This window comes from Caballeronia sp. LZ035, from assembly GCF_031451175.1.
Classification (GTDB): domain Bacteria; phylum Pseudomonadota; class Gammaproteobacteria; order Burkholderiales; family Burkholderiaceae; genus Caballeronia.
Map to the genome: position 1 here is coordinate 1501398 of NZ_JARUXS010000003.1, position 55779 is coordinate 1557176.

54 protein-coding genes (2 of these 54 running past the window's edge) are annotated in these 55779 nt (G+C 65.2%); 14 read left to right on the plus strand and 40 right to left on the minus strand.

What is annotated here, in order from left to right; all coding sequences use genetic code 11:
* A protein-coding gene (locus QCE88_RS29475; protein WP_309837022.1) for a LysR family transcriptional regulator crosses the window boundary here: on the plus strand, positions 1-262 show its end. Its footprint begins 590 nt before the window's first position; the window shows 262 of its 852 coding nt (coding positions 591-852); its start codon lies off the left edge, out of view; it ends in the stop codon at positions 260-262.
* On the opposite strand, the gene QCE88_RS29480 is transcribed toward QCE88_RS29475, so the two are convergent.
* The 3 genes from QCE88_RS29480 to QCE88_RS29490 all read right to left on the minus strand — a co-directional run bounded on the left by QCE88_RS29480 (position 240) and on the right by QCE88_RS29490 (position 2544).
* Entirely contained in the window at positions 240-1301 is a 1062-nt protein-coding gene (locus tag QCE88_RS29480) for a phytoene/squalene synthase family protein (protein ID WP_309908497.1), read from the minus strand. The genes QCE88_RS29475 and QCE88_RS29480 overlap by 23 nt on opposite strands.
* A gap of 84 nt (positions 1302-1385) precedes the next feature.
* Positions 1386-2312, minus strand: coding sequence for a UTP--glucose-1-phosphate uridylyltransferase GalU (gene galU / locus QCE88_RS29485; protein ID WP_309908498.1), 927 nt, complete (start codon positions 2310-2312; stop codon positions 1386-1388).
* Between the two features lie 79 nt (positions 2313-2391).
* Positions 2392-2544 (minus strand): hypothetical protein, encoded by a 153-nt coding sequence (locus tag QCE88_RS29490; protein ID WP_309908499.1) that lies wholly within the window; start codon positions 2542-2544, stop codon positions 2392-2394.
* Between the two features lie 151 nt (positions 2545-2695).
* On the opposite strand from QCE88_RS29490, the gene QCE88_RS29495 reads away from it, so the two are divergent.
* On the plus strand, positions 2696-3835 hold the full coding sequence (locus tag QCE88_RS29495) for an acyltransferase (RefSeq protein WP_309908500.1): 1140 nt from the start codon (positions 2696-2698) through the stop codon (positions 3833-3835).
* A 49-nt stretch (positions 3836-3884) separates the two neighbouring features.
* On the opposite strand, the gene QCE88_RS29500 is transcribed toward QCE88_RS29495, so the two are convergent.
* From QCE88_RS29500 to QCE88_RS29510, 3 genes are read right to left on the minus strand one after another with little or no spacing between them, the layout of a single operon-like run.
* Positions 3885-6353 (minus strand): glycosyltransferase family 4 protein, encoded by a 2469-nt coding sequence (locus QCE88_RS29500; RefSeq protein ID WP_309908502.1) that lies wholly within the window; start codon positions 6351-6353, stop codon positions 3885-3887.
* Positions 6350-7849, minus strand: a complete 1500-nt coding sequence (locus QCE88_RS29505) for a flippase (protein ID WP_309908504.1) — start codon at positions 7847-7849, stop codon at positions 6350-6352. The genes QCE88_RS29500 and QCE88_RS29505 overlap by 4 nt, the downstream gene beginning before the upstream one ends.
* A gap of 18 nt (positions 7850-7867) precedes the next feature.
* Positions 7868-10090, minus strand: a complete 2223-nt coding sequence (locus QCE88_RS29510; RefSeq protein WP_409018240.1) for a hypothetical protein — start codon at positions 10088-10090, stop codon at positions 7868-7870.
* Positions 10091-10341: 251 nt separating this feature from the next.
* Between QCE88_RS29510 and gmd the strand changes: the two genes are divergently transcribed.
* Both gmd and QCE88_RS29520 read left to right on the plus strand, forming a co-directional pair.
* Positions 10342-11385 carry a GDP-mannose 4,6-dehydratase gene (gene gmd, locus QCE88_RS29515; protein WP_309908505.1) on the plus strand — a complete coding sequence of 348 codons (1044 nt, stop codon included), beginning with the start codon at positions 10342-10344 and terminating at the stop codon, positions 11383-11385.
* Positions 11386-11391: 6 nt separating this feature from the next.
* Positions 11392-12309 carry a GDP-mannose 4,6-dehydratase gene (locus QCE88_RS29520; RefSeq protein WP_309908507.1) on the plus strand — a complete coding sequence of 306 codons (918 nt, stop codon included), beginning with the start codon at positions 11392-11394 and terminating at the stop codon, positions 12307-12309.
* Between the two features lie 56 nt (positions 12310-12365).
* Here QCE88_RS29520 and QCE88_RS29525 read toward each other — a convergent pair whose 3' ends face one another.
* The 10 genes from QCE88_RS29525 to QCE88_RS29570 are packed head-to-tail and all read right to left on the minus strand — an operon-like array spanning position 12366 to position 25050.
* Positions 12366-13532: a glycosyltransferase family 4 protein gene (locus QCE88_RS29525; protein ID WP_309908509.1), complete on the minus strand. Its 1167-nt coding sequence runs from the start codon at positions 13530-13532 to the stop codon at positions 12366-12368.
* Between the two features lie 24 nt (positions 13533-13556).
* The gene (locus QCE88_RS29530) at positions 13557-14741 is read right to left on the minus strand and encodes a glycosyltransferase family 4 protein (protein ID WP_309908510.1); all 1185 of its coding nucleotides are present in this window, start codon (positions 14739-14741) and stop codon (positions 13557-13559) included.
* Positions 14704-16221 carry a glucose-6-phosphate isomerase gene (locus QCE88_RS29535; protein ID WP_309908512.1) on the minus strand — a complete coding sequence of 506 codons (1518 nt, stop codon included), beginning with the start codon at positions 16219-16221 and terminating at the stop codon, positions 14704-14706. Before QCE88_RS29535 ends, QCE88_RS29530 begins: the two co-directional genes overlap by 38 nt.
* Positions 16218-17351 carry a glycosyltransferase gene (locus QCE88_RS29540; RefSeq protein ID WP_309908514.1) on the minus strand — a complete coding sequence of 378 codons (1134 nt, stop codon included), beginning with the start codon at positions 17349-17351 and terminating at the stop codon, positions 16218-16220. The genes QCE88_RS29535 and QCE88_RS29540 overlap by 4 nt, the downstream gene beginning before the upstream one ends.
* Positions 17348-18319, minus strand: a complete 972-nt coding sequence (locus QCE88_RS29545) for a glycosyltransferase family 2 protein (protein WP_309908806.1) — start codon at positions 18317-18319, stop codon at positions 17348-17350. The genes QCE88_RS29540 and QCE88_RS29545 overlap by 4 nt, the downstream gene beginning before the upstream one ends.
* Before the next feature lie 19 nt (positions 18320-18338).
* The gene (locus tag QCE88_RS29550) at positions 18339-20552 is read right to left on the minus strand and encodes a polysaccharide biosynthesis tyrosine autokinase (RefSeq protein ID WP_309908807.1); all 2214 of its coding nucleotides are present in this window, start codon (positions 20550-20552) and stop codon (positions 18339-18341) included.
* A gap of 32 nt (positions 20553-20584) precedes the next feature.
* Positions 20585-21754 (minus strand): polysaccharide biosynthesis/export family protein, encoded by a 1170-nt coding sequence (locus tag QCE88_RS29555; RefSeq protein ID WP_309908515.1) that lies wholly within the window; start codon positions 21752-21754, stop codon positions 20585-20587.
* Positions 21748-22191: a low molecular weight protein-tyrosine-phosphatase gene (locus tag QCE88_RS29560; protein WP_309908517.1), complete on the minus strand. Its 444-nt coding sequence runs from the start codon at positions 22189-22191 to the stop codon at positions 21748-21750. The genes QCE88_RS29555 and QCE88_RS29560 overlap by 7 nt, the downstream gene beginning before the upstream one ends.
* Before the next feature lie 7 nt (positions 22192-22198).
* Complete coding sequence (locus QCE88_RS29565) at positions 22199-23605, minus strand: UDP-glucose/GDP-mannose dehydrogenase family protein (protein WP_309908519.1); 1407 nt, start codon at positions 23603-23605, stop codon at positions 22199-22201.
* Positions 23606-23652: 47 nt separating this feature from the next.
* Positions 23653-25050 carry an undecaprenyl-phosphate glucose phosphotransferase gene (locus QCE88_RS29570; RefSeq protein ID WP_309908521.1) on the minus strand — a complete coding sequence of 466 codons (1398 nt, stop codon included), beginning with the start codon at positions 25048-25050 and terminating at the stop codon, positions 23653-23655.
* A 355-nt stretch (positions 25051-25405) separates the two neighbouring features.
* On the opposite strand from QCE88_RS29570, the gene QCE88_RS29575 reads away from it, so the two are divergent.
* On the plus strand, positions 25406-26911 hold the full coding sequence (locus tag QCE88_RS29575) for a mannose-1-phosphate guanylyltransferase/mannose-6-phosphate isomerase (protein ID WP_309908523.1): 1506 nt from the start codon (positions 25406-25408) through the stop codon (positions 26909-26911).
* Between the two features lie 45 nt (positions 26912-26956).
* Here the strand turns inward: QCE88_RS29575 and QCE88_RS29580 are convergent, their stop codons facing one another.
* Complete coding sequence (locus tag QCE88_RS29580; protein ID WP_309908524.1) at positions 26957-27790, minus strand: transposase; 834 nt, start codon at positions 27788-27790, stop codon at positions 26957-26959.
* A gap of 330 nt (positions 27791-28120) precedes the next feature.
* A complete protein-coding gene (locus tag QCE88_RS29585) occupies positions 28121-29251 on the minus strand; it encodes an acyltransferase (protein ID WP_309908525.1) in 1131 nt (376 codons plus the stop codon).
* A gap of 251 nt (positions 29252-29502) precedes the next feature.
* Between QCE88_RS29585 and QCE88_RS29590 the strand changes: the two genes are divergently transcribed.
* Positions 29503-30609 carry an acyltransferase gene (locus QCE88_RS29590; protein WP_309908526.1) on the plus strand — a complete coding sequence of 369 codons (1107 nt, stop codon included), beginning with the start codon at positions 29503-29505 and terminating at the stop codon, positions 30607-30609.
* 8 nt (positions 30610-30617) lie between these two features.
* On the opposite strand, the gene QCE88_RS29595 is transcribed toward QCE88_RS29590, so the two are convergent.
* The 3 genes from QCE88_RS29595 to QCE88_RS29605 form a co-directional block, all read right to left on the minus strand.
* Positions 30618-31766 carry an FAD-dependent monooxygenase gene (locus QCE88_RS29595; RefSeq protein ID WP_309908529.1) on the minus strand — a complete coding sequence of 383 codons (1149 nt, stop codon included), beginning with the start codon at positions 31764-31766 and terminating at the stop codon, positions 30618-30620.
* Positions 31767-31890: 124 nt separating this feature from the next.
* Positions 31891-32607 carry a DUF899 family protein gene (locus QCE88_RS29600; protein ID WP_309908531.1) on the minus strand — a complete coding sequence of 239 codons (717 nt, stop codon included), beginning with the start codon at positions 32605-32607 and terminating at the stop codon, positions 31891-31893.
* Between the two features lie 21 nt (positions 32608-32628).
* Positions 32629-33288, minus strand: coding sequence for a glutathione S-transferase family protein (locus tag QCE88_RS29605; protein WP_309908532.1), 660 nt, complete (start codon positions 33286-33288; stop codon positions 32629-32631).
* A gap of 645 nt (positions 33289-33933) precedes the next feature.
* Here QCE88_RS29605 and QCE88_RS29610 point away from each other — a divergent pair.
* Together QCE88_RS29610 and QCE88_RS29615 are read left to right on the plus strand one after the other, a co-directional pair.
* Positions 33934-34086, plus strand: coding sequence for a hypothetical protein (locus QCE88_RS29610; RefSeq protein WP_309908533.1), 153 nt, complete (start codon positions 33934-33936; stop codon positions 34084-34086).
* 70 nt (positions 34087-34156) lie between these two features.
* Complete coding sequence (locus QCE88_RS29615) at positions 34157-34864, plus strand: MgtC/SapB family protein (RefSeq protein WP_309908534.1); 708 nt, start codon at positions 34157-34159, stop codon at positions 34862-34864.
* Here the strand turns inward: QCE88_RS29615 and QCE88_RS29620 are convergent, their stop codons facing one another.
* The gene (locus tag QCE88_RS29620; protein ID WP_309908535.1) at positions 34865-35569 is read right to left on the minus strand and encodes a glutathione S-transferase C-terminal domain-containing protein; all 705 of its coding nucleotides are present in this window, start codon (positions 35567-35569) and stop codon (positions 34865-34867) included. It abuts the gene before it with no gap.
* A gap of 174 nt (positions 35570-35743) precedes the next feature.
* Between QCE88_RS29620 and nudC the strand changes: the two genes are divergently transcribed.
* Positions 35744-36667 (plus strand): NAD(+) diphosphatase, encoded by a 924-nt coding sequence (gene nudC, locus QCE88_RS29625; RefSeq protein WP_309908536.1) that lies wholly within the window; start codon positions 35744-35746, stop codon positions 36665-36667.
* Positions 36668-36779: 112 nt separating this feature from the next.
* Positions 36780-37364: a histidine phosphatase family protein gene (locus QCE88_RS29630; RefSeq protein WP_309908537.1), complete on the plus strand. Its 585-nt coding sequence runs from the start codon at positions 36780-36782 to the stop codon at positions 37362-37364.
* Here QCE88_RS29630 and QCE88_RS29635 read toward each other — a convergent pair.
* The 8 genes from QCE88_RS29635 to QCE88_RS29670 all read right to left on the minus strand — a co-directional run bounded on the left by QCE88_RS29635 (position 37342) and on the right by QCE88_RS29670 (position 44858).
* Positions 37342-38097, minus strand: a complete 756-nt coding sequence (locus QCE88_RS29635; RefSeq protein ID WP_309908538.1) for a ribonuclease activity regulator RraA — start codon at positions 38095-38097, stop codon at positions 37342-37344. The genes QCE88_RS29630 and QCE88_RS29635 overlap by 23 nt on opposite strands.
* Before the next feature lie 7 nt (positions 38098-38104).
* Positions 38105-39838 carry an L-arabinonate dehydratase gene (gene araD, locus QCE88_RS29640; RefSeq protein ID WP_309908539.1) on the minus strand — a complete coding sequence of 578 codons (1734 nt, stop codon included), beginning with the start codon at positions 39836-39838 and terminating at the stop codon, positions 38105-38107.
* A 39-nt stretch (positions 39839-39877) separates the two neighbouring features.
* Complete coding sequence (locus QCE88_RS29645; RefSeq protein ID WP_309908540.1) at positions 39878-40549, minus strand: MarC family protein; 672 nt, start codon at positions 40547-40549, stop codon at positions 39878-39880.
* A 110-nt stretch (positions 40550-40659) separates the two neighbouring features.
* Positions 40660-41121, minus strand: a complete 462-nt coding sequence (locus tag QCE88_RS29650) for a hypothetical protein (protein ID WP_309908542.1) — start codon at positions 41119-41121, stop codon at positions 40660-40662.
* A gap of 13 nt (positions 41122-41134) precedes the next feature.
* The gene (locus tag QCE88_RS29655) at positions 41135-41476 is read right to left on the minus strand and encodes a hypothetical protein (RefSeq protein ID WP_309908544.1); all 342 of its coding nucleotides are present in this window, start codon (positions 41474-41476) and stop codon (positions 41135-41137) included.
* A gap of 102 nt (positions 41477-41578) precedes the next feature.
* Positions 41579-42337: a flagellar brake protein gene (locus QCE88_RS29660; protein WP_309908545.1), complete on the minus strand. Its 759-nt coding sequence runs from the start codon at positions 42335-42337 to the stop codon at positions 41579-41581.
* A 214-nt stretch (positions 42338-42551) separates the two neighbouring features.
* Positions 42552-43544, minus strand: a complete 993-nt coding sequence (locus tag QCE88_RS29665) for a hypothetical protein (RefSeq protein WP_309908546.1) — start codon at positions 43542-43544, stop codon at positions 42552-42554.
* 228 nt (positions 43545-43772) lie between these two features.
* Positions 43773-44858, minus strand: a complete 1086-nt coding sequence (locus QCE88_RS29670) for an alpha/beta fold hydrolase (RefSeq protein ID WP_309908547.1) — start codon at positions 44856-44858, stop codon at positions 43773-43775.
* Positions 44859-45047: 189 nt separating this feature from the next.
* Here QCE88_RS29670 and QCE88_RS29675 point away from each other — a divergent pair, with 189 nt between their 5' ends.
* Positions 45048-45485 (plus strand): DUF2000 domain-containing protein, encoded by a 438-nt coding sequence (locus QCE88_RS29675; RefSeq protein ID WP_309908548.1) that lies wholly within the window; start codon positions 45048-45050, stop codon positions 45483-45485.
* A gap of 2 nt (positions 45486-45487) precedes the next feature.
* Here QCE88_RS29675 and QCE88_RS29680 read toward each other — a convergent pair whose 3' ends face one another.
* On the minus strand, positions 45488-46315 hold the full coding sequence (locus tag QCE88_RS29680; protein ID WP_309908549.1) for an AraC family transcriptional regulator: 828 nt from the start codon (positions 46313-46315) through the stop codon (positions 45488-45490).
* An 8-nt stretch (positions 46316-46323) separates the two neighbouring features.
* The gene (locus QCE88_RS29685; RefSeq protein ID WP_309908550.1) at positions 46324-46956 is read right to left on the minus strand and encodes a TetR/AcrR family transcriptional regulator; all 633 of its coding nucleotides are present in this window, start codon (positions 46954-46956) and stop codon (positions 46324-46326) included.
* Between the two features lie 174 nt (positions 46957-47130).
* Here QCE88_RS29685 and QCE88_RS29690 point away from each other — a divergent pair, with 174 nt between their 5' ends.
* Positions 47131-47403: a hypothetical protein gene (locus QCE88_RS29690; RefSeq protein ID WP_309908551.1), complete on the plus strand. Its 273-nt coding sequence runs from the start codon at positions 47131-47133 to the stop codon at positions 47401-47403.
* Positions 47404-47440: 37 nt separating this feature from the next.
* Here QCE88_RS29690 and QCE88_RS29695 read toward each other — a convergent pair whose 3' ends face one another.
* From QCE88_RS29695 to QCE88_RS29730, 8 genes are read right to left on the minus strand one after another with little or no spacing between them, the layout of a single operon-like run.
* Positions 47441-48730, minus strand: coding sequence for an MSMEG_0569 family flavin-dependent oxidoreductase (locus tag QCE88_RS29695; protein WP_309908552.1), 1290 nt, complete (start codon positions 48728-48730; stop codon positions 47441-47443).
* Between the two features lie 23 nt (positions 48731-48753).
* Positions 48754-49038 carry an MSMEG_0570 family nitrogen starvation response protein gene (locus QCE88_RS29700; protein WP_309908553.1) on the minus strand — a complete coding sequence of 95 codons (285 nt, stop codon included), beginning with the start codon at positions 49036-49038 and terminating at the stop codon, positions 48754-48756.
* Complete coding sequence (locus tag QCE88_RS29705) at positions 49017-50228, minus strand: MSMEG_0565 family glycosyltransferase (RefSeq protein ID WP_309908555.1); 1212 nt, start codon at positions 50226-50228, stop codon at positions 49017-49019. Before QCE88_RS29705 ends, QCE88_RS29700 begins: the two co-directional genes overlap by 22 nt.
* Positions 50216-51166 (minus strand): sll0787 family AIR synthase-like protein, encoded by a 951-nt coding sequence (locus tag QCE88_RS29710; protein ID WP_309908556.1) that lies wholly within the window; start codon positions 51164-51166, stop codon positions 50216-50218. The genes QCE88_RS29705 and QCE88_RS29710 overlap by 13 nt, the downstream gene beginning before the upstream one ends.
* The gene (locus QCE88_RS29715; protein WP_309908558.1) at positions 51163-51723 is read right to left on the minus strand and encodes an MSMEG_0567/Sll0786 family nitrogen starvation N-acetyltransferase; all 561 of its coding nucleotides are present in this window, start codon (positions 51721-51723) and stop codon (positions 51163-51165) included. The genes QCE88_RS29710 and QCE88_RS29715 overlap by 4 nt, the downstream gene beginning before the upstream one ends.
* Before the next feature lie 2 nt (positions 51724-51725).
* A complete protein-coding gene (locus QCE88_RS29720; protein WP_309908808.1) occupies positions 51726-52796 on the minus strand; it encodes an MSMEG_0568 family radical SAM protein in 1071 nt (356 codons plus the stop codon).
* Positions 52789-53796 carry a Nit6803 family nitrilase gene (locus QCE88_RS29725; protein WP_309908559.1) on the minus strand — a complete coding sequence of 336 codons (1008 nt, stop codon included), beginning with the start codon at positions 53794-53796 and terminating at the stop codon, positions 52789-52791. Before QCE88_RS29725 ends, QCE88_RS29720 begins: the two co-directional genes overlap by 8 nt.
* Positions 53797-53801: 5 nt before the next feature.
* Complete coding sequence (locus QCE88_RS29730; RefSeq protein ID WP_309908560.1) at positions 53802-54284, minus strand: MSMEG_0572/Sll0783 family nitrogen starvation response protein; 483 nt, start codon at positions 54282-54284, stop codon at positions 53802-53804.
* 45 nt (positions 54285-54329) lie between these two features.
* Here QCE88_RS29730 and QCE88_RS29735 point away from each other — a divergent pair, with 45 nt between their 5' ends.
* Together QCE88_RS29735 and QCE88_RS29740 are read left to right on the plus strand one after the other, a co-directional pair.
* Positions 54330-54725, plus strand: a complete 396-nt coding sequence (locus tag QCE88_RS29735) for a hypothetical protein (protein WP_309908561.1) — start codon at positions 54330-54332, stop codon at positions 54723-54725.
* Positions 54652-55779: the 5' portion of a PLP-dependent aminotransferase family protein gene (locus QCE88_RS29740; protein WP_309908562.1), read on the plus strand. Its footprint extends 264 nt past the window's final position; the window shows 1128 of its 1392 coding nt (coding positions 1-1128); it begins with the start codon at positions 54652-54654; its stop codon lies off the right edge, out of view. The genes QCE88_RS29735 and QCE88_RS29740 overlap by 74 nt, the downstream gene beginning before the upstream one ends.

The following is a 55779-nucleotide window of genomic DNA, read 5'->3' on the forward strand; positions in this document are numbered from 1 at the left end:
CAGCCTGGAGCACGCGCGCATCGCCTATCGCACGTCCTATGAGAGTCCGAGTCTGCTGGGTCTGCTGACGATGGCCGAAGCCGGCCTCGCCGTCACGCCGCTGGCGAAATGCGCGGTACCTGCGCACTTCACGCTGCTCGGGCCGCCGCAAGGTTTGCCGGATATCGGCACGCTGGAAGTGGTGCTGGCGAGAAGCGCGGCATCGAGACGCCCGCCGTGCGACTTTCTCGCCGAACGCATCATGGCCGACTTGCGGCGCTGATCCGTGCTTCTATCGCTTGCATGCGCTTCGCGCTCCAGCTGCGCAGCGCACCGTCCGATACGACCATCGGCAGCGACGCCGCGATGATGCGGTAGACCTCGTTGCGGCGCACCTTCGAGATTCGCGCGGGATCGAGCCACGCGTCGTTCTCCGCGAGCAGCACCAGCGTGTCGAGTCCGATCATGATCGGCCACAGGCAGGCCAGCCGCAAACGCACGGCGCCCGCCGGAATGGCCAGCGTGTAATCGACGGCGTCCTGATACAACGAAAGCGATGTGCGCAACAGTTCGAACAGCACAGGCCGCGCGCGCATCGACGCCTGCGGGTCCAGCAAATCACGCGGCGCGAGGCCATGACGCGCGAGCATCGCTTCAGGCAGATAGCAGCGCCCGATGCGCAAGTCGCGCGCGCAATCGCGCAGCACGTTGGTCATCTGCAAGGCCTTGCCGAAGCGCACGCCGAGCGTCAGCATGGTGTCGAGCGGCGCCTTGAGCATGCCCGGCTGGTGCGCCGCCGTCATGCGCGTCCAGAATTCACCCACGCACCCCGCCACCAGATATGTATAGCGATCCAGTTCGTCGAAAGCATGCAACGCGGCGATCTGCCCGGACGTCTCGTCGGGAAACGTGCGCAGGTCGAATTCCATGCCGGTGCTGAGCGTCGTCACGATGTCGCGCACCGCCGCGCCGTCCCGCGCATCCAGTTGCGGCAGGATCGCGAGCGCCGCGCCGAGCGCTTCGAGCAACGCGCGCTCGTCCGGCTGCGCCTGCTGCTGCGCCACTTCGCCGGCAATCCGCGCGAGCGCGCCGTCATCGGCGGCGCCGTTCACCTGCGCGCGCAATGACAGCAAGAGTTCGAGGCGGCGTTGCGGCGGGATCAGCGAGGTATCGGCGATGGTGTCCGCCGCGCGCGCCAGCAGATACGCGAGCCCGATGGGATCGCGCATGCCGGCGGGCAGGATGCGCAGCGTCAGGTAGAACGAGCGCGACACACGCTTGAGTAGCGGACCCAGCAGGACGGTCCGTGATGAACGGTTCATGACGTGATGGACGGAAAAGCGGACGAAGAAACCCGCCGCATTGTATCCGTCCACGGCGGATCGCGAGCCGGCGCACCCGTCGGCTCACGTCGACACGGACTCCGCCTCGCTTCTTTCCTCGCCGATCAGTTCCGGCATCAACGCCCACACTTCCGCGCGCAGGTACTGCTCGAAGTCCTTGCGCACTTCGGGATGCTGCAACGCGAACTGGATGGTCGCCTTGAGATAGCCGAGCTTGCTGCCGCAGTCGAAACGCGTGCCGAAATAGCGATACGCGAGCACCTGTTCCTCGCCGAGCAGCGCGCCGATGGCGTCGGTCAGCTGAATCTCGCCGCCGGCATTCGGCCGTGTCGCGCGCAGATGCCTGAAGATGCTCGGCATCAGCACATAGCGTCCGACCACGCCGAGATTCGAAGGCGCGAGCGCGGGCTGTGGCTTCTCGACGATGCCCGACATCTTGATGACATCCTCCTCCCATTCGCGCCCTTCGATCACGCCATACGAAGCGCTGTCTTCGCGCGCAATGCGCTCCACGCCGATCACCGAGCTGTGATAGTGATCGAAGACTTCGACCAACTGCTTCATCACGGGCTGCGGCGCATGCAACAGGTCGTCGGCGAGCATCACGGCGAAGGGCTGCTCGCCGATGAGCCGTTCCGCGCACAGCACCGCATGACCGAGACCGAGCGCGGACGGCTGGCGCACGTAGAAGCAATCGACGTTCGCGGGCTTGATGCTGCGCACGGCGTCGAGCAGGGCTTCCTTGTTACGCGCCTCGAGTTCGGCTTCGAGTTCATAGGACTTGTCGAAATGATCCTCGATGGCGCGCTTGCCGCGGCCCGTGACGAAAATCATCTCCGTGATTCCTGCGGCGACGGCCTCTTCCACCGCGTATTGAATCAGCGGCTTGTCGACCACCGGCAGCATTTCCTTGGGACTGGCCTTGGTCGCCGGCAAGAAACGCGTGCCGAGACCCGCGACAGGAAATACGGCCTTGGTCACCTTGAGCATGAGTCTTTCCTCCAGATCGAAACTCGTGATTGAGACGGCCCCGAACCCGGCGGCTCGTTGCTTGGCGCCCGGGCGTCGCTTACTCCGCCTCGTCCATCTGAGGCGCCGGGACACGATTCGAGCCGCGCTTGCGCAACGGGCTCAGGGGGTCGTTGCGCAGTGCGTCCCGATAGGCCGAGGCGGCCACCAGCACGAGCAGCACCGCCACGCCGGCAATCGCATGCATATCCATGATCCGCATCCATTCGACGTTAGACAGGCTTCGACCGTAACAGAAAAAAATCGATAAAAAATGGACGCCAGTGTCGCGAATTATTTCGTTATTCGTGCCATTTCTGCTGGCCTAAGATCGACGCATTCTTTCTCGCGCGATCCTTCACTCCATGAGCGACTCTTCCCTCTTCGCGCCCGCCGCCGCGCGTCATGAAGGCCTCCTGTCCGACCGCCAGGATGTCGCCATCGACGCGTGGCGTGGCGCTGCGGCACTGCTCGTCGCGTACTTTCATTGCCGGCAGGTTACGTGGGTCGGCATGCAGCAGTTCCATCGCACCCTGCATGGCTTCGATGCGAATGCGCTCATCAGCTACCTGACCTTGCCGATTGCCTGGGGCTCGGCGGGCGTGCCGGTGTTCTTCGTCATCAGCGGCTATTGCATCCATCGCGCGATGGCCCGCAAACTGATTGCCGACCCGCTCGCCTCGTTCGATAGCCGCAACTTCCTGCTGCGTCGCTTCGTCCGCATCTATCCGGTGCTGATCGCCGCGCTGCTGCTGACGCTCGCGCTCGATGCGTTGAGCAGCACCTTCCTGCCCGTCAGCCACAAGATCAATCCCTTCGACCTGCGCGCGTTCATCGTCAATCTGTTTTCGTTGCAGGGCATCGCGGGGAAAACCTTCGGGTCGAACGGCGCGCTGTGGACGCTGTCAGTGGAAGTGCAGTTCTATCTCGTGTATCCGCTGCTGATCGCGCTGCGGCGGCGCATCGGCATGCGCGGCGTGATGGCGTGTGTCGGCGTGGTGAATGTCGTGTCTGCGCTGGTGTTCGAGCCGCGCGGCATCGTCGTGTTCACGTCTTATTGGTTCGCGTGGGTGCTCGGCGCGTGGATCGCGGAAGCGAAAGCGCGGGGGATCGAAGCGCGGCCGCGCATGGGACTGCTGGCCGGCGTGCTCGCGCTGGCCGGATGCGGCGCATTCAGCCTCGCGCAATATGCGGCGTTCCAGTTGTGGGCATTCGCTTTCGCCCTCTACCTGCACGGCGCGCTCGACACGCCGATGCGCGCCTCGCCCGTCGTGCGCTTCCTGTCCTGGCTCGGCACGTTCAGCTTCTCGCTGTATGTCGTGCATCTGCCCATTTTCGTGCTGCTGGGATCGGTGCTGTTCAGATCCGCGTTGCAGGCCGATATCTGGGCTTCGTTCGGCTTCACTGCGGTTGCCGTGTGCGTGGCCCTGGTCTTCCATGCCGCCGTCGAGAAGCCCGCGATGACGTGGTCGGCAGCGCTGCGGCGCACGGGCCGCAAGCGCTGACTCGAGGGCTGACTCGAGGGCTGACTCGAGGCCTGACTCGAGGCCTGACTCAAGCGCGTTTGCGCGAACGCTCCGCCACGTCGACGAGAATCTTTTCCACGCTCTCGACATAGCGCTCCGTGCCGAAGCGTCGCGTCGCATTCTCATAGCCCTGTTCGACGAGACGCTCGCGCAAGGGCTGGTTCTTTCTCAGGCGGTCGAGAATGCGCGCCAGTTCGGCGGCGTCGCCGGGTGAACAGAGGATGCCGTTTTCGCCGTCCTCGACGATATCCATCACGCCGCCCGCGCGCGTCGCCACGACGGGACGCTTCGACAGCATCCCTTCGATAATCACACGCCCGAACGGCTCCGCCATGATCGAGGTATGCGTGACCACGTCCACCGCTTTCATGCAGGCGGCAATGTCGTCCTGAAAGCCCAGGAAATGCACGCGGTCCTGCAAGCCATGCTCATCGACATAGGCGCGCAGTTCGGCTTCGTAAGCGTCTTCGCCAAACAAAGCCGCGCCGACCAGCACCGCATGCATGTCCGGCGACTCGCGCAGCGCTTCCAGCAGCACATGCTGACCCTTCCAGCGCGCGAGCCGGCTGAAGCAGCCGACCAGGAAGGCTTCGCGCGGCAAACCGAAGCGCGCACGCAATTCGTGTTGCGCGACGGCTTCGATATCCGTGAACGGCTCGGCCGAGATGCCGTTGAACACGACATCGAGCCGTTCCTCGCGCAGCCGCGTCAGCGCCGTGACGGCAGCGGCCGAAGCCGTCGAATTGGCGATCACGTGTTCCAGCATCAGCTTGGTGCACCATTTGATGACCGCTAGTTGCGTACGGCCGAAATGTTCCTCGCTGACGATATCGCGCAGATGCCAGACCACCGGCCTTCGCGAGATCAGCCCCGCAATCGCGCCGATGACCATCGCGCGCTGCGTGTTCACGTAGATCACGTCAGCGTTGCGCGAGCGTTCCAGCGTGCCGCGCAACAGCTTCAGCATGCCGCCCAGCATGTTCATGCCGGGCCGCGCCTTGCCGTCCTTGCGCATGCCGTCGAGCGCCTTGCCGTCGAGCACATCCACTTTCACGCCGACCGCTTCCAGCGCGATGCGAAACGGACCATCGTCGAACAGGACGGTCTGCACGTCGCCGCGCATGTTCTTCACCACTTCGAGCATCGACAACTCCGCGCCGCCCAGCGACCCGCTCTGATCGACGGCCAACACCTTCAGGCCGGACGGCGGCTCGTCGATGACAGGCGGTTCGGGCTCTACGTCGACCGGCAACGGCGGCAACACGAACTGCGGCGCGATCCGCGAAATATGCGCATGCAGCGCCTCACGAAAGTGTTCGTTAGAGAAGCGCTCGGCGTTCGAGCGGCAATCGTTGGGGCTGAAGGTGAATGCGCCGCTGTCGAAGGCATCGACGGCGTCGATGATCGCCTGCGGCGTCTGGCTGGCGAAGAACATTCCCGTGGGCCGTTCGTGCGTGGCGTCGAGCACCGTTTCCAGCGCGCCGCCCTTGCCGTACGCGATGACCGGCGTGCCGCACGCCTGCGCTTCCACCACCGAAATCCCGAAGTCCTCTTCGGCAGCGAACACGAAGGCTTTCGCGCGGCGCATCCGGTCATGCAGCACCGCGAACGGCTGATAGCCCATGATTTCCACGTTGGCGGTCGCCTTGGCGCGGATCTTCGCCAGGTCGGGGCCTTCGCCGATCACGACCAGCTTGCGCTCCGGCATGCGCGCGAACGCTTCCACGATGAGATCGATTTTCTTGTACGGCACCATGCGCGAAGCGGTCAGATAGAAATCTTCCTTCTGCTCGCACACTTCGAACGAGGCCACATCCACCGGCGGAAAGATGACCTTGGACGTGCGCCGATACACCTTGTGAATCCGCCGCGCGATGAAGTCCGAATTGGCGATGAAGTGATTCACCGAGTTCGACGTGCGGATATCCCAGTTGCGCATGTAATGCAGGATCAGCCGCGCGAACAGGGACTTCGCGCCCGCGGTCAGATTGGATTGCTTGAGGTACTGGTGTTGCAGGTCCCACGCATAGCGGATCGGCGAATGCACGTAGCTCACGTGCACCTGATCCGGTCCGGTCAGCACGCCTTTCGCCACGGCGTGACTGCTCGAAATCACGAGGTCGTATCCGGACAGATCCAGCTGTTCGATTGCGAGCGGCATCAGCGGCAGATACGCGCGGTAACGCGTGCGGGCGAACGGCAGCTTCTGGATGAACGACGTGGTCGCCTGCTTGCCGCGCAGGAAAGTGCGGTCTTCGAGGAAGTCCACGACGCTGAAGATATCCGCATCCGGAAAGCACGCGATGATCTGTTCCAGCACGCGTTCCGCCCCGGCATACGTGACGAGCCAGTCATGCACGATTGCCACGCGCGGAATGCCGGGCTGAACGGCCACGCTGCGCGCGCGCGGCGCGGGCGCGGGCGCGAGACCGTCGTCGCGCAGGAGGTGACGTGTCTTTGCGCGTCCGATGAACGCGTCTTCGAATTCGGTGCTCATGCGTCACGCCTCGCTTTCAGAGGTGAAGGGGTCCGGCCGATAAACTTGCGCGCCAGGGCCAGCGTCAGCGCGCGCAGCGAAGACTGGGTCGCCACGGACCATGCCGCGTTGAAAAAGGCGAAGAGCGCCGCCGCCGCGACGGCCTGGAAGGGATGCGCCATGGCATCGATCGCCATGGCGGCGGCCAGCGCGGCGAGCAGAAATGCGAGATGCGCGAGCATGTCGAGCGCGATGGGCCGCGCGCGAATCCGCGACATCCAGAGGAGGACCGCATAGTCCGCGAGCGCGCGGATCGCGACCACGCCTGCCGCGCCAACCGGCCCGTATCGTTCGATGCCGAACCAGAGCAAGCCGACGAAGAACGGCAGTTGCGCGAGTCCCGCGCGCGCGGCCCTGGCGGGATCGACCTGCGACTGAATCAGGATGCGCGTCACGCCCGCCTGCCCGACGAGCCACACGGCGATCACGAGAATGCGGCCCACCGGCGCGCTTTCGACCGCGAGATCCGCGCCGATCCACAGATGCAGGAACGGTTCGAGCACCAGCATCGCGAACAGCGCGAGTGGCGTGAACACGCCGTTCAGGAACGTGAGCGAGGTCGCGGCCATGCTGTTCGCGTCGCTTCGATCGATGGCCGACAGACGCGGAAACAGCGTGCGCACCATCGCGTTCGGCAGCATGTTCAGGCGCGTGACAAGGTTCTGCGGCACCGTGTAATACGTGACGAAGCGCGCGCCGAGATGCGCGCCGAGCAGCACGCGGTCGAGCGAGTCGGTGAGCATCGTGGTGATCGACGACACGAGCATCCAGCCGCCGAAGCGGAACAGGCCGCCCGCGACCTGGCGCGTCGGCCATTCGATGCGGCGGATCTCGAGCAGCCTGAAGCTCGCGCGGGCGAGCAGCAGCGCAGCAAGCAGACGCGCCAACACCGCGGCCGCGATCACGGTTTGCAGGTTCGGCGCGATCCACCACGCCGCGCCCAGCGGCAGGAGCTGAAACAGGAAGGTGCCGAAGGTCTGGTTCGCGTTATAGACGCCAAAGCGCTCCATCGCGTTGATGGCGCCCGCGAAGACCCACGAGACGTTGGCAAGCGGTATGGCGAGCGCAAGCCACGGCAACGCGCGATAGACCTCCTGCTGCAAGGCCGGCGCCGAATGCGCGACATAGGCCGTGTAAGCGAAAGCGCCTGTGTAGATCGCCAGGCCGCCGAGTACGCCGGTCGCGAAGTTGAGCCATACGGCGCTCCAGAACACGCGCGTGCGCTGCGCGACATCGCCGGCCGCCTGCGCCTTCGCGATCTGATGTTGCGCGGCCATGCTCATGCCGAGATCGAGGATGCTGAAATAACCGATCAACGTCCACACGAGACTGATCACGCCATAACGCTCAACGCCCACGAGCCGGATATACGCCGGCACCGTCGCGAGCGACACGAAGGTCGGCAGGATCAACCCGATGAAATTGATTCCCACGTTCCGGACCATGCTTCTTTCCATTCGTCGTTCCTCGCGCGTTCAGCTTGCCGGGGTCCAGCGGTACATCGTGACCTTGCCGCGCGCGTCCTCTTCGACGAACACGAGGTACTCGCCGTTGCCGCGCCGGTGTGCACTGATGCCGTTGGGCACGTCCACCCAGCCGGACGCACGGCCTACTTCCGGCCCGGGACGGATCACGCCGACTTCCTTGCCCGAGTCCTTGTCGTACACATGCACCTCGCCGACCGGTTCCACCGCGAACACGTACTGCCCTTCCACGGTCACGCCGATCACGGTCGCAAGCGGCTTCGCCTGCGTGTCCCACGGCAGGTCGATCGCATAGCGCAGACGCGCGCCGTTCGACCAGTTGTCATAGCGCACCAGACGACGGCCCACTTCCTTCCAGTAACGGCGGTCGTAGGGCGCGTCGGCCGTGTAGCCGGTGATGTACATCGTGTCCGTGGCCGCGTCGTACACCGCGCGGCGCAGTTCCGTAAAGGGCGCGGGCACCGGATAGGTCTGCATGCGCGCGTAGTCGTAGATGGGATTGCCGTGCGCGTCGAGGCCGCCGAAGCGGATGCGGTGAATGCCCTTCACGTCGCTGGTGCGCCAGATGTCGCCCTTCGTATCGACCCACCAGCCCCATCCGCCGGTGATGCGCGCGACACCCGGATTGCGCTGGAACTCGCCGGCTTCGAAACGGCCATCGCCGTCGAGATCGCGCCAGATCCATTCGCCGCCTTCCGGCCGGTTCGGTACGTTCTGCACCGGACGCGGCCGCCCCGCGATGAAGCCCGAAGGAATCGCCAGTTCGCCGTCGTGCTTCGCGTCGAAGCGATAGATCTTCAGGTGATCCGCGTACATGTCCGTCAGGTACAGGAAGGTGCGGCCTTCGAGCCGGCGTGCGATCGGCAAGCCCGGCCATTGATCGACGTGAAACACGGGATCGTCGGGATATCTGAAGCGGTCCGACAGAAAGCCCGCGTAGCGCCATTCCTGTCCCGGCGGCTTCGACAGATCCAGCTCGAAGCGCTTGTTGCCCGTGTACACGCTGTCGGGCCGGGCGGGATCGATCCACGCGCCATCGACGAACAGCAGGCCCTGCATCTGCCAGCGCAAGGCACCGGACGGGGAATAACTTTCGAGCGTTGCGCCAAGACCTGCGCCGATGCTGCCGTCGCGCGCACCGATGCCGTTGCCCGACACATAGACGTTGCCCGATGCATCCACGCCGACGCCTGTCAGGCCATTGAAGCGCTGCGGTCCCGGCTTGCCGGGCACGCCCGAAAAGATGCCGCCGCGTTCACCCAGCGCGCCCGTTTCGCGATACGCGCCGCCCTGCTTCGAGAAGAACAGCACTTGCTGGCGCGGGCCGTTATCGGCGACGAGCAGACGGCCTTGACGGTCGAGCGCGATATCGACGGCAATCGTCTCTTCGGCGAGACGCGGTGCATCGTCGAGCAACGCGCCCGAAGCACTGAAATGCGCGATGCGCGGATGCGCGCCGAGACTCTCGACGATGCCCCACAGCGACCCGTCCTGCGCCAGCGCGATGCGCCCCGGCTGCGGTGCGCTCCATTGCGACTTCCGCTGCATGGCGCGCGCGTCGTAGCTTGCGATCCGATCCTGCGCGGTATTGGCCACATATAAAAGCGCATCGTTTGCCGCAAGCCCGCCGATGTCGCCGCGCGCGGCATCGTCCGTGGTGTCGTCGATCTTCAGGAAGCTGCGCGCGAGCGACGCGGCCGGATCCCTGGCGCTGACGAGCGCGCGATCCGCATCGGGGCCGGCATCGAACGGCATGGCGCGCTTCGGGTCGTCGATGTCGCGCCGCGACACGCCAATCCAGTGCCGTCCCGCAGGCGGCCACACGCCTGATCTGACGAGCCGTCCCTTTTCATTGCCGACGCCCACCGCGACGAACACGCTGCGCGCATTCACCGCCACCGCGTTGCCACCGGATGCGCCCCAGCCATGCGTGCCGCCCGCATAGCCGAGCATCTTGCCATCGCGATACACGCTCGCTTCGGCGCCGCTTTCGTCCCACGGCGCATTGGTGAACACGCGGCCATCGGGCGCAACGGCAATCGCGGTGATGTTGATCTGCGTCCAGGTGCCGTCGCCGAAACCGGAGGTATTGCCGATCCACGATGTCCTGGCGTCGAGCACGCGCGGCGCCGCCGCCCCGGCATGCGACCCGGTCAGTGCCGACGCGATGCAGAGGACCGTGCAGATCAGTTTCGACGACACAATGCGCGGCAATCTTCCCTCCCCTGAGCACGGCCTGGACGACCCGTTTCGACGACTGGAGGTTAGAGGCCAAATAAAGCTAAAAAAACGAAAATATTGTCCGCACGATCACACCCGCTCTTAGCCGTTCCGCGTATCGCCATGTTCAAAAAAAGATCCCGCGCAATTAAAAAAACACGCCTGCCGCAAATGAAAATCTCGCCGATATTTTTTCGATTTCTTTTCCCTAGAATCGGCTCATGACATCTTCAGGAGCGGAACTCATGGCCTCGCAACTCAAAGCGATCATCACCGGCGTGTCAGGACAGGACGGCGCGTATCTCGCCAAGCTCCTGCTCGACAAGGGATACGAAGTGGTCGGCACGTATCGCCGCACGAGTTCGGTGAATTTTTGGCGCATTGCCGAACTCGGTATCGACCGTCATCCGAAACTGAGCCTTGTCGAACACGACCTGACCGATCTCGGCTCCAACCTGCGCCTGCTCGAAACGGCCGAAGCCAGCGAGTTGTATAACCTCGCGGCGCAGAGTTTCGTCGGCGTGTCCTTCGACCAGCCTTCGACGACGGCGGGCGTTACCGGTCTCGGCGCACTCAATCTGCTGGAAGCGATCCGCGTGATCGATCCGAAGATCCGCTATTACCAGGCGTCCACGTCGGAGATGTTCGGCAAGGTGCAGGCCATTCCTCAATGCGAGGAAACGCCGTTCTATCCGCGCAGCCCTTATGGCGTCGCCAAGCTGTTCGCGCACTGGACCACCATCAACTATCGCGAGTCCTACGGCATCTTCGGTTGCAGCGGCATTCTGTTCAATCACGAATCGCCGTTGCGCGGCCGTGAGTTCGTGACCCGCAAGATCACCGATACCGTCGCGAAGATCCACCTCGGCAAGGAAGAACTGCTCGAACTCGGCAATCTCGATGCGAAGCGCGACTGGGGCTTCGCGGCCGAATATGTCGAAGGCATGTGGCGCATGTTGCAGGCGAGCGACCCCGATACCTATGTGCTCGCAACAAACCGCACGGAGACCGTGCGCGACTTCGTGCGCATGGCGTTCGGCGCGGCGGGCTATCAACTGGAATGGGCGGGCAAGGGCGAACGCGAGCGCGGCATCGATGTCGCGACGGGCCGCACGCTGGTGCGGGTGAATCCGAAGTTTTATCGTCCGGCTGAAGTGGATCTGCTGATCGGCAGCGCGGACAAGGCGCGCGACAAGCTCGGCTGGCAGCCGAAGACCACGCTGGAGGAACTGTGCAGGATGATGACCGAGGCGGACCTGAAGCGCAACGAAACCCAGACCGGCTTCTGACGCGCCATGGCAAGACGCGCACTCATCACCGGCCTCAACGGTTTCACCGGCCGGCACATGGCCGCCGTTCTGACGCAGTCGGGCTATGACGTCTGGGGCACGGTCACGTCGTCGCCGGAGGAAGACGTGCCGAACGCCATCGGCATATCCGTCGATCTGCTCGACATGGACGCGCTCAAGTCCTTCGTCGCCGATGCCCGTCCGGACGTGGTCGTGCATCTGGCCGCCGCCGCGCATGTCACGGCCAATGCGCCGGGCAAGACCTATATGGTGAATATCGTCGGCACGCGCAATCTGCTCGCTGCGCTCAGCACGCTCGACAAGAAACCGCGCGCGGTCTTGCTGGCGAGCACCGCGAACGTGTATGGCAATGCGGCGGTCGAGACCATCGACGAAGAAGTGTCGATCCAGCCCGCCAACGATTACGCCGTCAGCAAGCTGGCGATGGAACACGCGGCCCGGCTCTGGCTCGACCGCCTGCCGCTGGTGTTCGTCAGGCCATTCAACTACACGGGCGTCGGGCAGAGCGAGGACTATGTGCTGCCGAAGATCGTCGGGCATCATGCGCGGCGGGAGGCGCGCATCTCGCTCGGCAATCTCCACGTGAGCCGCGATTTCTCGGATGTGCGGGATGTCGTCGCGACTTACGCGAAGCTGCTCGAAGCCGCGCCCGCCGGCCAGACCTTCAACGTCTGCTCCGGCCACAGCCATTCGCTCGGCGAGATGTTGCAGATGCTCGCACGCATTGCGGGCTATGAGATCGACGTGTTCGTCGATCCGCGTTTCATGCGGCGCAATGAGATTGCGCGGCTGGTCGGCTCGAATCGCAGGCTGCGGCAGGTGATCGGACACGTACCGCATACGCCCATTCAAGACACGCTCGAATGGATGTACGACTCGATGAGCGCACAGGTCGCGGCTTAGCGTGCTTCAGGCTTCACGCTTCAGGTCGGCCTTTTTGCAAGGCCGGCCTGAAAACATCAGTGCACCGGTCCTTCCTCAATCGCTTCCTCATAAACCGCCGCCACGCGCTTCGCGATCACCGAGCGGTCGAAGTGCTCCCACGCATAGCGCCGGCAAGCCGCTTCGTCAGGCAGGTCGAGCGTGCCGTCGAAGGCTGCGATCAGGCCGTCCGCAATCGCATCGACGCCTGTGGACCCCAGCACCAGATCTTCCGACAGTCCTCGCACCGCCTCCGGCAAGCCGCCCACGGGCGTCACCAGCACCGGCGTTCCCGAAGCCAGTGACTCCACCGTGATCAGCCCGAAGCCTTCGAGCGCAACCGTCGGCACGATACTGAGGTCCGCCGCGCGATACAGCGAGGCCAGATGCTCGTCGGGCACGAAGCCGAGCAGGCGGACGTTATTGTCGAGACCGGCGGCATCGATGCGGGCCTGCAACTCTTCCGCGAGCCGCCCCTTGCCCGCGATCAGCAGCAGCACGTCGGGCACCTTTTGCTTGACGCGCGTGATGGCTTCGATCAGCGTTTCGAGCCCCATGCGCCGCACCAGCCGCCGCACGGCGAGCACGATCGGCCGCCCCGCCGGCAACTGCAATTTCCGGCGCGCTTCCGAGCGGCTCAGTTTCTGGTCGAACTGCGCGACATCGACACAACCTGGCACCACCCGGATCCGTTCTTCCGGCACGCCATACCGTGCGTTCAGGATCTGCCCGAACGCTTCCGACAGCACGATCAACCGCGACGAACGCGCATACACGCGCCGCTCCAGCATGAGCTTGGCGCGCTGACCGAGCGTATCCGCGCCCTCGACATGACTCTCGTCGGCCCACGGCCCCTGGAAGTGCGAGACCTGCGCGATGCCGCGCGTCACGTCGAGGCCAGGAAACGTGTACAGCGCGAAGTGTGACGAAACGACGTCGGGCCGCTCCATATCGAGACTGGCGCGCAAGGCGCTGCGCGCGTTCATGAGGCGGCGCGGCAGCGACTGCGCCGCCGGGCCGAAGCCGCGGATGGCGCCGCCCGAATCGACCGCCACGCGCGGCGAGCCGGCCACGACGCCGCGCACTTCGACGCCCGCCGCCGGCAGCGCGCCGACCAGCGTGTAATACATGCGGTCGAGGCCGCCCGCGCGCTCCGGAAACCAGTGCATGCCGATTTGCAGAGACTTGATGGATGGGGTGCTCATGGCTGTTTCCTGTTCGTGTTGAATTCAGACGCGCGATTGCGCTGACGCCGCGCTCAACGACGTCACGGTGTCGTTGCGCTCATGCCGCGCAAAGCTGCGATAGAGATCGAGGTAACGCCGCGCCATGCGCGCCCAGTTGAAGTCCGCCGCGAGGACGCGCGCGGCCACGCCCATGCGCACGCAGCGTTCGCGCGAGCCCGCCAGTTCGCCGATGGCGCCCGCCAGCGCGACGGCGTCGTCGGGATCGGTGAGCACGATGCCGCAGTCCTCGCCGATGATCTCCGCGCCGCCCGCCGTGCGCGCCGTGATGACTGGCAGGCCGGCCGCGAGCGCTTCCAGCAGCGAAAGACTCATGGCTTCATAGCGCGACGGGAACACGAAGGCGTCGACGGAATGCATCAGCGTCGGCATGTTCTTGACGAGCCCGAGAAAATGCACACGATCCGCAATACCAAGCGCGCGCGCCTGCTCCGGATAGGGACTGCCCGCCAGATACCCCGCGACGACAAGCTGCACATGCGACGGCAGCGACACCAGCGCGTGCAGCACCGTTTGCAGGTTCTTGCGCGGCGTGCGCAGGTCGCCGACGAACAGCAGCAGGAACGCGTCGTCCTTCAGGTTGAACGCCGCGCGTTCGGCGGGGGCCGCCGCGAACGCCTGCGTGTCCACGCCGTTGTAGACCACCTGCACGCGCTGGCTTTCGATGCCGCCCGCGCGGATCTCCTCCGCCACCTTCTCCGATACCGCCGCGATCACCCGCGAACGCCGGTACGCCCAGCCTTCGAGCCACGCATTCAGGCGGCTGTAGATCACCTGATACGCCGACCACGCGCCGCCGCGCAGCCGGAACGGGTAATACGGGCTGCGGGTCCAGCCGCCATGCACGAAATGCGCGGTGTTGACCTCCGCGCGCGCCCAGGTAATGAAGCCGTTCACGTGCAGCACGTCGTAGGCATCGCGGTGCGCGCGCAGCCACAGTGCGCTCTTGATCGCGAAGACCTGTTGCTTGACGAGGCGCGTCGGCCAGAAGCGCCCGGCGATCACCGGCACCCAGCGCAGCCGAGCATGATCGAGCAACTCGGGCGCGACGTGCGATGCCACGAGAATCACCTCGTGCCCCTCGGCCAGCGCCGCGCGCGCGATTTCATAGTTGACGCGGCCCTGGCCGTCGTTATGCCGCACCACGTGAGTGACGATCGCGATTCTCATTGGCTAGCCTTTGATGTTGAAAGAAGAGAGCTTCGCGGCGGCGCACGAGCTTCGCATGATGGCGCGCGGCGATGATCGCAAACAGGCTCGTGAACAACAGCGATCCGCCCGTGCTGACGAAGGTGTTGGCGAACAGCAGAATGCCGATCATCGAAAAGGCCAGGCTCAGCGCGGCCTGCGCGAACTTGTCGTCGCGCAGCGAGAACGACGCGCGCCACGCCCGCACCAGCAACAGCACCACGCCCGCCATGTAGAGCAGACCGCCCGGCCAGCCCAGCACGAAGGGCACGTTCATGACGCCGCTGTCAAAGCTGCCGTATTTGCCGAGATCGCCGTTCGCACTCGCCAGCTTGGTCGAGGTGCCGGTTGCGCCGAAGCCCTCGCCCGTGACATCGGTGAAGGCGGTCACCATGAAGTTCGTGTAGAACTCGTTGCGCGCGGCATAGCTGCTGTCGTTGCTCAGGTTGGTCATGGTCTGGAGGCGTGTGCCGAGCTTGTCCGCCACCGGCCCGATGGTCAGCAGCGGCACCGACAGCCCGACCAGCACCACCGCGCCGAGCACGATGCGCAGCCGCACGCGGTTGCTCGCCTTGAGGAGCTGGAGCAGCATCGCGATGATCCAGCCGCCCCACGCCGAGCGCACCATCGACAGGGCGAACGAGACGAAGCCGAGCGCGCCCGCCAGCCAGCGCGCGCGCTGCGTGCCGGCCATCACGAAGGTCAGCCCCGCCATCACGACGAGCGCGAACGGGCCGGACGAGTTCATTGTGCTGAAGACGCGCACGCCGAGCGGCACCGGTTCGCCCTGCGAGGCCATTTGCGAGCCGATCATCCACATCGCGTCCCATGCCGGCATGACGAAGAACTGCACGATGCCGTAGGCGCCCATCAGCAGCAGGCCGTAGACGAAGGTATCCAGCAGCACCTTGCGGTACTTTGGATACTCGTGCGCGTTCACCATGATGTGGAAGCCGATCAGCACCGGATACAGCCAGTTCGCGAGGTCGTAGGTGGCCGCCATCGGGCCGCTGGACGCCACGCCGATCAGGTACGCATACGCGATGCCGAGCAGCATCAGCAGCATCGGCAGGCCGCGCCGCTGCGCCAGCACCTTGTATTGGCGCAGCAAGGTGAGGCCGCAGATCATCGTGACGACGAGCGGCGCGATCTGGATCAGGCTCGTCGGCGTGAACGCGCCGCGGCTCCAGTCCGCGAGACGCCGCACTTCCGGGCTGAGGAACCAGACCCACCACATGAAGCCGACATAGCGCGCCGGGCTGCGGAAGTACAGGTAGAGCGCCGCGAACGTCGCCAGCAGCGGAAAGGCCAGCGTCAGCACCGTGCCTTGGCGCGCCAGCACCAGCAGCGCGGTCAGCCCCCAGACGACAGCCTGCGCGGTCCATTCGGGCGGTCCCTTGCGCGCAGATTTGGCACGGCCGGCCAGGTCGCGTGGCACACGAGGCAGCGGCGCGGCGTTCATCTCGTCAGCTCGCGCGGCGCGAACACCGTCTGCCCGTTCGGCGCGGCATCGCTCGCGCCCTGCGCATGTTCCAGCGCCGCGCGCGTCAGCCGCACATGCTGGAGCGCAAACTCGCGGGTCGTGTAGTCGCGGGTCTTGAAGTGGCGCATCGCGGCCTGTGCCCGCGCCAGCGCGAGCGCCGGGTTGCCGCGCAGTTCGTCGAGCGCGCGGCGCAGCGCCGGCGCATCGTGCGCGGGCACGTAAGACACATGTCCAGTGCCGAAATAATCGCGCAGCCCGCCCACATCCGTGACGATCACCGGCTTGCCGAGCGCGACGGCTTCGAGCAGCACCGTCAGCCCCGAAGCATGCGTGTTCGCGCGCAAGGGCACGACGATCACGTCGGCCCAGTCGTACAGTTCGCGCGCCGCGTTCAGCCCGATGGCCGGCGCAATGCACACGTTGTCCGCGTGCAGCGAGGCCGGCACGCGACGGCGCGTCGCGATGCGCACGTCATAGCGCGCGTCGTCGCGCAGCGCCGTGGCGAGCGTACGCCAGTCGCGGTCGCGGTCATTGCCGATCGCCCCGACCCGCAGCGGCGCGTGCGGCGTCCATCCACGCGGCTCGGCGAGCGCGAAGTCCTGCAGGTTCAGGCCGTAGAAGACCTGCGCCGCCTCGCGGCCGAAATACTCGCGCACCAAAGCGGCATTCACGCTGGAATGCGTCGTGAGGATATCGGCACGGGCAATCAGCCTGCGATAAGCCCAGCGACGCACCGCGCCATAGCCCGGCCATCTGTCGAGCAGCCAGATCGATTGCGCGAGCAGCAACGGCCTGCCCTTCGCGCGGCCCTTGAGCAGCAGCAACAGCGCCGCGGACAGATACTCCTGTTCCGTGTGCGTCCAGATGGCGTCGCAGCCGAGTAGCGCCTCGCGATTGCGCCACGTATGAATCAAATCGAAACCGAGCGCGGCCTTCAACGCGCGGCGCAGGAAGCGCATGGGTTTGCGCTCGTCGGCGTCGCGCGAGTAGGTCAGCGTGAATTCCGCCGACTCAGCATGGTGATAGCCATACAGGCAGCCGATGTTGTCGCCCTGCCGATAGCGCGCCGGATCGGCGCCATGAAAGAGATGCACATGCACGTTCGTCATAGTGTCCTCGCAGCAGGAAGCGTCGGCGCAGCAGCCGTGCGCGCACGGCGGGCCTCGCGGCGCGCCTCCCCGGCGCCGCGGCGCACCGCGCGCCAGCGCCGCCATGCATGTCCCGCGCCGCCGCGCAGCGCGAGCAGCGCCTGCGCGATGCCCGGATAGACCTTCGTGCCGACCAGCGCATACCACCACCACGCCAGCTCGCGATGACCCGCATCGAGCTGCTCGCTCAGGATCAGGTGGAAGTTGTACGCGGCGTCGCTCAGTGCGCCGAGGGTCTGCGCGTCGCGCCGGTCGTCATCGAAACGCTCGGCGGGAAAGTGATCCACCGCGACCCGCGGGTCGTAGCGCACCGTCCAGCCCGCGCGCCGCACGCTCATGCTGAACGCCATGTCGTTGTGAACCTGCGCGCCCGCGCCGCGCAATCGCGTATCGAAACGCAGCGCGCACACCGCCGCGCGCCGGTAGCTCATGTTCGCGCCTTTCAGCATGCGTACCTCCCGCGCCGGTCCGACGCCGAGATGATGGTTGCCCACGATCCGGCCCGTGCGGCGCACCGCGCCCACTTCGTGGCGCGCGCCATCCAGCACGCGGCCCTTCTCGTGGACCCAGTCGCGCCCGCCAAGCGCACCGAGGCGCTCGTCCTCATCGAATGCGCGGGCAATGCGCGCGACCCAGTCGGGATGCGGCGCGGCGTCGTCGTCGGTGATCGCGACGATCTCGCCTTGCGCCGCCTCCAGCCCGCGATTGAGCGCCGCCACCTGACCACCCGCGCCGGTCTCGATCACCCGCAACGCGAAGCCTTGCGCGCCCTTCAGTTCGATCGCCAGACGCCGCGCCGTTGCTTCATCTTCGGGACGCGCGATCACCAGCACTTCCTCCGGCATGCGCGTCTGCGCCCGCAGCGCCGCCAGGCAGCGCTTCAGGTCCGCCGGCCGGCGATAAGTCGGCACCACCACCGAGACGCTCAAGCTCATGGTCTGTTCTCCCTCAGTGGCCCGCATACTCTTCCACCGCTGCGTAATGGGCGCGCCCGTAACCGCGCGCGCGTTGTGGCGTGCCGTTCAGGATCGCGCCCTGCACGGCGATGCCCGCCGTGCGCAGACGCCGCGTCGCCTCGCTGATCTCGCCTTCGTTGTGTGCGCCCGAACGCAGCACGAGGAAGTTCGTGCCCGCCAGCTTGCCGACGATCAGCGCGTCCGTAACCGCGAGCACCGGCGGCGTATCGATCAGGATCGCGTCGTACTTGCGGCCGAGCGCGTCGAGATAAGGCTGAAGCCGCGGCGACATCAGCAGTTCCGACGGATTGCCAGGACGCTTGCCCGCCGCGATGAAATCGAGCGAGGGAATCCGGGTCGCGCGGATCGCTTCCTCCACGCCAATCGATCCGGCCAGCAGTTCCGCAAGCCCCGGCTCGCGCCCGCTGCTCAATGCGCGTTCGAGCTTGCCGCGCCGCATGTCGCCGTCGATCAGCAGCACGCGCTTGCCGGTGGCCGCGAGCAGCACGGCCAGGTTGGTCGCGAGAAAGCTCTTGCCGACGCCCGAGGCCGGCCCCGTCAGCATCACCACGCGATTGCGCGCTTCCATCAGCGAGAACTGGATCGAGGTGCGCAGGCTGCGCATGATCTCCACGCAGACGTCGTTGGGACGCAGCATCGCAAGAATCGGCGCTTCGGGGTCGTCGTGGCGGCGACGCTTCACATCGGTGTCGAAGCGGGTTTGCTCGGCGCTGTGCGGCACGAGCGCGAAGATCGGCAGCGAGGAGACGCGTTCGAGGCGCTCCGGATCGTCGATGCCCTTGAAGATCGCGCGGCGTGCGAACACGAAGCCCGTGCCGAGGATCAGCCCGAGAATCACCGCCGCCGACATGATGAGCACTTTCTTCGGCTTCACCGGATCGCCGGGACGCAACGCGGCATCGACGATATGCACGTTGCCGCCCGTCCCGGCCCGCTGCACCGACAACTCCTGCACGCGATTCAGCAGCAGCACATAGATGTCTTCCGCCACCTTCGCGTCACGCTGCAACGCCACCGCCTTCACTTCCGATTGCGGCAGATCGCGGAAGCGCGACGCATAGCGCTCGCGTTGCGTTTCGAGTTGGGCGAGTTGCTGGCGCGCCGTCGTGAGCGCGGGATGCAGATTGCCGTAACGCTGCTCGAGCGTCGTGATCTGCAGGCGCAGCGCGGAAATCTGCGCCTCGTAGCCGATGCTGCCTTCGAGATAGACCTTGGCTTCATCGCTTGCATTGATGACGCCCGCCTGCCGCTGATACTCGGTCAGCGCCGCTTCCGCATTGTGCAGGTCCGCCTTGAGCCGCGGCTCCTCGGTGCGCAGGAAATCGAGCATCTTGCCTGCATCGGCCTGCTTGGTCTCGATGTGCTGACGCAGATACGACTGCGCGAGCGCATTCGCGATCTCGGCTGCCTTGTCCGGACTCTGGTTTTCGAGCGAGATCTGGATCACGCCGGTCTGCTTGCCCTGCTCCGTCACCGTGATGCCCGACTGGAAGCTTGCAATGGCCGACAGATCGTTCGCGCGCATCACCTTGAAGCGCGTGCCGGGCCGCGCCACGAGTTGCTTCACGAGCAGCGTGACACCCTGACCGCTCGCCTCGGTGCCGGCCTGTCCCTGAAGCAGCGCGTGTCCCTGCGGATCCGCCAGCGCATAGCGCCCGTCGCCGAGCGCCGTGAGCATCAGTTCCTTGCCTTCCCACTGCGGTTCGACGTCGATCGAATCCAGCTGGATGATCTCGCCGCCCCACGCATACGACGCCATGCCGAACCACGGCTTCGCGGGCACGCCGGGCGTCGCGAAGCGCGCCGCGAGGCTGCCGAGCAGCGGCAGCGTCACGGGCGCGACGGAGAAGTTGAGCTTGCATTGCGCCACGACCGGCGCCACCACGCCGCGGCTCTTGATGATCTCGATCTCCGCGTCGGTGGGCAACGCGCTCGAACCGGAGTTGATGGCCTGGCCGGTTTGCGTCTGCGTGAGCGCCTGCGACGTGTTGTCGTTGGTTTCCACGCGCACGTGGGCATCGGCGGAATACACCGGCCTTGCCAGGTAACAGTACACGGACGCGCACAGCACCACGAAGGCGAAGACGCCGATCAGCCAGCCGATGTCATCGATCACGGCCTGGATCAGATTGCCGAGCACGACGTCTTCCTCGGCAGGCTTCTGCATGAAGGGATGCACTTGCATGTTCACGATACGACTCCCTTTTTCGATGCCCGCTAGCGCGTCAGCTGCTTCAGATAGAAGAGCGTCTGCAAGGTCGGCAACACCTGGTTGATCAGGCGGTTGAACTGCACCGCGCCCGCCGTGCCCACATAGACCACGTCCTGCGGACGCAGCTGGAATTGCGTCGAGAGCAGCAGCGAGTCCGGCTGCGACATGTCGAGCCGGTAGATGTCGGGCCGCGCCGGATTGCCGCGCGCGCCGCGCACCACATAGATCTGGCGCACGTTGGCGTCGGTGTCGAGCACGCCGCCCGCCAGCGTCAGCGCATCGGCGACCGACGCGCGGCCGCGCACCATGTTCACCGGCATCGGCGTCTTGACTTCGCCCATCACGAAGATGCGGCTGTCGTAGCGGTCCGGAATGTTGATGATGTCGCCCGATTGCAGCATCACGTTCTGCGAGATGTCGCCGCGGTCCAGCACGCTGTTGGCGTCGAGCACGTACAGCTTGCCGCCGCGCGTCAGGCGCACGCGCTGGAGATCCGCCTCGGACGTGGTGCCGCCCGAGCGCGTGATGGCGTCCACGAGTGTCAGCGGCACGTCGCTCACGGCGAGCGGACCAGGCTGCTTCACTTCGCCCGTCATCGCGATCTTCTGGCTGCGATACGCCAGCACGCGCACGTCGAGTTGCGGGTTCTTGATGTACGGCGCCAGCGCGGCCGCCAGTTGGTCGCGAATCTCCCCGGTCGTCTTGCCCGCCACACGCACGCTGCCAATGAACGGAAAGAAGATCGTGCCGTTCGGCGACACAGTCTGACCGTACGGGTCCGCCTGTCCCGGCAGCGCCTGCGTGTAGGGCTGCCGAAGCGCGCCCGCGACCGTCTGCGTGGTATTGCCGCCGGTGGAGAGCGTGCTGCCTTGCGGTGTCGTCAGTTCCGGGTGATCCCACAGCGTCACGCCGAGAATGTCCTGCGGTTCAATGCGATAGACGTACTGCGCTTCATCGGCGAAACGCGCGGGCGGCAGCGGCTGCGCGGCATCCGGCGCGGCCTGCTCCTGCGCGATGACCTCCGCCGTGATGAGATGCACCGGATAGGTCGCGGTGGGCGTCGGGTCCTTGTCTTCGAGCCGCGAGGTATTGAGAAAATTGCCTGGCGCCGTGCTGCACGCCGACAACAGCGCCGACATGAAAGACGTCAGCAAAAGAACACGGGGTATCAGCATATTTTGTCGAGCCATCCAAGCACCAGCCGTTCGATCAATCCAAAGCTCTCGCGATAGACCGCGTCATGCGCGCCGTAAGGGTCGGCGACTTCCGCGTCTTCCCATTTGCCAAGCAGGTGCACCTTGCCGCGCGTGGTCGGCGCGAGCTGCGCGACCGCATGCAACTGGCTGCGCTCCGGCACGAGGATCAGGTCCGCGCCGCGCGCCATGCCGCGGTCGAAACGCCGCGCGCGATGCTGCGAGGAATCGAAGCCCTGTTCCGCCAGCAGCTGCTGCATCGCCGGGTCGATGTCCTCGCCTTCGTGGGCGTAGAGCCCGGCCGAACGAAACTCCATCGGCCGGGCTCTACGCCGCGCCAGATGCGCGCGGAACAGCACCTCCGCAGTCGGGCTGCGGCAGATGTTCGCGTGACACACGATCAGGACGCTTCCGAACATCGGCTGGCTATGCCAAGCCCGCGACGCTTGCCGGCACGGCAGCGTGACTCATGCGCGTGCCGCGACCGATCGCGTGATACTCGATGCCCATCTCGCTCAGCGTCTCCGGCTCGTAGAGATTGCGGCCGTCGAAGATGACGGGGTGCCGCAGACGGCGCTTGATCGCGTCGAAATCCGGGCTCTTGAACACCTTCCATTCGGTGACGATCACGAGCGCATCCGCGCCGTCGAGCGCGTCCTTGTGATTCGCCGCATACGAGAGCCGCGCGCGCGCTTCCGGCTGGCCTTGAAGGTCGAGTGCGAAGACCCGGCGCGCTTCGTCCGTCGCCACCGGGTCGTACGCGACCACCTTCGCGCCGCGCGCCAGCAACGCGGCCGCGAGCACGCGGCTCGGGGCGTCGCGCATGTCGTCGGTATTCGGCTTGAACGCGAGGCCCCACAGCGCGAAGGTGCGTCCCGTGAGGTCGTCGCCGAAGCGCCGCACGATCTTGTGCGTGAGCGTGTCCTTCTGCGCTTCGTTCACGTCCGATACCGCCTTCAGGATGCTCATGTCATGACCGAACAGCGACGCCGTCTGGATCAGCGAGCGCACGTCCTTCGGAAAGCACGAGCCGCCGTAGCCGCAGCCCGCATAAAGAAAGTCATAGCCGATGCGCGGGTCCGACCCAATGCCACGCCGCACCGCCTCGATGTCGGCGCCCACGCGGTCCGCGAAATTCGCCAGCTCGTTCATGAAGGAAATGCGCGTCGCGAGCATGGCGTTGGCGGCGTACTTGGTGAACTCGGCGGACTGCACGTCCATGTACAGCGTGCGCTCGTGATTGCGGTTGAACGGCGCATACAGGCGCTTCATGCGCTCGCGCGCGCGTTCGCCGGGAACGTCTTCGTCGCAACCGATCACGATGCGGTCCGGGCGCGTGAAGTCCTCGATCGCCGCGCCTTCCTTCAGAAACTCCGGATTCGATACGACCGAGAACATGTGCTCCACGCCGCGCGCTTCGAGCTCGTACTGGATCACGGCCTTGACGCGCCGCGCGGTGCCCACGGGCACGGTCGATTTGTCGACGATGGTCTTGAAGCCGTTCATGTAGCGGCCGATATCGCGCGCCGCCGCGAGCACGTATTGCAGGTCGGCGGAACCGTCTTCATCCGAAGGCGTGCCGACCGCGATGAACAGCATCTCGCCGTGTTCCACGGCATGCTGCACGTTGGACGTGAACGCGAGCCGGCCCGCCTCGCGATTGCGGTCGATCACGTCCTGCAAACCCGGTTCGTGAATCGGCATGCCGCCACCGTTGAGAATGGCGATCTTGCGCTGGTCGAGGTCGAGACACAGCACGTCGTTGCCGATGTCCGCGAGGCATGCGCCCGTCACGAGCCCCACGTAGCCGCTGCCGATGATCGTCAGTTTCATGATCCAACTCCAGGTGTTGATGATTTGGCCGGTTGCACGGACCGGACTCAGTAGGCGTTCGCGCCCGCGAAACCCTTCCACAGCGTCATCGCGACAATCTTCATGTCGAGACCGAAGGTCCAGTGCTGCATGTAGTAGAGATCGAGCTTCACGCGGCCCGACATCTTCTCGATGCGGTCCGTCTCGCCGCGAAAGCCGTTGACCTGCGCCCAGCCCGTGATGCCCGGCTTGATGCGGTAACGGTGCATGTAACCCTTGACGAGGTCCTTGTAGATGTCGTCGTGCTCCAGCGCGTGCGGGCGCGGCCCCACTACCGACATCTCGCCCTTCAGGACGTTGATGAATTGCGGCAGCTCGTCGAGGCTCGTGCGGCGCAGGAACGCGCCGATCTTCGTCACGCGCCGGTCGCCGCGCTGCGCCTGCGTGATCTGCCCGGCGGCTTCGTGATGAACCCGCATCGAACGAAACTTGTAGATCCTGAATTCACGTCCGTCGATGCCCTTGCGCCGCTGTCGGAAGAACACCGGTCCCGGCGAGGACAGCTTCACGCCAATCGCGATTGCCGCCAGCAGCGGCGCCATCGCGATCAGCACGCAGGCGGCGAAGACGCGGTCGAACACGCGCTTGGGCAGCACCTTGACGTCCGTGATGGGCGAGGCGGCGAGGTTGATCGCGGGCACGCCCAGCAGATCGACCACCGCATGACCGAAGAACGACAGGCTGCGCACGTCGGGGATGAAGCGCACGTTGACGAAGTCGTCGCGGAACTCGGTCACGATGCGGTGAATCGTCGGCTCCTGCGAGATGGGCAACGCGAGCCACAGTTCGCGGACGCCGCGCTCGCGCACGTGTTCCGCGAGCAGGCCGAAATCGCGTTCGATGCGCACGCCCAGCAACGCGTCGCCTTCCATCGCGGCATGCGAGGCGGCGGGTCCGAAGGCCGGGTCGAACACGCAGACCGGGCTGAAGCCGGCGTCGGGACGGCCGCGCATCTGTTCGATCAGGAACGTCGCATACGGCGCCGAACCGATGATCGCGACCGTCTTCGGAGTGAACCCTTCACGCCGCCGCCACGTGAGCGTGGTCTGCGCCCGCGCCTTCGAGACGATCAGCAGGCCTACCGTGCACGCCGCCCAGTACGCAAGCCAGCCGCGCGACAACGAGTCCGCGCGATGAATGCTGAACGTGAGCAGCACGCCCGCGCTTTCCACCAGCAGCCACGCGAAGGTCGCGCGCAACAGCAGGTCATAGACCGGCTTGCCGCGCCATGACTGATAGATCCCGAGCGCCGGAAACGTCATGATGCTCAGCACACAGGAGAAGCCGAGCAGGGTGCGTTCGACGTCGTCGAGCCAGACGAACTCGCCCGCTGCGAGCGCGGCGGCAAGCAGCGCGCCGAACACCGCCATGGCCAGATCGACAACTCTCGATATCACACTCAGCATTGCATTCCCCTCGGAACGAAAGCACACGTTTATCTGTTGTGCGCGTCATGCCATGCCGCATGACGCAGTGCATAGGTGATATGGAACTGGAATAAATATGGCGCTGCAACACACAAAATATGCGGCTTTAATCGAGTGGATTTATTTGCGGTTTTTTTATGCGTGAGCGCCTTTGTCCGTGGCGCTTGCGGGCGGGTTCGGCATGCCGGAGAAATAAATCGGCCATGCACACGAGAGGTTCAGGTGCATCTGAAGCCGCGCCGATTTTTGATTCGTTTTTTGCTTTTGATGCGCGGTTTTCTCCATGCTAAATATGGCGGGTCCGCTTTTGCGATCACGCGCCAGGAGGCAAACCATGAATGCAACAGACACCGCGCTTGCGAGCGCATCCACGATCGACGCCGCCGTACGCCTGAGCATTCAGCCCGTGATTCTCGCGGGCGGTTCCGGCACCCGCCTGTGGCCGATGTCGCGCGAACACTTTCCGAAGCAGCTCATTGGCCTGATTGGCGAGCAGTCGCTGCTGCAGGCCACCGTCAGCCGGCTCGACGGTCTCTCCGCCGTTGGCCTGCGCGTGGCCGATGCAGTGGTTGTCTGCAACGAGGAACATCGCTTCACCACCGCCGAGCAGTTGCTCGGCCAGGGCCGTCGTGCGCGGCTCGTGCTCGAACCCGTGCCGCGCAATACCGCGCCTGCGCTCACTGTCGCCGCCATGCACGCGCTTCGTGACGGCGAAGACACCGTGCTCGTGGTCATGCCGGCCGATCATGTGGTCGCCGATCAGGACGCGTTTCATCGTGCCATCGGCGAAGGCGCGCGCTGTGCGGAAGCGGGCGCGATCGTCACGCTGAGCGTCGTGCCGACCCATGCCGAAACCGGCTACGGCTACATCAGGATGGGCGCCGCGCTGCCCGGCGAGCGTGCATGCAGTCTCGAACGCTTCGTCGAAAAGCCGCATCTCGAACTCGCGCAGCACTATTTGGCTTCCGGCGAATACGGCTGGAACGCGGGCATTTTCATCGTGCGCGCCTCGACCTGGATCTCGGCCATCGAGCACTATCAACCGGCCATGTATGCAGCCTGCGTCGCGGCGTTCGAAGGCGGCGACGATGACGGCGACTGCCTGCGTCTCGACCGCGCGGCATTCGCGTCCTCGCCGTCGGATTCCATCGACTATGCCGTCATGGAGCAGATTGCCAGCGAGCGTGGCGACGACCACTTCATGGGCGCAGTCGTGCCGCTGGATGCAGGATGGTCGGACGTGGGCTCGTGGGACGCCATCTGGAACATCCTGCCCAAGGACGATGCATCGAACGTGGCGCGCGGCCGCGTGATGTTCGAAGGCGCGACGTCCACCTACGCCCATTCGGAAGGCCGGCTGATCGCCTGCGTCGGCACGCGCGATCTCGTGGTCGTGGAGACGGCGGACGCCATCCTGGTCGCCGACAAGTCATGCGCGCAGGACGTCAAGGCCATCGTGGGACGCATCAAGTCGGAACAGGGCCGCGAGGCCGCCGATCATCGCAAGGTGCACCGGCCGTGGGGGCATTACGATTCGGTGGATCAGGGCGACCGGTTCCAGGTCAAGCGCATCGTCGTGAAGCCGGGCGCGCGCCTGTCGTTGCAGATGCATCACCATCGCGCGGAGCACTGGATTGTCGTGCGCGGCACCGCGCTCGTCACACGGGGCGGCGAGACCTTCATCCTCGCGGAGAACGAGTCCACTTATATTCCGATCGGCGTGCAGCATCGGCTGGAGAACCCGGGCAAGATGCCGCTCGAAATCATCGAGGTGCAGTCCGGAACGTATCTCGGCGAAGACGATATCGTGCGTTTCGAGGATACGTACGGGCGTCAGTGAAGTGACTCCCTGAGGACGCGCGGGGGCGCGTCGGTCAATGCGGGTTCAATGCCCGCTTTCGGCCGCCACGCGCTCCTCGCCGACATGGGCTTCGCGCGCCGCCCGCGCCACGTCCGCGCGCGTGGCTTGCGCGGCGATCCAGCGCCGCGCCCATTCCAGCGCATAGCCCCTTGCCTCGTCCCTCGACTTGAAACGCGGTCCGATGAGCCCCGAACGCTCGACGCGGCGACCATCCTTCACGATCTCCGCCCAGCCGCGATACAGGCCGCCGGACACGTCGCGCGCGATCGGATAGATGCTGTAGCCGCGCGGGTCGCCGATGGGCGCGCAAGCCGGCTCGAACGGCGCCGGCGTTTCATACGGCCGTGCGGGACGCGGCGCACGCACGCGCGGCACGATGCCCGGCGAGGCGTTGGCCTGGGCGACATCGCGCGCTTCAGGCAGACGGCGCGGCACGCTTGGCCCCCGGCCGGGCGGCAGGACATCGCGCGACTGCCACGATTCGGGGTTCTGCCAGAACACGCCTCTCAGACGGTCGCAGTCGTAAGCCGGCGCGACCGGGCGCGGCGCGGTCTCCACCACCGGCTGACGCGGCACATAGGCGAAGGAGCGGCCGGCATTGGCCAGCACCTTGACGATTTCGATCAGCGTGCCGTTCATCTGCCAGTCGACAAAGCGACGCCGGCACGTGGGCACGGTCGGATAGTGGCTGGGCAGCTTCGACCAGGTTTCGCCTGTGGTGAGGATCCACAACACCGCGTTGACGATGGTTCGCGGATGAGCCCGGGGCCGGCCGCGACGGTGTTCGCGCACCTCGCTTTCACCGATCAGAGCCGAGACCATCGCCCATTCGTCATTGCTGAGTTCATTGAAAAACATTGCTTTGCTCCATGCAGTCGGACTTCGCTGCGGATATCGGACGTCGCGCTGATGAAATCAAAGGAAGGCCGCACAAAGCCGGCTCCCTGCACACTCTGCCCAAGGATCTCGAGGGTCTCGCAAACGTTTGCTCAAACAACAAAACGGTGCATCTGGTGAATTGTCAATCTCTCATGGTGCAGGAGTTGATTCAATCCGGCGCACGATGCCTGGTCTCGCTCGTGTATGAAGATATAGTGCAGGAAGCATACCATTACTAAGGTTTGCCCGAATATGACAAACACCTAGGTTTTTGATGACGTTAAGCTTTTTTTCGCTTAGCAATATTCTTTAGCGAATAAGCGAACCGGGACGGGCCTCGGCGGGCCCGTGGTCTTGCGCCGGGCGACGGTTCTTGAGCCGCAGGACAGGCTCTTCGATGAAACGCCAGGACAGTCTGGCAAGCATCAGCGTAAGCAGGAACGAAGCGGCGAAGCTTGCCACATGCGCCCATCCCGGAATGCCGGACGGTCCGAACATCGCGGCCAACCGGGCGTTGCGGGTGAAGTCCGGCATGAAGCCGTGATACAGATAGAAGCCATAGCTGATCTTTCCCAGCGCCGCCAGCGGCTTCCATTCGAGACATCGCAGCAGCAGGGCGCTCCGGCTGCACGCAACGGCGCACACGAGGGCTGCGATGGCTGCGCCATAGGTCACATAGAGCATGGTGAAGCGCACCGGGTCCGCCACGCGCTCCCACGCGGGCTCGACGCCGCACGCGAGCGCGATGCCTCCAGCCAGCACCAGCACCACGGGCAGCGAGCCCAGCCAGTGCCTGACCGTTGCGTTCCGGCGCACCCATGCCCCGCCGATGCCGCCGAGCGCGAACAGCCAGAAGTTCGCGAGCGGATGCGTGTAGATCACGATGTCCGGCGTCTGCGTCGCCTTCATCCATAGCAGCGTGACGACGCCCGCGGCGAAGATCGCGCCGCAGATCCGCGTGTGCCATTGCGCGCCGATGGCCAGCAGCAGCGGCGCGAAGAACAGATAGAACTGCTCTTCGACCGACAGGCTCCACAGATGCGAATAGCGTCCGGGCCAGTAGTGCAGAACATCGGCGATCCAGAAATTCGACAGATAAGCGAAATGAAACGGCATGCCGCCCGCGAGTTCGGGACCGGCCAGCCCGGCCGTCATCAGCAGCGCCAGCGTGACGAGCAGCAGATAGTAGACCGGGAAGATCCGCAGCGTGCGCCGGTAGAGGAAGCGCTTGAGTTCGGCGCGGAAGGAACTCGCGCCGGCGTCGATGCGCCGCCGTTGTGTCGTCAATATGTCCGCGATCAAAAAACCACTGAGCGCGAAAAAAATCCACACACCGAGATGTCCAAGGCCGCTGTCCGCCGCCATGGCCTTGTGATGGATGAAGACCAGCAGGACGGCAAGCGCGCGCAGGCCGTCGAAGCCGCGAATTCTTTCGTTCATGATTGCGCCCGGTCGATGATGTCAGACGCGGCCGCCAAGGCGGCTTCGCGAGCGCCCTATGCTAGATCGTGCAAAACAGAAAAAAAATCCTTGGCGAATTTCTTTAGCGCGCAAGGCAAGCGGCTTAGCGCTCGCCTTGAGATATTTTTTAACGCCCTGAATCATTTTCTTTGCAAAGTTTTTGACGGAGACTCGATTCCCTCAAGCCGGCACGCGCTGAACGCCGCAACCACTCATTGGAAGGTTTTTTGATGAAAAATCATGTTCAGGAACTGACCGGATTGCGCTGTGTTGCGGTGATGATGGTGGTCATGGGTCATGCGCAGCACATGATTCCGGGCGGTTATCGCGGCGCGCTCGCGCCCTTGCGCCTGTTCTCGGACGGGCGTCTCGGCGTCATGATTTTTTTCGTGCTCAGCGGCTATCTGATCACCGGCCTCCTGAAGGCCGAATGGCAGGCCAGCGGCACCTTGCGCTTGCTGCCGTTCTATATGAAACGCGCGCTGCGCATCTGGCCGGCGTTCTATACCTATCTTGCCGTCATTGCGTTGCTGTCGTTCGCCGGCCTGGTCGATGTCGATCGCAGCCAGTTCGCGGTCGCCGCACTGCATGTCTGGAATTTTTCCGGCGTCGCCGGCATGAGTTCGATCAACGCGCTACACCCGGACGGCGCCTGGTATCTCGGCCACTTCTGGACTCTCGCGCTCGAAGAGCAGTTCTACTGGTTCTGGCCGCCCCTGCTGTTTTTCATTCTCGGACGCGGCAGCCAGCGTGCGCTCGTCGCGCTGCTCGTGCTCGTGCCGCTCGTCAGGATCGGCACGTACTTCGCCTGGCCAAGCCTGCGCGGGCAGTTGAGCATGATGCTGCACACGGGTATCGATCCGATCCTGATCGGCTGCTTCGTCGCCCTGAACCGCGATGCGCTGACAGCGCGCGTCGCGGCGCTGCCTTGGGGCGCGCTGCTCCCGTCCGCCGCGGTCCTGTTGCTGCTCTTCGGCATGCCCGTGCTGCATGAGCGGCTCGGCGGCCTCTGGAGCGCAACTTACGGCGCAACGGTGGAAGCGGCGCTGGTCGGCTTCGTGATCGTCGTGCTGATATCGCGCAAGGCGTTCTGGTTCTCGCGCTTGCTGCGCAGCGCACCGTTTGTCTACATCGGCACGATTTCGTTCAGCCTGTATCTGTGGCAACAGTTGTTCAGCAACATCCACTCGCCGGTGGCGTATCGCTTTCCGCTGGGCATCGTCGGCGCGCTGGTTGCGGCAAGCCTCAGTCATGTGCTGATCGAAACACCCTTCCTTCGCCTCAAGGATCGCCTGACCCTACGCAAGCCCGCCGACGTCTTCCCCGCCGCGCAATGAGTGGCGTGTCACGCCAGGGCCGTCACACGCGTCCCGCTCAGCGGCTCATTGAACACGTCGTACGCGAACACCCACGCCGGATCTTCGTTCGAGCGCAGCCACGTGTTGTTGTGCGAGACCCGTTGCACCTTCGACGCCCGTTCCGCACGATTCGCCTCATACAGTTCGAAGGCGGCCGTGTAGTCATTCACGCCGGTTTCATCGAGACAGCGCGTGAGCATCGCGGCGTCCTCGATCGCCATGGCCGCGCCCTGCGCCATGTGCGGCTTCATCGGATGGCAGGCATCGCCCAGCAACACCAGACGGCCGCCGTTCCAGAGCGGCAGCGGGTCGCGTTCGAACAGCGCCCACTTGCCGACCTCCTGCGTCGCCTCGACCAGCTTGCGCAGCGTCGGATGAGCGTCCGCGAAGTGCTCGCACAGTTCCTCGCGGCTGCCTGGCACGACCGACTGCTCGTGCGGCCACTCGTCTTGCGGCAGAATCGCCACGCAGAACAACTCGTCACGCGCGCTCGTCAGGTAGTAGACCATCATCTGCCGTTGATCCGACCACCATTTCGTGAACAGATCGAGCGCTTCGGCGCCGACGCGCGACGCGGGAAACACCGCGCGATGCGCCGTATGACCCGTGTAGCGCGGCCGTTCCGCGCCGAGCAGATGGTCACGGACGCGCGACTTGAGGCCGTCCGCGCCGATCACGATGTCGGCGGTGTCGACCGTGCCGTCCGCGAACGTGAGACGCACGTCGTCGCCGGTGTCTTCGATGTGCTCGAGGCGCTTGCCGAACGCGACGGTGCCCGGGTCAAGCGCCGCCGTCATCTGCGCGTGAAAGTCGCCGCGATGCACCGTGAGATACGTCGCGCCATAGTGTTTCAGCGCGAACGCGCCGAGCGGTATCCGCGACAGTTCCTCGCCGCTTTGCCAGTCGCGGCTGATCCAGCAATCAGGATGCGAGCCCATGCGGATCAACGCATCTTCGCAGCCGATGCGCCGCATGACCTTCATCACGTTCGGACCGAGATGAATGCCCGCGCCCAGGCGCAGGAACGCGGGTGCCTGCTCATACAGCCGCACGCGATGACCGGCGCGCTGCAACAGGCACGCCGCCGCAGTGCCGCCGAGGCCCGCGCCGATGATTGCGATACGAGATTGCGTCATGAAAGTTTCTCCAGGTTGAACGCTCGAACAGCGCGCTCAAAGTCTAGGCCGGAGCCCGGACAGCTTCCCGGATCGCGTTTCGCGCCGTGCAACCTTCAACGCAAAAAAGCACCTTCACGCACGCTCATTCGCGCGGACCGTAATCCAGTTTCGGATACCAGTCCTTGCCGCGTCCTTCTGGCGTCATGTCGAGGACGTTCCACAACGGCATCAGGTCGGGCGCGCCGCGCGGATCTTCGCCGGGATCGACCGTGTCGAAATCCATCTCGCCGCTCCAGAATTGCCGAATCACGCCTTCGCGCCGGGTAAACACATGGAGCGCCGGTTCATCGCCGCCTTCCTTCGACAGCGCGAAATAATCCCGGCTGAACGCGCCGTTCAGATCCGAGAAGAGACGCAGGTCGCGCCAGCCGCGCTCCTGTGCGAACGCAGCGAGCCGCGCATACGGCGAGCGCGCGATCACCGCGAGCGCAATCCGCTGGCCGATGTCACGCGCCTCGCCTTCCCATGCGGACAGCAGCGACGTGCACATCGGACAGGGCCGCTCGCGTTGCGGCCCGAACATCCAGCTATAAGTGACGAGCGTGTCCTTGTCGCCAAACAGCGCGGCGAAATCCACCGCGCCCTGTTTCCCTTCGAAACGGTAATCGCCCTTCACTTCGCCGCCCGGCGGCAATGCGCGGCGCATCTGCGCGACGCGCTCGATCTGCCGCCGCAGTTCGATCTCCTCGGCCAGCAGCGCGGTGCGCGCCTGGCGATACTCGGCGCTTTCGTTGGGAATCCGCATGGAGGCGCGCTGCGCGAGTTCAGCGGCGGGAATGAGGGTGCTTGCCGTGCTCATGTCGATCTCCTTGTGAAAGAATCAATCGCGATCCGGCGCGCCGAGCGGAAACAATCCGCGATACGGCCGGGCTTCCTCCACCGCGCACGCAAACGAAGGCCGCGCCAGCAGCCGCTTGCGATACGCGATGACGTTCGCCAACCCGGCGTCGATGCGATGCACCCAGTCCGCGTAGAACAGGAACGGCGCGGCGCCGCAATCGGCGAGACTGAACGCGTCGCCCGCCGCCCATTCGCGCGACGCCATCAGGCGGTCGAGGTAGGCATAGGACGTGTCGAGCATCGCGCGGGCATCGGCGACGCCGCACGCATCGCGCTCGGGCGCGGCCCGCATGGCGTCGAAGACGATCTTCTGCTGCGGCGTCGCCACGTAGTTGTCGAAGAAACGGTCCATCCAGCGCACGTCGAGCGCGGCGCGCGGATCGGCGGGAAGGAGCCGCACCGGCCCGGGATGAAAGCATCCCAGATATTCGATGATCACCGTCGCTTCCATGACCGGCCGTCCGTCGTCCACGAGCAGCGGGAAGCGCTTCATCGGCCAGAATTCCGCAAGCTCGCGCATGGACTGCGGACGCTCCGGCGTCAACGCGCAATAGTCGAACGCCGTGCCGTTCTCGTACAGCGCGGTCAGCACCTTCTGGCAATAAGAGGAAAAGGGATGGGCATACAGTTGCAAGGTCATCGGCTGATCTCCGGGCAGTTGGGCATGCTTACTCCTACGACGAGCATGCCGCGCCGTAATCGACATCGATCTGGAATATTTTGTGATGCGACGCAGCGCTGAACCTTACGTTTCGCCGCGTCTGCCGCGCCGCTCAACGCACACAGCCATTCCTGCATGGCAGCGATCCGGGTTGACCGATGTCACGAGCCCCGACTAAAATCGCCCAACTTCAAAAAGCCCAAGGTGATCCTTTGGATACCTGCAGTAGTCGATCTTCGAACTGTTTCGCCGCCTGAACGCAGGACGCCGCTCCCCGCTTTTCTTCAAGCTCAGCCGCCGTCTTGCCATCAGGCAGACGGTGCGCGTCGTGGTTTCTTTTCCTCGTGCACCCATACGTCAGCGCCACCGGACGCGATATCGCGACTCGCGCATGACACGCGTCGCCGTATCGCTGCGCGTGTGCTTGCGTGCGCCGCTCTTGCGTCCGCTCTTGCGTTCGCTCTTGCGTTATTCGCAAGACTGAACGCGTACGTCCGTAGTCATCCTTCGCGGATCGCCGTGCTCCACGCGGGCCGACGTCCGTGAGGCCGCTCGTCGCGAGCGTTTGCCCTGGCGGTCCACCCGACCGCCCCTACGCGCCCACCACGGCGCACGGAGAAAACCATGAACCTGCTGCTGCTTTCGGACCTGCCGCGCGTCGAGGAATCCCGTCCACATTACGACGCCATGCTCAACCTCGAACCCCGGGAAACGCGCGGTCAGAAGCTGACGCGGTTCTTCCGGCGCTTTACGTCGCGCCTGTTCCGGCGCGCCTAGTCACACCGCCGACACGCTCGCGTGCGATGCTTGCCGGTTTGTTCCCGGAAAGCATCCCGCCTTCTGACCGATGCATCTCGACTTCACCTTGCGGCTGCTGGCCGCGTTCGCCTGTGGCGTCGCCATCGGATTCGAACGGCAACTGCGCCAGCGCACCGCCGGCCTGCGCACGATCACGCTCGTCGCCAGCGGCGCCTGCCTGTTCGTCACGCTCGGCGTGCTGACGGGCAACGGCGTCGCGGGCGTCACGCAGATCGCCGCGTATGTGGTGTCGGGCGTCGGCTTTCTCGGCGGCGGCGTCATCATGCGCGAGAAAGGCTCGGTGCAAGGCATCAATACGGCGGCGACGCTGTGGTGTTCGGCGGCCGTCGGCGTGTTGTGCGGGTCGGGACATTACGGGCCGGCCATCGAGGGCACGGGCATCGTGCTCGTCACCAACACCGTGTTGCGCGAAGTGAGCCGCATGATCAACGCGACGCCGGTGTCCAGCGCGGACCTCGTGCGTGAATATGTGCTGACCGTCATCGGGCGGCAGGATGACGAGATTCATATCCGCACCCAGCTTTCGAACGCCATGGATGCGCAGCCGCTCTCCTTCCTGAGCCTGACGAGCGAAGACATCGACGATGCGCCGCCGCGCGTGCGCGTGACGGCGACCGTGCGCATGCATCCGAAGGATCAGGCCAGGCTTGAACGCATGGCGAGCCGCATGAGCATGGAGCGCGGCGTGTCGAGCATCAGCTGGGCGGGCAAGAGCGTGGAGACGGCGCCGGAATGATCACGGCGAGCGGCTCTGTCCCATGCGTTCGCGCATCGCGTGACAGTGCTCGACGAGTTGGGACTGCGCGGCGACGAAGCGCTTGAGCGGCGTATCGATGTCATAGAACAGAATGTTCGCGACGAAGCCGTACACGGCCGCGTCGATGCTCGCGGGCGCAGCGCCGAACATGAACGGTCCGTCCGCCAGCCGGTTCGTCACGGCCTGCAAGTCGCCGATGCCGCGCGCATATGCGTCATCCGGCTCGTAGCGGCCGATCCCCTGATAACGGTAGCGCTCGAAGTTGTAGTGTCGCGCCTGCTCCAGCACGTCCGGGTCGGCGTCCGGCAGCGCCGCCAGCAACGCGGCGCGGAACAGCGGCCAGTAACGGTCGTCGCGCCAGCGCGAGTAGGACATCACCCAGTAGAGATCGTCGAGCGTGCGGCGCATCAGCAGGTCGAGATCGTGTTGCGGGGGCGTCAGCACGTCGTCGAGCGTCAGCGCGTAGCGCCGCTTCAGGTGCGCGATGATGCTGTCGCTGTCGCCGATGGTTGCTTCGTCATCGACGAGATACGGCAACTGGCCGCGCGGCGCGGCGCTCGTATCGATCACATGACGATGTTCGAAGGGCAGACCTGACAGCTTCAGGAACGCGAACACCTTCAGTCCGAAAGGATTGTTGTCTTCCAGGCCGAACAGCCCGGGATACGAATAAAGCGTGATCATCGGCGTCTCCGCACGCGGCTTGAGCAAACGGACGGGCTGGCTCGCGATGCCCTGCACGGACGCGCCAAGTCCGCTACGATGCCTGACTGGCCTTCGCTTCCCGTCCCACGGGCGCACGGCGTGCGGCATCTCCGCTCCCCGCGCGCACTACGCACAACACGCTCGAAAAATACTATGCCCACGCCGCCTCATGCCATCGGTTTTACACTCGATCCGCTCGACCGCGTGTCGGAGAAGCGTGACGACGACGCCTTCGTCGCCACGCTGCGCGACGATGCCGCCACGCGCTTCCTGCTGTTCGTGAACAACGTGCCGCTCTTCAAGCGCGCGAACGGACACGATCCCTTGTTCGATGCCCGCGAGGCCGCCCGCTTTGGCACGCCGCTGCAAAGTGTGTTTCTCGGGCGTGAGGCGGACCGGCGCTCGCTGTTCGCGCTGTCGTTCGAAGAAGGCGCGGCGGGGTTGGCGGGCGAAGGCGTCGAAGCGGTCGAACTGCGCCCGGTCGCGATGCAGGGACTCGTTGCGCCGCCGATGATCAGCGCCCTCGGCGAAGCGCGTTCGATGCTCGACTGGCATCGTCGCCACGGGTTCTGCGCCAACTGCGGCCAGCCGACCGATTCCGCCGGCGCCGGCTGGCGGCGCATCTGCGGCCATTGCCATGCGCAGCATTTTCCGCGCGTCGATCCTGTCGTCATCATGCTCGTGACCGACGGCGAACGCTGCCTGCTCGGCCGTCAGCCGCAGTTCCTGCCCGGCATGTATTCGGCGCTGGCGGGTTTTATCGAACCGGGCGAAACCTTCGAGCATGCGGTCTATCGCGAAGTGCTGGAAGAAGCGGGCATCCGCTGCACGGACGTGCGCTATTACGCGTCGCAGCCCTGGCCGTTTCCGTCGTCGCTGATGATCGGCTGCTTCGCGCGCGCGACCGAAACCGGGATCGTCGTCGATCAGAAGGAACTCGAAGACGCGCGCTGGTTCACGCGCACCGAAGTGGCCGGCATGCTCGACGGCACGCATCCGCAAGGGCTCTCGGCGCCCAAGCCTTTCGCCATCGCGCATCACTTGCTGAAGGCTTTCGCCGCCGGCGAACTGGACTGAGCGGCGGGCAGGTTCGCGGCGCGCGTCGGGCGTTCGGTGCAGAATGCCCGAGGCTGCGGCGCGGCATGTAGAAGCGCGAGCGAGGACATTAATCAGACACCGGGTGAACGACATGAACGTGAAAGACGGCGTCCAGATCTGGCTGATCAGGCATGGCGAAACAGAATGGAGCAAGTCGGGCCAGCACACCGGCACAACCGACATCGCGCTGACCGACGAAGGCCGCAAACAGGCAGCCGCGCTTGCGCCGGTCCTGGCATCACAGCCTTTCGATCTCGTGCTGACCAGCCCGATGAGCCGTGCCATCGAAACCTGCAAGCTCGCCGGCCTCGGCGAGCACGCGCGGGTCGAGCCGAACCTGCACGAGTGGAACTACGGTGTCTACGAAGGCCGCAAGACGCCGGATATCCGCAAGGAGATTCCGGACTGGTCAGTATGGAACTCGCCGATTCCGCAGGGCGAGAATCTCGCCGATGTCGGCCGGCGCGCGCAGGCGCTCATCGACACGCTGCTCAGCGGCGGCGCGCGCCATATCGCGCTGTTCTCGCATGCGCATTTCTCGCGCGTCTTCGGCGCGCAATGGGCGACGGGGTCGCCGTCGCTGGGCGCGCATCTGACGATGGACACCGCCGCGATGAGCGTGCTCGGCTTCGAGCGCGACGTGCGCGCCATCGTTAAATGGAATCTGTTGCCCTAGCCTGGCCGCGCTGTTGGCACCACTCGCGATACGCGGCGAGCGTCGCTTCGTCGGGCGGGTAGGTGCCGCGCAACACCGCGCCATCCGCCACTCGCGCTGCGAGAAACTCTTCCAGACGCTCCTGTTCGGCCGCGTCGCGTGCGACCTCCTCGGCCATGTGACGCGGCACGATCACGACGCCGTCCACATCGCCGACGACGATATCGCCCGGATACACCGCCACGCCGCCGCACGCCACCGGCACGTCCATGTCCACGGCGTGATGCTTCGCGAGATTGAGCGGCGCGCTTGCGCCCGCGCAGAACAGCGGCAGGCCGATATCGCCGATCGTGCCGCTGTCGCGCACACAGCCGTCCGACACCATGCCGGCGACGCCGCGCACCTTGAGACGCATCGTGAGAATCGATCCCGTCGACGCAACCCCGCGCTCGCCACGGCAATCCTGCACCAGCACGCTGCCGGGCGGCGCGCTTTCGACCGCCTTGCGCTGCGGATGATCCGGGTTCTGGAACACGCCGACATGATCGAGATCCTCGCGCGCCGGAATATTGCGCAGCGTGAACGCCGGGCCGACCATGTTCGGCGCGCCGTTCGCGGGCTTCGCCAGCGGCGCGACGCCTTGCAGGAAGACATTGCGCAGGCCGCGCTTGAAGAGCTGGGTGGTGAGCGTTGCGGTGCTGACATGGCGCAGCAGGTCGAGCGTTTCGTCTGAAATGGCGATGGTCTGAGTCATGGCGGGGTCAGTGAATGTCGGGTTCGTCGGGCGTGACGGGCAGTTGTTCCAGGAAGTCGAAATCGCAGCCCTTGTCGGCCTGGGTCACGTGCAGTTGGTGCATCACGCCGAAACCGCGCTCGAAAGGCCGCTTCGGTGCCCGCCACGCGGCCCGGCGCGCGGCCAGTTCGTCGTCGCTTACAGCGAGATGCAGGCGCCGCGCCGGCACGTCCAGTTCGATCATGTCGCCGTCGCGCACCAGCGCCAGCGGCCCGCCGACAAACGATTCAGGCGCCACGTGCAGCACGCACGCGCCATAGCTCGTGCCGCTCATGCGCGCATCGGAGAGGCGGACCATGTCGCGCACGCCCTGTTTCAGCAGCTTCTGCGGGATCGGCAACTGGCCCCACTCCGGCATGCCCGGCGCGCCCACCGGCCCCGCGTGTTGCAGCACGATCACCGAATCGGCGCTGATGTCGAGCGTTTCGTCGTCGATGCGCGCGGCCATGTCGGCGTAATCGCGGAACACCACCGCCGGGCCGCGATGCCTGAGCAGGCGCGCTTCCATCGCCGCCGGCTTGATCACCGCGCCATCCGGCGCGAGGTTGCCCGTCAGCACCGCGAGGCCGTCGCAGGGCACAAGCGGGTTGTCGCGGCGGCGGATCACGTCGTCGTTGAAGATTTCCGCGCCCGCGAGGTTCTCGCCCAGCGTGCGGCCATTCACCGTGCGCTGCGAGCCGTCGATCAATGGGCCCAACTCCGCCAGCAAGGCGCGCAAACCGCCCGCGTAGAAGAAGTCTTCCATCAGATACGCGCCCGCCGGCCGGATATTGCCGAGCACCGGCGTCACGCGCGCCAGTTCGTCGAAACGGGCGGTCGTGAGCGGCACGCCCGCGCGCCGCGCAATCGCCACCAGATGCACGATCGCATTGGTCGAACCGGACAGCGCCAGCACCGTGGTCACGGCGTTGTCGAATGACTTCGGCGTGAGCAGGTCGGACGGCTTCAGGTCGCTCCACACCATCTCGACAATGCGCTGCCCCGTCAGCGACGCGTGCTGCGCGTGGCGCGAATCCACCGCCGGAATCGACGCATAGCCCGGCAAGGTCAGGCCGAGCGCTTCGGCGGCGCTGGTCATCGTCGAGGCGGTGCCCATCGTCATGCAGTGTCCCGGTGAGCGCGCAATGCCGCTTTCGACGCCCTTCCACTCGTCCTCGCTGATCTTGCCCGCGCGCAGTTCGGCCCAGTATTTCCAGGTGTCCGAGCCGCTGCCGAGCGTGCGGCCCTGCCAGTCGCCGCGCAGCATCGGGCCGGCGGGCAGGAAGATGGACGGCAGGTTCATGCTGATCGCGCCCATCAGCAAGCCGGGCGTGGTCTTGTCGCAGCCGCCCATCAGCACGCAGCCGTCGAACGGATAAGAGCGCAGGACTTCCTCGGCTTCCATCGCGAGGAAGTTGCGATACAGCATGGTGGTGGGCTTCTGGAACGGTTCGGCGAGCGTCATCACCGGCATTTCGACCGGAAAGCCGCCCGCCTGCCACACGCCGCGCTTCACTTCCTCCACGCGCTGGCGAAAGTGCGTATGGCACGAGTTGATCTCGCTCCATGTGTTGAGCACGCCGATGACCGGCTTGCCCATGTAGTCCGACGGGTGATAACCCATCTGCGCGGTGCGCGAGCGATGACCGAACGACCGCAGATCGTTCACGCCGTACCAGCGATGGCTGCGCAGTTCTTCCGGCTTCTTGCGATGCGTGGTCAAGCGCTGTCTCCTTTTTTGCGGCGATATCCCGTGAGCCGTCTAGTGAAGTTTGAGCGGCACGGAGGCGAGCAGTTCGGAGAGTCCGAGCCAGAGAATCTGCACGCCGATGCAGAAGATCACGAAGGCGAACAGCCGCACGGCCACTTGAGTGCCGACCGTGCCGAGCAGCCGTTCGAGATGCCCGGCGAAGCGCACGCACACATAGATGCTCGCGCACAGGATCAGCAGGCCGAGGCTGACGCCCGCCAGATGCACCGGTTGCAGGCCGTGGCGCGGCGAGCCGGTGCCCAGCGCGATCGCGACGGCGATCGCGCCCGGTCCGACGGTAATCGGCAAGGTCAGCGGATAGAACGCCTTGGCGCGCAAGGACGCGCCGCTGCGCGGCTTGGGGGCGGTGTCGGCGGGATCGTCGGGGTCGGCGTCGGGGGCCTGGAGCAGCGTCCAGCCCGCCATCGCGACGACCAGGCCGCCCGCCACGCGCAGCACCGGAATCGAGATGCCGAAGAACGACAACACATAAGCACCGATGGACAGCGAAGCCAGCAGGATCGCAAAACTGTTGATGGAGATGCGCCGGGCGAGTTCGGCGCGGTCGGCGTCGTTGATGTGCGGCAGCATGCTCAGCACGACGAGCGCGGTGGCCGGCGGGTTGATGATCGGGAACAGCCCGGCGACGATCACGAGAACCGTCTTGGCGAATTCGTTGAGCATGGGCGTCGTGGTCCGCGTGTGTGTTCGTTATGAATCACGCTCGTGCAAGCCGGGACATTGTGCACGTCGAACCACGGGCCGCGCCAGACAAACGTCCGCCGCCGGAAAACTCAGTCGAGATTGAAGGCGGTTATTTTTACGTCGGACTGCTTGCACGCCTTGTCGCGACAGACACCGCTGAACCAGATTTCGCCATTGCCGATCATCGCGCCCTGGTCGCGCACGAAGAGCGCCGCGTACTTTTGCTGCGCGACGATATCGACGAGTTTCGGCGTGAAGATGGACGGATAGTGCGCGATGAAGTCGCGCCTGGTGCGCAGCGTGGTCTCCGTGCCCGCGCGATGCACCGCGACCGGATACGACACCAGCTCAGCGACGGCTTTCTTGTCGCCGGCCGCCACCGCGCGTTGCAAGCGCTCGAAGAACGCCCGATACGGCTCGTGCGCTCCGAACAGCGCGTCCATGCGGGCATCGACATCGGTTTCGGTTTGTGCGCCTTGCGCGAAGGCCGCGGCGGGAAGCGCTAGTGTCGCGACGACTCCCATTGCGGCGAGAAGCCTGGTCCAGTTCATCGAGTCTCCGTGGTCAAGCGAACGGCGCCATGAGGACCAGCGCGCATTCGGTAAGAAACGAGCCGAGCCCCACGCCGATCAGCACGCGCGCGATGACCGTCCAGATGCGGTTGTTGACGTTGCCGGCGCAGCGCCACGCGAGCACGCACCACAGGAGATACAGCACGGAGCAGGCCGCGAACAGGCCCAGCATGGCGGGCCAGAACCAGACTGTCAGCAGCAGGAAGGATTCGGGAGAGAGACCGCTGGCCCAGAGATCGAGATAGACGAACCACCACGCGAGGTGAATGGGCACGCCCAACAACCACCAGATTTTCCAGAAGCGCTCTTCTCCGCGCCAGGCTCGACGAAGCATGCGTCGCGTCAGAGGGTAGGGAGGCACGCATTTTACCAATGGATGCGTGCCGCGCCCGAAGCGGGCCCCGAAAGATCGGATCAATCAGTTCAATCGGATCAATCAGGCCGACAGACTGCGGCGCCGGGCTTCCATCCGCGTGATGAGCCGCTGCAATACGCTTTCCGCCGCGCCCGAGAGCCGTGTGAAGCGGAAGCCGACGACATAACGCACATCGCCGCGCGGCGTGGTCACACTGCGCGGCGAGACGAGTTCGATGTCGATGGACAAGGTCGTGCCCGGCCCCGGAAACAGCACGACGTCCTGAAACACGGTCCCGATCTCGGTCTCCGCAAGACACGGCGAGTCCATGCGCAGGGCGATGCCGCCAAGCGACAGGTCGTGTACTTCGTAGCGGAACGCTGCGCCATCGGCGAAAGCGCCTTTCGCGTAGTAGGGATCGAGAATTGGCGTCGGCACTCGGAAATATTCGCGCCGCTGGAAGTGATAGAGCTTCTCGGGTAACGAGACCTCGAAGGCCTGACGCCCTTCGTATTCGACAGCGCGCGCCGCCTGCGTCGTGAACTCCACCCGCACGCCTTCGGGCGCGGCCTTGAAATACAGTTGCTTGGCTTCGAGCAGCGCGCGGTTGTCGGATTCGACGCCGCCCCAGTCGAACACGATGCGCGCCTCACGCGCGTCCACTTCGAGCAGTTGCGTGACGATTTGCCCATGCGCGCTGGTGACGGTGAGCATGTCGCGGCGCAACACGAGATTGCGCAGGACGACGGAAATTTCGGCGGGAATCTGTCGCGCGAAGCGTTCGTGGTCTTCGGCGAATTTCTCGATGTCGGATGTATGCGGCAATGACTCGGCGAGCATGGTGATCCAATCTAGTTATCGGTGTTGAGACAGCGGACAGCATGCTACTGCGAAACCCTCATGCGGCATATGGTGCACTAAAAAAAACGCGGCCAGAAGGCCGGTAACAAGTAGATTTCACCGCCAATTCAGCGTTTTGCGGTTTCGCCAAGCCTGATTCTTACGACTTGCTTTCGTCAATGAGAAAGGCCGGGCGTCGTGCCCGGCCTTTGCATCACATCAGCTTGTCGACTTCGCTGGTCAGCGCGCGGCGCCGCAACGGCGCGAGTGCTGCGCCAAGCCGTTCCCCGTGTGCTTCGTTGATGACGCGACCGAGGATTTCGCCGAAACGCGGTTCATCGACGCCCGACACGATGTACTGCCAGCGATACGCATCGAGCAGACCCGCATGCACGCGCGCTTCTTCATCGGAGGACAACGCGCGGTCCAGTTGCGTCATGAAGTAGTGCGCGTCGGCGGCGGCCTGCGCCTGCAACATGCCGTCGATCGCGCCAACCAGGTCGATCAGGTCGCCGATCGCGGCATCACGTTCCACCGCACCGATGCGCGCGTCCTCGCGCATCCATTCCAGTTCGTCGATGATCGCGTGCTGCGACTCCTCCTTCCAGTGAAACAGGAAGATGTCCTTGAAGAGCGGCGACAGGCTGCTGTCGCTCTCCATGCTTTGCCGGTAATGCACCTGCGTGACGATCTCGATGCAGCACGTCAGCGCCAGGATCGACCAGGTGGATTTGCCGAGCACGAAGCGCGCGACGTCGTCCGCATCGGGGACGAAGCGATAGCCGGGCGGGAGTGCCTCGGCCGCGAGCGCCTCGACGCGGCGGAACAGTTCCTGATGCTTCAGTTCCTCGTCGGTGAAGCGAACGATCGCTTCGAGCGCCGTCTGGTCCGCAAGCGCATGCTCGCGGCCGACTTCGAGCATCTTCGCGCCGATGAAGCGCTCGATCATGCCGAACATGTTCGCGTAGGTACGGCCCTGCACCTGCGACATCAGCCGGCGTTCGGACGCGCTCAGGAACGGCAACCGGTACACCTCGCTGAGGCCGTGCGGCATGAACGTATGGGCGGGATCGAAATGACGTCCGCGCAGTACGTCCTGATCGATATCCCAGCGGATGCGGCGGGACACTTCGATGCACTTCGCATAGCGCTGTTGCGTGCTGCGGGGCATAGCGTGTTGTGAGACTTCGTTCAGAACGGCATTCATGTGTGCGGACTCCGGATGATTCAGCGTCGATCAGGGCAGGCAGGCGGCAGAAAAAAGCAGCCTGGCGGGGATGAACAGATCGGCTGGTGGAATCGTGGATCGTCGCGTCTCCGTTCTGTGAAGCATTCTCGGCAGACGGACGCAGTTGCACATGAGGCGCAGGTCCCGGTCAGCGACCGGGAAACACGGCATGGGACACGGAAACCCGGGACCGGTGTCCCGGACCGGTCAGGCGGCGGGGGCGTCGAAGCCTGCGCGGCGCGCCAGCACGATGGCCTGCGCACGGTTCTCGACTTCGAGCTTCGCGAAGATGCTGGTGATGTGATTGCGCACGGTCTTCTCGCTCAGCGCGAGACGCGCGGCGATCTGCGCGTTGTCGCGTCCGCCCGCCAGCAGTTCGACGATATCGCGCTCGCGCGGCGTCAGCGTCGCGAACGCGGGATCCGCCGCCGGCGCCGACGGCAGGAAAGCCCGCACTTCCTCGCGCCAGCGCCGCCAGGCGGCATCGGTTTCCAGCACGAGATGGTTTTCGCTTTCCAGCGGCACGAAGCGCGCGCCGGGAATCTGGCCGGCGAGCAGACGGCTTTCGTCGAAAGGCACGCGCGCGTCATTGCTCGCATGCAGCACGAGCGTCGGGCACTGCACGCGCGGCAGCAGGTCCACCACGTCGATCTCGTTGAACACGCGCATGATGCGCGCCGCATTGCGCGGCGTGGTCGTGAGCCGTTCGAGTTCGTTGAACCAGTGATGCTGTTCCGGCGTGCCGCCCGGGATGAACTGCGTCGTGAAGAACTGGCGGAACGCCGGATTCTGCTTGCCCCAGCCCAGTTCAGCGAGCTTCACGAGCATTTCCGCTTCTTCTTGCTGCGCCGGGTCGCGGGTGCGCTTGAGCCGGCCGCGCGCATAACCGCCGTGCAGCACCAGATGCGTGACGCGCTCCGGATGCGCCACCGCATAGGCAATCGCGATGGACGCGCCCTGCGAGATGCCCAGCAGCGGAAAGCGTTCGAGACCGCTCGCGTCGACCACCGTTTCCAGATCGCGCAGCCACGCATTGAAGGAGATTTCGCCGACGTCGCGGTCCGAGAGGCCGCAGCCGCGCTGATCGTAGCGGATCAGCGTATGACGGCCGCACAGTTCGACCATCAGATGGCTCCAGACCGGACTCGCAAAATCCAGTTCCAGATGACTGAGCCAGTTCGCGGCCTTGACGATTGGCGGACCCGAGCCGCACACCGCATAGGCGATGTGCACGCCGTCGCTCGCGGTGCAGAGACGGATGTGCTGGCGGGGCGTGGGCGGGCGCGTCACCATCGTTCGAAAGTGTAAGTAGGGACTACGTACAGGCACGAACGCCGCGCCAAACGCGCGACTGTCCATGCTTGCGCGTAATGGAATGGAAAGTCAAGAACGTAAGGCAGCGGACGGCGTGCAACAGGATTCAAGACCTGGCCGTTCGGGACGCGGCATGATCCGGGCTTTATCGATGAAAGAGGACTGTTCGTGACGGAAGCCAATCATTCGGATCAGCCGGCGCGCCCGCAGCGTTGCGTGATCGTGGTCGACCAGGACCTGCCCGCGGGCAAGGCGGCCAATGCCGCGGCCGTTCTGGCGCTGACGGTCGGACAGCGTCATCCGGCGCTGGTCGGCGAAGCGCTCGTCGATGCCTCGGGTTGCGCGCATCCCGGTCTCATTCCAATCGGCATTGCGGTGCTCGGGGCGGATCAGGACACGTTGTCGGCGATCCGCGACAAGGCGGTCGCCGCCGCGTGCGACGTCGTCACCTGTCCAGTGCAGGGGCAGCAAACGACCGACTACGGCGCGTTTCGCGAGGCGGTCGCCGGCGTGGTTACCGGGGAGCTTCGCTATGTCGGACTCGCGCTGATCGGCGATCGCAAGCCGGTGAGCAAGGCGGTCGCCAATCTTGGTTTGCTCAAATAGCGTCAGGTGCGCGTGGCCGTCTTGTAAGCGCCGGGCGTCACGCCGAGCATGCGGCGGAAGGTACGCGTGAGATGCGCCTGATCCGCGAAACCGGTTGCGGCGGCGATATCCGAGAGCGCGCCGCCGTGACGGATCATCTGCATCGCGCGGCGCACGCGGGCCTGGCGCTGATATTCGTGCGGCGTCATGCCGGTTTCGCGGCTGAAGGCGCGGAACAGGCGAAACGGCGGCAGTCCCGCCGCCGCTGCGATCTCCTCCAGATGCAGTTGCTCACCGATACGCTCGTCCAGAAAACTGCGCGCCGCAGCAACGGCGCCCGGCTCGCGCGGCGTGGCAGCGACGCCAGCGCCCTCCTTCAGATGCCGGCCGACGAGCCGCGCTGCGAACGCCAGATAGCGTTCGTCGCGTTGCAGCGACGGACCGTGCAGTTCGGACGAGCGATGCACGTCGAAGAGCGCCGCGCACAGCGCAGGATCGCGGATGATCGGCCCGACGACGCCGCCCGGCCGTCCCGCCGCGCGCGCGTCGCCGGTGAGCGCGCGGAGATGCGCGACATCCACGTACAGCGTGCGCTGCGTCCAGCCCGCGTCGTCCACCGGCCAGCCGGCGTGCGCTTCGTCGGCGTCGATGGCGTACAGGTCACCACGTTGCGCGACGAACTCCGTGCCGCGCATGCGGATGCGGATCGCACCGCCCGTCAACAACGCAAAACACGCGGTGTCGTGCGCGTGGACGTCGTAGGAGAAGTCCGCGAAGCGACCGCGCAACAGTTCCGCCCCGAGTTCGGGCGCGCGCCAGATTTGCGTGTCGGCTTTGGGCGTTGGTTTCATGAAGGTGTTCAGCGCTTCGCGCGCACCGGCAGCGTGCCGATGAACTGATCGATCGCGGCGAACAGCGCCGGCTTGCGCACACCGTCCTGCGCCTGAATCGACAAACCGGCGAACAGCGTCATGCACAGCGCGGCGAGCGCGGGGACATCGGTGCGGGCATCGAGTTCGCCGGATTCGACCGCCTGCGCAAGCCGCGCCGCGACCGTGCTCGCGACCTTGCGCCGGAGCTTCTGCAACTCGGCGCGCAACTGCGCGTGTTCCGCGCCCACCGACATCGCGCCGAGAAAGATCATGCAGCCACGCGGATGCGACGTGCCGGTGAACAACTCGGTGCTGGTGCGGAACATGGCGCGCAGGCCGTCGCGCACGGATTCATGCGCCTGCAGATTCCGCAGCGCCGCGCCGCCCTCGGCCGCGACATAGAGCTCGACCGCCTCGCGGTACAGATCTTCCTTGCTGCCGAACGCCGCGTAGAGACTGGGGGAGTTGATGCCCATGGCGTCCACGAGATCTGCCATGGAACAGGTGTCGTAGCCCTTCGACCAGAACACTTCCATGGCGCGCCGGAGCGCCGTCTCGCGGTCGAAGCTGCGCGGACGGCCGCGCGTCTTGAGATGCGTTTGATGAGCCAGTGACGACATGTCTCGCTCCGCTGATTCAACCGGATGGCCCCGCGCGTCATTCCTGCGCGCAGCGCAATTCTGAATTATGTGTCGATCATAACAAAATAGCTGGACGCCGTCCCGTCCGGATGCTCAAATATCTGTATCGATCGTTACATAATCAGCCGGTTCAAATTTCAGGAGTGTGTCGTCATGAAAAAGTCCTTGTCCACGCTTGCCGTTGCGTTGCTGGTCGCGAGCCCGTTCGTTGCTGCGCCCGCCTTTGCCGAAAACAGCGGCGCGCCCGCGCCCTATTCCGTCTTCGTCGATCAACCGACCGGCTATACCTTCGTCAAGCTGCCCACCGGATGGAAGTTCGTTGGAGCGGTGTCGAAGGAAGAAGCGCAGCATGTGCCTTCGAACGTGTTGACCTCGGTGATGCCGGCCGAGTCCGCGCGCTCGATCAACACCGCTTCCGCCAAGTAAGTCTGTTCAGCGGTCCGCGTCGGGTTAAACACGCCTTTCACGCGGCCGCAATCGACACACTGTCCGGCACGGCCGTCCGCTCGGCGCAGATCGCGTCGACGACGTACTGAGCATCGCGCGCAACGCCCGAGAAGCGTCCCGATCCCCACGTATGCAGCCACGGCAAGCCGACGAAGTACAAGCCCGGCACCGCCGTCACGCCGCGCGCGTGCGACGGATAACCACGGCCGTTGAACACCGGCGCATCGAGCCAGCCGAAATCCGGCGTGAAGCCGATGCACCAGACAATCGACGTAATGCCGCTTGACTCGAGGTCGAGTTCCGCACGCTCTTCGTTTGGCTGCCAGAGCGGCACATACGGTGCGGCAGGCGGCGCCTCGATGCCATGCTTCGCGATAAAACCGTCGATACTCGCGTTGATGCGGTTATAGATATCGTCCGCTTCGTCGAGATTCTTGCGCAGGTTGGTCGCGAAGCGCAGCGTGCCGTCGCGGAAATCTTCCAGCCGCCCGAACAGTTCCATGCCTTCGCGCGCGAACCGGCGCAAGTCGATATCGCGTCCGCCATCACGTCCGGTGACGTAATGATTGGTGTTGTCGCGCACGCCTTCACGCAGCGGATGATCGGTCACCGGCATGTCGTAGTAGCGCATGTCCGCGAGCCAGTCCACCACGTCACGGCCGCGATGAAAGCGCGCACAGCGCGGCGCTTCTCCCACGGCAAGATGCACCTTGCGGCCTGACAGATGCAGATCCTCGGCGATCTGCGCCCCCGACTGTCCCGAGCCGACGACCAGCACCGCACCGGGCGGCAAGGCATCCGCATGGCGATATTCCGACGACTGCACCTGCGCGATGCCCGGCGGCAAGCGCTCGGCCATGCGCGGCACGATGGGCGTGTGATAGCCGCCGGAAGCCACCACCAGTTGCTCGGCGGTGAAGTCGCCGCGCGTGCTTTTAACCTGATAGCGGCCATCCGCAGCGCGCGTCACGCGCGTGACCGCCGCGCCTTCCAGCACCGGTGCATTGACCTTCGCGATAAAGGCATCGAGATAGGCGATGATCTCGTCCTTCTTCATGAAACCGTGCGGATCGCCGCCGTCATACGGATGGCCCGGCAGCGCGCACTGCCAGTTGGGCGTCACGAGACAGAACGTGTCCCAGCGCTGCGTGCGCCAGGTATGCGTGACGCTGTGCTTCTCCAGCACGAGATGATCGATATTCGCCTGCTGCAGGAAGTGGCTGACCGACAAGCCGGCCTGCCCACCGCCGACGACGATCACGCTGACATGCTTCGGCGCAGCGCCGCCTGATTCGATGCTGGACATGGTGCATCCCCTGAACGAAAGCGTTAATCGAGCGCGAGCACGGTGACCTGTGCTTCGTGCGCATCGTGGAAACGGCGCGCATCGTCTTCGATGCGTGCAAGCTGATCGAGCGCGGCAGAGCACGCAAAGCCGTATTTTTCGCGCACCCGTTCCGACCCGATGTGCAAGGCTTCACGTGAACGCGCGACGAAGTCATCGACGGCATAGCGCTGGCCCGCCGCGAAGAACTCGCTGACGACTGTCGAAGGCGAATAGCAGTTCGCTTCGACGCCATCGGGCCAGCGAATCAGGAAGTGCATGACGGGCATGTCAGGGCTCCGCTTGAAGGTTGATCGGTTTCGAGCCACGCGCGGTAGAGGTCGAGATGACGCGCGGCACTCGCTTGCCACGTGAAGCGCCGCAACAGCGCGGGCACGGCTTGCACGAAGTCGATGCCGCTATTGCCGTGTATTGCATAGGCGAGCGCAGCGGCGATCGATGACGCGTCGTATGGATCGGCGAATGTGCAGGTGCGGTCGTCGAGATATTCGGTGAAGGGCGCGATGCGCGACACCACGACCGGCCGTCCGCTTGCGAGCGCTTCGAGCACCACCAGGCCGAAGCCTTCGCGAAGCGAGACCATCGATACCGCATCGGCGAGACGGAACAGCGCGGGCATTGCGGCGTCCGGCAGCGCGCCCGTCACGATCACCGGCGTGCCCCGCGCGCCGACTTCGAGCCCCAGCGCCGCCGCTCGCGTCAGGAAACGGCGCGTGTAGTCATCGTGGTCGAGCAGACTGGCGCCGCCAGCCAACACCAGTTGCGCGCCGGGCCGCCGTGCGCGCAGCAAGGCGAAGGCTTCGAGCAGCATCGACGTGTTCTTGCGCTCCTCGATTCCGCCCACCGCCAGCACCACCGGTCCGCCGCCGATGCCAAAGCGCTCGCGCAGCGCGTGCGTGTCCGCGTCGGCGCGAACGCCGTAGCGTGTTGCGTCGATACCGTTCGACACCGTGTGCGCCGTGATGCCATAGGTCGAACGCATGATGCGCGTCCAGGCATCGCTCACGCAGAACACGGCATCCGCGTCCTGCCAGGCGCGGCGTTGCCAGTGGTCGAGTTGCGGGTCGTCAAAGCAGTCGAGATGATGCACCGTGCGCACGAAACCACGAATCGCACACTCCTCTTTCAGCTCCGCGAGCGCATTCCCGCCGATGCTGTCCTGCGCATGCAGCACGTCGAAGCGGTCCGGGCCGACGTCAACGAGCGCGCGCTTCAACGCGCGAATGCGTTGCGCGACCATGCCGGTCAGCCCGGTCGCCTCGCCTTCGATACACGCCAACGCGATCCGGCACGGCGACGCGCGAAACATCGACTCGCCTGGCCGCGCGGGCGCAAAGACAGTGACCTCGTGTCCGGCTTCGTGCAGCGCGCGCGCCAGTTCGAGCGTATGCACGACGCCGCCGCGCGGATTCACCGAATGCGTCAGCAGTCCGATTCGCAGTGCGTTCAGCGCGCGCATATGAACGGCTCCTCGCGAAGATTCCACAGCAAGGCCGCTTTGTCGCCGCGCGTCACGACCACTTCGCGCGACGCGTCCACCTCGCCGATCACCGCGCTCGCAATATCACGCGAAGCAAACCGCGCGAGCACGTCGCCGACATGCTCCTTGCGCACCGAAAGCACAAAGCCGAAGCTTGGAAACGCGGTGAGCCAGCGCTCGAATTCCACTTCCGGGGGACGAGGCACCGCGTCGAGATCAATGCGCGCACCGACGTTCGAGCATTCGAGCAGCATCAGCGCCGTGCCGAGCGCGCCCGCCATGCTGATGTCTTTCGCCGCATCGCAGAGACCGTCTTCGGCCAGCGCGGGCAGCAGTTCGAAATCGCCGCGTGCGCGGCCTTCTGGCGCACCCACCGACGCATTCCAGAACGGATACGGTTCCTCGAAACGCCCGCGCAGATCGACGGCCATGACGAGCGCATCGCCAGGACGGGCATCGAAGCTGGTCAGCAGCCGCTGCGCCCGCCCGACGATGGCCACTGCGAGCTGCGCCCCTTCGCTGCGCACGTTGCTGTGCCCGCCGACAATCGGCACGCCATACGCCCGCGATGCCGCCGCCATGCCCGCCAGCACCTCGCCTGCGGCCTGCGCGCTGCCGCTCCACAGCGCATCGACGACGGCGAGCGGGCGGCCGCCCATCGCGTAGATGTCGCTGACGTTCACCATGACGCCGCTATAGCCGGCGAACCACGGCATCGTCTGGATGAAGTCGCTCACCAGACCTTCGATCGCGAACAGCAGGAAACCGTCGCCATCGGGAATGGCGGCGCAATCGTCGCCGATTGCCACATCGCGTGCGCCTGCCGGCAAATGCGCGAGCACCTGCGAGATATCGCGCTTGTGGTGAAAGCCCCGGCTTTCTCTCAGTCGCTCGACCAAACCCGCCAAACGCGTCACGGCAACCTCCGCGCGAGCGCAACAAAACCGCTTTGCGGCGTGAGGCACGGCGGATAGGCATCGAGCTGCGCGCGCATCAGATGATGCGCGCGACCGAACAACGTTTCCTCCTGCTGCGTGTCCCAGCGCAGCCGCCGGAACAGCGGCACGTTCTGCTCCTGGACGTGCGCGAGAAACGTCTCGCAGCCGAGCGCATGCGCGCTCGACACGGCCAGTCGAATAAGCGTCGAGCCGATCTTGCCTTGTGAACGGAACGCCGCATGCACCGCCAGCCGCGAGCCGAGCCACACGCCCGGCTCGCGCTCGTGAATCCTCACCGTGCCGACGACCTGATCCGGCATGCCCGCGACACAGCTCAACGCGACCAGCAACTGGCCGCGCGAGTCGATCTCGTCGCGATCATCCCCCACGAACACGCCCTGCTCGATGCAGAACACCGCGCGGCGCAGCTTGTACGCTTCCTCCGCTTCCCAGGGCAGCGTCGCCCATTTGACGCGGTACTCGACCGGCGTGTAGTCGAGATCCAGTGCATCGCCTTCCATGGCTTCGACGAACATGGTCAGCCCTCGTACGATGACAGCGACGAACACGCGCCGCATTTGCCGCAGCCCGCCTTGATGTCGGCGGAACGCATGCCTGCTTCGCCAAGCATCGCGCCGATGGGCGCCAGCACCGCACGCATGAACTCCGGCGCGGGCGCGGGATGATCTTCGAGCGGCGTGCCGCTGATCGGCACGAAGGGCACGACGAACGGATACACGCCGAGCGCGATCAACTCGCGCGCCATGGCAACGATGGCCTCCGCGCTGTCGCCCAGTCCCGCGAGAATGTAGGTGCTCACCTGGCCACGACCGAACACCGCGACCGCCGCCCCGAAGGCTTCCATGTAGCGCTTCATCGGCACCGTTGCCTTGCCCGGCATGATGCGATCGCGCACGGCGGGCGTAACGGCTTCCAGATGCATACCGAGCGTGTCGATGCCGCTCGCCTTCATGCGCTCGAACCAGCGGTCGTCGTCGGGCGGCTCGCATTGCGCCTGAATCGGCAGGTTCACGGCGGCCTTGATCGCGAATGCGCTCTCGCACAACACGCGTGCGCCGCGATCTGGAGTTGGCGGCGTGCCGGTCGTCAGCACCATGTGCTTGACGCCGTCCAGCAACACCGCCGCGCGCGCCACTTCGGCGAGCTGCTCCGGCGTCTTGTGCGCAATCGTGCGGCCCGCCGCCAGCGACTGGCCGATCGCGCAGAATTTGCACGACTTGCGGCGGCTCTCATAACGGATGCAGGTTTGCAGCACGGTGGTAGCGAGCACATCGGCGCTGTGCAGCGTCGCGATATGCGAATACGGCACGCCGTCGAGCGTCTGCATCGCGTAGAAACGCGGCGCTTTCGGAAAACTGATGCTGGCGATCGGAATGGCGTTGCGGGTCAGCGCGCTGATGCCGTGCGCGTCCGGCTGACCCGCGACGAACGGCGAATCCCACGCGCTGCTGGTATGCACGGGCACCATGATGGTCACGCCGTCCACCGTCACGGCCTTGTGGTCCGACGGCCCCGCGCCGCCGCGCCGGCTCGACACGCCCGCGCGCGGATCGACCAGCCGCAGGCCGGCCGACTGCAATTCAGTCATCAATTGCCGGCTCGATGCCGGCAGGTTCTCGCGGGCGTTCATCGTCGTGGGTGTCCTTGAAAGAGGTGACGGGCGATGCCGGGCGATCGTTGATCGCGAGGCTCAGCAACTCGGGCCGCGCGTAGTGACCGACCGAATCCATCATGCGTTTGCGCTTCGTGATAAGCGCCATGTCGAGGTCGGCGATCACCATGCCTTCGCCCTCGCGCAGCGGCTCGGCGAGATGCTGGCCTTCCGGCGAGACAATCGCGGTATTGCAGCCGCCGCGCAGCGCGCGTTGCAGGTTGGGATCGGGCGTAATGGCTTCGATCTGCGACTCGGTCAGCCACCCGGTCGCATTGACGACGAAGCAGCCCGCCTCCAGCGCGTGATGGCGGATCGTCACTTCGATCTGCTCCGCGAAGATCGGACCGACCAGCGAGCCGGGAAACTGGCTGCAATGGATTTCTTCGTGCTGCGTCATCAGCGCGTAGCGCGCGAGCGGGTTGTAATGCTCCCAGCATGCGAGCGCGCCCACGCGTCCCACGCCGGTATTCACCACTTTCAGGCCCGCCGCGTCGCCCTGGCCCCAGATCATGCGCTCGTGAAAGGTCGGCGTGATCTTGCGGCGCTTGAGACGCAGCGTGCCGTCGGAATCGAAGACGAGTTGCGTGTTGTACAGGCTGCCGTGATCGCGTTCGTTCACGCCGAGCACGACGACCATGTTGCACAGCCGCGCGTGCTCGGACACGGCCTGCGTGACCGGGCCTGGCACCACCACGGCCTGCTCGTAGAGCTTCATGTGATCCGCGCCCGATGCCACCGGCGCGCGCACGAACGAGAAGTACGGGTAGTACGGCACGAAGGTCTCGGGAAAGACGATCAGCCGCACGCCCTGCGCCGCGGCTTCGTCGATGGCCGTGCACACGCGGTCGAGCGTGCCGTTCGGCCGCTCGAAGTCCGGCGTGATCTGCACGGCCGCCGCGCGCACGACGCGCGGTGTCGAAAGGGCATCGGGCATGATCGTCACACGGTCCAGGTATGGATGATCAACGCGTTGTCCTTGCGATGCAGCAGCTGAATATCCAGCACGTCGAGCGGATTGATCGGGCGGATGCCTTCGATCAGCGATGCCTCGCCGTGTCCATACAGCGCCTGCAACGCGAAGCGGCAGGCGTAGACCTTGCCGCCTTCGGCCATGAACTTCTGCAGTTGCTTGTTGAAGTTGAGATGGCCCGGGAAGGCCTCGTCGCCGAGCGTCGGAAAGCCGCGTTGCAGGCCGAGCGTGACGCCGGGGCCATACAGCAGCACGGAGGTGTCAAAGCCCTTGCGTTGCAGACGCGTGGCCTGCAACAGGTTCACGAAGCCGATCGACCCTTCGAACGCGACCGTGTGAAACGTGACGAGCGCCTTCTCACCGGGCTCGGCCTTCACGTCCTCGAAGACTTTCTCTTCGTAGTCGACCAGATAATCGCCGTTCTTGTGAAGCGGTTGATTGACTGCGGGCATGACATTCTCCGATGAGTATGAGGTTCGATGCCGGCGCGCTCATTCATGAAGCGCGTCGACGAGCCCTCAAACGCAACGGGTATGCCAATGATTGGCCCGCGAAATGCAATCACTCTGCAATCAAGCAAAACGAACTTGCTCGACGGAACCGAAATTTTTTTGCTGGAGCCTTGCTGGAAGGCCTTTCGCAGGGCAAGCACGGGAAGGTGCGCTCAAGCCGCGCGCACGGTTTCAGCGCAGACGGGCGTGGGCATGGTGCGTCATACACCGAAGGCGTGCATCGGTGCGATCAATGCAATCAAGTCCAATCAGGCGATGCGATCTTTTTTTTCGATTGCTTTGACATGTTTCGAGGATCATCGCGGTCATGAGTCAGCCGGCACATCACTGGATCAGGAAACTCGAAGAAAGCAGGAAGCCCGCTTATCTGACGATTCCTGACTTGATCGAGGAAGATCTGGCGAGCGGCCGTCTGCGACCACGCGACCGGCTGCCCGGTCTGCGCGATCTCGCGGGCCTGCTGAGTCTCAACTACACGACGGTCGCGCGCGCCTATGCCGAAGCGCGCAAGCGCGGCCTGCTCGACGCCCGCGCGGGCAGCGGCACCTTCGTGCGCGGCAGGACGCAGACCTTGCCGCTGGCGGGTGGCGGGAGCGTCGAAATGTCGATGAACATGCCGCCTGAGCCACCCGCGCTCGCGGCGCGCTTGCGGGCTTCGGCCGCACGGCTGATGGAACGCGCCGATCCGTTCCAGCTGCTGCGCTATCAGGATTTCGGCGGCTTGCCGGCGGATCGCGCGGCGGGGCGCGACTGGCTGCGCCCGCGCGTGCCTGCTTGCGAAGCCGATACCGTGCTCGTGTGTCCGGGCATTCACGGCGCGCTGGTGGCGCTGGTGTCGCAACTGGCGCGGCCGGGCGAGATGATCTGTCTGGACTCGCTGGCCTATCCGGGCATCAAGGCGATCGCCTCCCAACTGGGCGTGCGTCTGCAAGCGCTGGCACGCGACGACGAAGGACCGCTGCCGCACGCGTTCGAGGCGCTGTGCAGGACGGAGAAACCGGGCGGCTTCTACTGCAATCCGACCTTGCAGAATCCGAGCACGCTGACGTTGACACGCCGGCGGCGCGAAGCCCTCGCCGACGTGGCGCTGCGCTACAACGTGCCGATCATCGAGGATGAGCCCTACGGCATGTTGCCGCCCCACGCGCCGCCGACCCTGGCCGAACTCGCCCCCGAGTTGACCTATCACGTGACCGGGTTGTCGAAGACGCTCGGTGCGGGCTTGCGCGTGGCTTACCTGAGCGCGCCGACACCGCGGCAGACGCAGCGGATTGCAGGCGCATTACGCGCGACGTCGGTGATGCCGAGTCCGTTCACCGTGCTGCTCGCGACGCAATGGGTTAGCGACGGCACCGCCGCCGACGTGCTGAACGCGATCCGCGACGAAGCCGCCGCGCGGCAGGCAATTGCCCTGGCGGAACTGCACGAATTCGCT

What these genes read in the sequence shown, in the direction of transcription:
- QCE88_RS29690 (WP_309908551.1), top strand. Translation starts at nt 47,131, where the DNA reads ATGAAAAAGTCCTTGTCCACGCTTGCCGTTGCGTTGCTGGTCGCGAGC.
- QCE88_RS29575 (WP_309908523.1), top strand. Translation starts at nt 25,406, where the DNA reads ATGAATGCAACAGACACCGCGCTTGCGAGCGCATCCACGATCGACGCC.
- QCE88_RS29495 (WP_309908500.1), top strand. Translation starts at nt 2,696, where the DNA reads ATGAGCGACTCTTCCCTCTTCGCGCCCGCCGCCGCGCGTCATGAAGGC.
- QCE88_RS29720 (WP_309908808.1), bottom strand. Translation starts at nt 52,796, where the DNA reads ATGACTGAATTGCAGTCGGCCGGCCTGCGGCTGGTCGATCCGCGCGCG.
- QCE88_RS29525 (WP_309908509.1), bottom strand. Translation starts at nt 13,532, where the DNA reads ATGAGCACCCCATCCATCAAGTCTCTGCAAATCGGCATGCACTGGTTT.
- QCE88_RS29580 (WP_309908524.1), bottom strand. Translation starts at nt 27,790, where the DNA reads ATGTTTTTCAATGAACTCAGCAATGACGAATGGGCGATGGTCTCGGCT.
- QCE88_RS29630 (WP_309908537.1), top strand. Translation starts at nt 36,780, where the DNA reads ATGAACGTGAAAGACGGCGTCCAGATCTGGCTGATCAGGCATGGCGAA.
- QCE88_RS29645 (WP_309908540.1), bottom strand. Translation starts at nt 40,549, where the DNA reads ATGCTCAACGAATTCGCCAAGACGGTTCTCGTGATCGTCGCCGGGCTG.
- QCE88_RS29670 (WP_309908547.1), bottom strand. Translation starts at nt 44,858, where the DNA reads ATGGTGACGCGCCCGCCCACGCCCCGCCAGCACATCCGTCTCTGCACC.
- QCE88_RS29535 (WP_309908512.1), bottom strand. Translation starts at nt 16,221, where the DNA reads ATGAACGCCGCGCCGCTGCCTCGTGTGCCACGCGACCTGGCCGGCCGT.
- QCE88_RS29585 (WP_309908525.1), bottom strand. Translation starts at nt 29,251, where the DNA reads ATGAACGAAAGAATTCGCGGCTTCGACGGCCTGCGCGCGCTTGCCGTC.
- QCE88_RS29555 (WP_309908515.1), bottom strand. Translation starts at nt 21,754, where the DNA reads ATGCTGATACCCCGTGTTCTTTTGCTGACGTCTTTCATGTCGGCGCTG.
- QCE88_RS29665 (WP_309908546.1), bottom strand. Translation starts at nt 43,544, where the DNA reads ATGAATGCCGTTCTGAACGAAGTCTCACAACACGCTATGCCCCGCAGC.
- QCE88_RS29570 (WP_309908521.1), bottom strand. Translation starts at nt 25,050, where the DNA reads ATGCTGAGTGTGATATCGAGAGTTGTCGATCTGGCCATGGCGGTGTTC.
- QCE88_RS29705 (WP_309908555.1), bottom strand. Translation starts at nt 50,228, where the DNA reads ATGCGCGCGCTGAACGCACTGCGAATCGGACTGCTGACGCATTCGGTG.
- QCE88_RS29520 (WP_309908507.1), top strand. Translation starts at nt 11,392, where the DNA reads ATGGCAAGACGCGCACTCATCACCGGCCTCAACGGTTTCACCGGCCGG.
- gmd (WP_309908505.1), top strand. Translation starts at nt 10,342, where the DNA reads ATGGCCTCGCAACTCAAAGCGATCATCACCGGCGTGTCAGGACAGGAC.
- QCE88_RS29730 (WP_309908560.1), bottom strand. Translation starts at nt 54,284, where the DNA reads ATGCCCGCAGTCAATCAACCGCTTCACAAGAACGGCGATTATCTGGTC.
- QCE88_RS29605 (WP_309908532.1), bottom strand. Translation starts at nt 33,288, where the DNA reads ATGACCTTGCAACTGTATGCCCATCCCTTTTCCTCTTATTGCCAGAAG.
- QCE88_RS29480 (WP_309908497.1), bottom strand. Translation starts at nt 1,301, where the DNA reads ATGAACCGTTCATCACGGACCGTCCTGCTGGGTCCGCTACTCAAGCGT.
- QCE88_RS29715 (WP_309908558.1), bottom strand. Translation starts at nt 51,723, where the DNA reads ATGTTCGTCGAAGCCATGGAAGGCGATGCACTGGATCTCGACTACACG.
- QCE88_RS29660 (WP_309908545.1), bottom strand. Translation starts at nt 42,337, where the DNA reads ATGCTCGCCGAGTCATTGCCGCATACATCCGACATCGAGAAATTCGCC.
- QCE88_RS29530 (WP_309908510.1), bottom strand. Translation starts at nt 14,741, where the DNA reads ATGAGAATCGCGATCGTCACTCACGTGGTGCGGCATAACGACGGCCAG.
- QCE88_RS29540 (WP_309908514.1), bottom strand. Translation starts at nt 17,351, where the DNA reads ATGACGAACGTGCATGTGCATCTCTTTCATGGCGCCGATCCGGCGCGC.
- QCE88_RS29695 (WP_309908552.1), bottom strand. Translation starts at nt 48,730, where the DNA reads ATGTCCAGCATCGAATCAGGCGGCGCTGCGCCGAAGCATGTCAGCGTG.
- QCE88_RS29655 (WP_309908544.1), bottom strand. Translation starts at nt 41,476, where the DNA reads ATGCTTCGTCGAGCCTGGCGCGGAGAAGAGCGCTTCTGGAAAATCTGG.
- QCE88_RS29725 (WP_309908559.1), bottom strand. Translation starts at nt 53,796, where the DNA reads ATGCCCGATGCCCTTTCGACACCGCGCGTCGTGCGCGCGGCGGCCGTG.
- QCE88_RS29680 (WP_309908549.1), bottom strand. Translation starts at nt 46,315, where the DNA reads ATGAAACCAACGCCCAAAGCCGACACGCAAATCTGGCGCGCGCCCGAA.
- nudC (WP_309908536.1), top strand. Translation starts at nt 35,744, where the DNA reads ATGCCCACGCCGCCTCATGCCATCGGTTTTACACTCGATCCGCTCGAC.
- QCE88_RS29565 (WP_309908519.1), bottom strand. Translation starts at nt 23,605, where the DNA reads ATGAAACTGACGATCATCGGCAGCGGCTACGTGGGGCTCGTGACGGGC.
- QCE88_RS29610 (WP_309908533.1), top strand. Translation starts at nt 33,934, where the DNA reads ATGAACCTGCTGCTGCTTTCGGACCTGCCGCGCGTCGAGGAATCCCGT.
- QCE88_RS29595 (WP_309908529.1), bottom strand. Translation starts at nt 31,766, where the DNA reads ATGACGCAATCTCGTATCGCAATCATCGGCGCGGGCCTCGGCGGCACT.
- QCE88_RS29735 (WP_309908561.1), top strand. Translation starts at nt 54,330, where the DNA reads ATGAAGCGCGTCGACGAGCCCTCAAACGCAACGGGTATGCCAATGATT.
- QCE88_RS29600 (WP_309908531.1), bottom strand. Translation starts at nt 32,607, where the DNA reads ATGAGCACGGCAAGCACCCTCATTCCCGCCGCTGAACTCGCGCAGCGC.
- QCE88_RS29490 (WP_309908499.1), bottom strand. Translation starts at nt 2,544, where the DNA reads ATGGATATGCATGCGATTGCCGGCGTGGCGGTGCTGCTCGTGCTGGTG.
- QCE88_RS29700 (WP_309908553.1), bottom strand. Translation starts at nt 49,038, where the DNA reads ATGCCCGTCATGCACTTCCTGATTCGCTGGCCCGATGGCGTCGAAGCG.
- QCE88_RS29685 (WP_309908550.1), bottom strand. Translation starts at nt 46,956, where the DNA reads ATGTCGTCACTGGCTCATCAAACGCATCTCAAGACGCGCGGCCGTCCG.
- galU (WP_309908498.1), bottom strand. Translation starts at nt 2,312, where the DNA reads ATGCTCAAGGTGACCAAGGCCGTATTTCCTGTCGCGGGTCTCGGCACG.
- QCE88_RS29505 (WP_309908504.1), bottom strand. Translation starts at nt 7,849, where the DNA reads ATGGAAAGAAGCATGGTCCGGAACGTGGGAATCAATTTCATCGGGTTG.
- QCE88_RS29560 (WP_309908517.1), bottom strand. Translation starts at nt 22,191, where the DNA reads ATGTTCGGAAGCGTCCTGATCGTGTGTCACGCGAACATCTGCCGCAGC.
- QCE88_RS29590 (WP_309908526.1), top strand. Translation starts at nt 29,503, where the DNA reads ATGAAAAATCATGTTCAGGAACTGACCGGATTGCGCTGTGTTGCGGTG.
- QCE88_RS29635 (WP_309908538.1), bottom strand. Translation starts at nt 38,097, where the DNA reads ATGACTCAGACCATCGCCATTTCAGACGAAACGCTCGACCTGCTGCGC.
- QCE88_RS29550 (WP_309908807.1), bottom strand. Translation starts at nt 20,552, where the DNA reads ATGCAAGTGCATCCCTTCATGCAGAAGCCTGCCGAGGAAGACGTCGTG.
- QCE88_RS29620 (WP_309908535.1), bottom strand. Translation starts at nt 35,569, where the DNA reads ATGATCACGCTTTATTCGTATCCCGGGCTGTTCGGCCTGGAAGACAAC.
- QCE88_RS29615 (WP_309908534.1), top strand. Translation starts at nt 34,157, where the DNA reads ATGCATCTCGACTTCACCTTGCGGCTGCTGGCCGCGTTCGCCTGTGGC.
- QCE88_RS29500 (WP_309908502.1), bottom strand. Translation starts at nt 6,353, where the DNA reads ATGAGCACCGAATTCGAAGACGCGTTCATCGGACGCGCAAAGACACGT.
- QCE88_RS29650 (WP_309908542.1), bottom strand. Translation starts at nt 41,121, where the DNA reads ATGAACTGGACCAGGCTTCTCGCCGCAATGGGAGTCGTCGCGACACTA.